This window comes from Streptomyces sp. R302, assembly GCF_012927245.1.
Lineage (GTDB): Bacteria > Actinomycetota > Actinomycetes > Streptomycetales > Streptomycetaceae > Streptomyces.
The window spans coordinates 1-55,228 of sequence record NZ_JABBGE010000003.1 but is presented as its reverse complement, the minus strand read 5'-3'; the positions used below and the strand labels follow the sequence as shown (position 1 = coordinate 55,228).

The 55,228-nt window shown below is 71.8% G+C and carries 58 protein-coding genes and 2 rRNA genes (1 of these 60 cut by a window edge); 31 read left to right on the top strand and 29 right to left on the bottom strand.

Annotated elements, in window-relative coordinates; translation table 11 throughout:
• Positions 1-585: the 5' portion of an ABC transporter substrate-binding protein gene (locus tag HHL19_RS09675; protein WP_206324728.1), read on the bottom strand. Its footprint begins 42 nt before the window's first position; the window shows 585 of its 627 coding nt (coding positions 1-585); it begins with the start codon at positions 583-585; its stop codon lies off the left edge, out of view.
• A gap of 127 nt (positions 586-712) precedes the next feature.
• On the opposite strand from HHL19_RS09675, the gene dtd reads away from it, so the two are divergent.
• Positions 713-1,138 (top strand): D-aminoacyl-tRNA deacylase, encoded by a 426-nt coding sequence (gene dtd, locus HHL19_RS09670; RefSeq protein ID WP_169087749.1) that lies wholly within the window; start codon positions 713-715, stop codon positions 1,136-1,138.
• Positions 1,139-1,148: 10 nt separating this feature from the next.
• Here dtd and HHL19_RS09665 read toward each other — a convergent pair whose 3' ends face one another.
• From HHL19_RS09665 to HHL19_RS09640, 6 genes are all read right to left on the bottom strand, one after another.
• A complete protein-coding gene (locus tag HHL19_RS09665) occupies positions 1,149-2,114 on the bottom strand; it encodes a folate-binding protein YgfZ (protein ID WP_169087747.1) in 966 nt (321 codons plus the stop codon).
• 9 nt (positions 2,115-2,123) lie between these two features.
• Entirely contained in the window at positions 2,124-2,561 is a 438-nt protein-coding gene (locus tag HHL19_RS09660) for a Fur family transcriptional regulator (RefSeq protein ID WP_169087745.1), read from the bottom strand.
• A gap of 50 nt (positions 2,562-2,611) precedes the next feature.
• The gene (locus HHL19_RS09655; RefSeq protein ID WP_169087743.1) at positions 2,612-3,184 is read right to left on the bottom strand and encodes an FABP family protein; all 573 of its coding nucleotides are present in this window, start codon (positions 3,182-3,184) and stop codon (positions 2,612-2,614) included.
• A 252-nt stretch (positions 3,185-3,436) separates the two neighbouring features.
• Positions 3,437-4,312: a hypothetical protein gene (locus HHL19_RS09650; protein WP_169087741.1), complete on the bottom strand. Its 876-nt coding sequence runs from the start codon at positions 4,310-4,312 to the stop codon at positions 3,437-3,439.
• Positions 4,309-5,145 (bottom strand): hypothetical protein, encoded by an 837-nt coding sequence (locus tag HHL19_RS09645; protein WP_206324727.1) that lies wholly within the window; start codon positions 5,143-5,145, stop codon positions 4,309-4,311. The genes HHL19_RS09650 and HHL19_RS09645 overlap by 4 nt, the downstream gene beginning before the upstream one ends.
• Positions 5,146-5,162: 17 nt before the next feature.
• A complete protein-coding gene (locus tag HHL19_RS09640) occupies positions 5,163-5,936 on the bottom strand; it encodes a hypothetical protein (RefSeq protein ID WP_346768270.1) in 774 nt (257 codons plus the stop codon).
• A 147-nt stretch (positions 5,937-6,083) separates the two neighbouring features.
• On the opposite strand from HHL19_RS09640, the gene HHL19_RS09635 reads away from it, so the two are divergent.
• A complete protein-coding gene (locus HHL19_RS09635; protein WP_169087735.1) occupies positions 6,084-6,446 on the top strand; it encodes a DsrE family protein in 363 nt (120 codons plus the stop codon).
• A 207-nt stretch (positions 6,447-6,653) separates the two neighbouring features.
• On the opposite strand, the gene HHL19_RS09630 is transcribed toward HHL19_RS09635, so the two are convergent.
• From HHL19_RS09630 to HHL19_RS09600, 7 genes are all read right to left on the bottom strand, one after another.
• Positions 6,654-6,914, bottom strand: coding sequence for a DUF3099 domain-containing protein (locus HHL19_RS09630; protein WP_169087733.1), 261 nt, complete (start codon positions 6,912-6,914; stop codon positions 6,654-6,656).
• 136 nt (positions 6,915-7,050) lie between these two features.
• Positions 7,051-7,341 (bottom strand): DUF1416 domain-containing protein, encoded by a 291-nt coding sequence (locus HHL19_RS09625; protein ID WP_169087731.1) that lies wholly within the window; start codon positions 7,339-7,341, stop codon positions 7,051-7,053.
• Positions 7,342-7,388: 47 nt separating this feature from the next.
• Positions 7,389-8,234 (bottom strand): sulfurtransferase, encoded by an 846-nt coding sequence (locus HHL19_RS09620; protein WP_169087729.1) that lies wholly within the window; start codon positions 8,232-8,234, stop codon positions 7,389-7,391.
• 457 nt (positions 8,235-8,691) lie between these two features.
• A complete protein-coding gene (locus tag HHL19_RS09615; protein ID WP_169087727.1) occupies positions 8,692-9,378 on the bottom strand; it encodes a DUF2993 domain-containing protein in 687 nt (228 codons plus the stop codon).
• A gap of 125 nt (positions 9,379-9,503) precedes the next feature.
• Positions 9,504-10,691, bottom strand: coding sequence for a hypothetical protein (locus HHL19_RS09610; RefSeq protein ID WP_169087725.1), 1,188 nt, complete (start codon positions 10,689-10,691; stop codon positions 9,504-9,506).
• A 10-nt stretch (positions 10,692-10,701) separates the two neighbouring features.
• Positions 10,702-10,956 (bottom strand): MoaD/ThiS family protein, encoded by a 255-nt coding sequence (locus tag HHL19_RS09605; RefSeq protein WP_169087723.1) that lies wholly within the window; start codon positions 10,954-10,956, stop codon positions 10,702-10,704.
• 45 nt (positions 10,957-11,001) lie between these two features.
• The gene (locus HHL19_RS09600) at positions 11,002-11,805 is read right to left on the bottom strand and encodes an alpha/beta fold hydrolase (protein ID WP_240981543.1); all 804 of its coding nucleotides are present in this window, start codon (positions 11,803-11,805) and stop codon (positions 11,002-11,004) included.
• Between the two features lie 281 nt (positions 11,806-12,086).
• Here HHL19_RS09600 and HHL19_RS09595 point away from each other — a divergent pair, with 281 nt between their 5' ends.
• The 5 genes from HHL19_RS09595 to HHL19_RS09575 all read left to right on the top strand — a co-directional run bounded on the left by HHL19_RS09595 (position 12,087) and on the right by HHL19_RS09575 (position 17,400).
• Positions 12,087-12,950 carry a response regulator transcription factor gene (locus HHL19_RS09595; protein WP_169087720.1) on the top strand — a complete coding sequence of 288 codons (864 nt, stop codon included), beginning with the start codon at positions 12,087-12,089 and terminating at the stop codon, positions 12,948-12,950.
• Between the two features lie 72 nt (positions 12,951-13,022).
• On the top strand, positions 13,023-14,045 hold the full coding sequence (locus HHL19_RS09590) for a LacI family DNA-binding transcriptional regulator (protein WP_169087718.1): 1,023 nt from the start codon (positions 13,023-13,025) through the stop codon (positions 14,043-14,045).
• Between the two features lie 105 nt (positions 14,046-14,150).
• Complete coding sequence (locus tag HHL19_RS09585; RefSeq protein WP_169087716.1) at positions 14,151-15,245, top strand: trypsin-like peptidase domain-containing protein; 1,095 nt, start codon at positions 14,151-14,153, stop codon at positions 15,243-15,245.
• 20 nt (positions 15,246-15,265) lie between these two features.
• Positions 15,266-16,000: a response regulator transcription factor gene (locus HHL19_RS09580; protein WP_169087714.1), complete on the top strand. Its 735-nt coding sequence runs from the start codon at positions 15,266-15,268 to the stop codon at positions 15,998-16,000.
• Positions 15,997-17,400 (top strand): HAMP domain-containing sensor histidine kinase, encoded by a 1,404-nt coding sequence (locus HHL19_RS09575; protein ID WP_346768269.1) that lies wholly within the window; start codon positions 15,997-15,999, stop codon positions 17,398-17,400. The genes HHL19_RS09580 and HHL19_RS09575 overlap by 4 nt, the downstream gene beginning before the upstream one ends.
• A gap of 15 nt (positions 17,401-17,415) precedes the next feature.
• Here HHL19_RS09575 and HHL19_RS09570 read toward each other — a convergent pair whose 3' ends face one another.
• From HHL19_RS09570 to HHL19_RS09550, 5 genes are all read right to left on the bottom strand, one after another.
• On the bottom strand, positions 17,416-17,985 hold the full coding sequence (locus HHL19_RS09570; protein WP_169087712.1) for a DUF664 domain-containing protein: 570 nt from the start codon (positions 17,983-17,985) through the stop codon (positions 17,416-17,418).
• Positions 17,986-18,036: 51 nt separating this feature from the next.
• The gene (locus HHL19_RS09565) at positions 18,037-18,897 is read right to left on the bottom strand and encodes a phosphatidylinositol-specific phospholipase C (RefSeq protein WP_169087710.1); all 861 of its coding nucleotides are present in this window, start codon (positions 18,895-18,897) and stop codon (positions 18,037-18,039) included.
• Positions 18,898-19,001: 104 nt separating this feature from the next.
• On the bottom strand, positions 19,002-19,484 hold the full coding sequence (locus HHL19_RS09560) for a hypothetical protein (RefSeq protein ID WP_169087708.1): 483 nt from the start codon (positions 19,482-19,484) through the stop codon (positions 19,002-19,004).
• 20 nt (positions 19,485-19,504) lie between these two features.
• Positions 19,505-21,133 (bottom strand): vanadium-dependent haloperoxidase, encoded by a 1,629-nt coding sequence (locus HHL19_RS38455; protein WP_206324726.1) that lies wholly within the window; start codon positions 21,131-21,133, stop codon positions 19,505-19,507.
• A 214-nt stretch (positions 21,134-21,347) separates the two neighbouring features.
• Complete coding sequence (locus HHL19_RS09550) at positions 21,348-23,186, bottom strand: bifunctional metallophosphatase/5'-nucleotidase (protein ID WP_169087706.1); 1,839 nt, start codon at positions 23,184-23,186, stop codon at positions 21,348-21,350.
• Between the two features lie 315 nt (positions 23,187-23,501).
• Between HHL19_RS09550 and mshD the strand changes: the two genes are divergently transcribed.
• From mshD to pstB, 11 genes are all read left to right on the top strand, one after another.
• Positions 23,502-24,431 (top strand): mycothiol synthase, encoded by a 930-nt coding sequence (gene mshD / locus HHL19_RS09545; protein ID WP_169087704.1) that lies wholly within the window; start codon positions 23,502-23,504, stop codon positions 24,429-24,431.
• Between the two features lie 90 nt (positions 24,432-24,521).
• Positions 24,522-24,914 carry a GntR family transcriptional regulator gene (locus tag HHL19_RS09540; RefSeq protein ID WP_169087702.1) on the top strand — a complete coding sequence of 131 codons (393 nt, stop codon included), beginning with the start codon at positions 24,522-24,524 and terminating at the stop codon, positions 24,912-24,914.
• Positions 24,911-25,753, top strand: a complete 843-nt coding sequence (locus HHL19_RS09535) for an ABC transporter ATP-binding protein (protein ID WP_169087700.1) — start codon at positions 24,911-24,913, stop codon at positions 25,751-25,753. Before HHL19_RS09540 ends, HHL19_RS09535 begins: the two co-directional genes overlap by 4 nt.
• Complete coding sequence (locus tag HHL19_RS09530) at positions 25,750-26,730, top strand: ABC transporter permease (RefSeq protein ID WP_169087698.1); 981 nt, start codon at positions 25,750-25,752, stop codon at positions 26,728-26,730. The genes HHL19_RS09535 and HHL19_RS09530 overlap by 4 nt, the downstream gene beginning before the upstream one ends.
• A 235-nt stretch (positions 26,731-26,965) precedes the next feature.
• A complete protein-coding gene (locus HHL19_RS09525) occupies positions 26,966-29,209 on the top strand; it encodes an RNA degradosome polyphosphate kinase (protein ID WP_169087696.1) in 2,244 nt (747 codons plus the stop codon).
• A complete protein-coding gene (locus HHL19_RS09520; RefSeq protein WP_346768268.1) occupies positions 29,196-30,197 on the top strand; it encodes a CHAD domain-containing protein in 1,002 nt (333 codons plus the stop codon). Before HHL19_RS09525 ends, HHL19_RS09520 begins: the two co-directional genes overlap by 14 nt.
• A complete protein-coding gene (locus HHL19_RS09515) occupies positions 30,194-30,676 on the top strand; it encodes an NUDIX hydrolase (protein ID WP_169087694.1) in 483 nt (160 codons plus the stop codon). Before HHL19_RS09520 ends, HHL19_RS09515 begins: the two co-directional genes overlap by 4 nt.
• 255 nt (positions 30,677-30,931) lie before the next feature.
• Positions 30,932-32,071 carry a phosphate ABC transporter substrate-binding protein PstS gene (gene pstS, locus HHL19_RS09510; protein ID WP_169087692.1) on the top strand — a complete coding sequence of 380 codons (1,140 nt, stop codon included), beginning with the start codon at positions 30,932-30,934 and terminating at the stop codon, positions 32,069-32,071.
• 109 nt (positions 32,072-32,180) lie between these two features.
• Positions 32,181-33,164, top strand: coding sequence for a phosphate ABC transporter permease subunit PstC (gene pstC, locus HHL19_RS09505; protein ID WP_169087690.1), 984 nt, complete (start codon positions 32,181-32,183; stop codon positions 33,162-33,164).
• The gene (gene pstA / locus HHL19_RS09500) at positions 33,161-34,234 is read left to right on the top strand and encodes a phosphate ABC transporter permease PstA (protein ID WP_169087688.1); all 1,074 of its coding nucleotides are present in this window, start codon (positions 33,161-33,163) and stop codon (positions 34,232-34,234) included. The genes pstC and pstA overlap by 4 nt, the downstream gene beginning before the upstream one ends.
• 22 nt (positions 34,235-34,256) lie before the next feature.
• Positions 34,257-35,033 carry a phosphate ABC transporter ATP-binding protein PstB gene (gene pstB, locus HHL19_RS09495; protein WP_169087686.1) on the top strand — a complete coding sequence of 259 codons (777 nt, stop codon included), beginning with the start codon at positions 34,257-34,259 and terminating at the stop codon, positions 35,031-35,033.
• A gap of 258 nt (positions 35,034-35,291) precedes the next feature.
• On the opposite strand, the gene HHL19_RS09490 is transcribed toward pstB, so the two are convergent.
• Both HHL19_RS09490 and HHL19_RS09485 read right to left on the bottom strand, forming a co-directional pair.
• Entirely contained in the window at positions 35,292-36,290 is a 999-nt protein-coding gene (locus HHL19_RS09490) for an inorganic phosphate transporter (RefSeq protein WP_169087684.1), read from the bottom strand.
• A 6-nt stretch (positions 36,291-36,296) separates the two neighbouring features.
• A complete protein-coding gene (locus HHL19_RS09485; RefSeq protein WP_030495503.1) occupies positions 36,297-36,917 on the bottom strand; it encodes a DUF47 family protein in 621 nt (206 codons plus the stop codon).
• A 196-nt stretch (positions 36,918-37,113) separates the two neighbouring features.
• Here HHL19_RS09485 and HHL19_RS09480 point away from each other — a divergent pair, with 196 nt between their 5' ends.
• Entirely contained in the window at positions 37,114-37,479 is a 366-nt protein-coding gene (locus tag HHL19_RS09480) for a metal-sensitive transcriptional regulator (protein WP_169087682.1), read from the top strand.
• Between the two features lie 20 nt (positions 37,480-37,499).
• On the opposite strand, the gene HHL19_RS09475 is transcribed toward HHL19_RS09480, so the two are convergent.
• On the bottom strand, positions 37,500-37,670 hold the full coding sequence (locus HHL19_RS09475) for a hypothetical protein (protein WP_169087649.1): 171 nt from the start codon (positions 37,668-37,670) through the stop codon (positions 37,500-37,502).
• 102 nt (positions 37,671-37,772) lie between these two features.
• Positions 37,773-38,600, bottom strand: coding sequence for a hypothetical protein (locus HHL19_RS09470; protein WP_169087680.1), 828 nt, complete (start codon positions 38,598-38,600; stop codon positions 37,773-37,775).
• Positions 38,601-38,684: 84 nt separating this feature from the next.
• On the opposite strand from HHL19_RS09470, the gene HHL19_RS09465 reads away from it, so the two are divergent.
• Entirely contained in the window at positions 38,685-38,861 is a 177-nt protein-coding gene (locus HHL19_RS09465; RefSeq protein ID WP_169087678.1) for a hypothetical protein, read from the top strand.
• Here HHL19_RS09465 and HHL19_RS09460 read toward each other — a convergent pair.
• Both HHL19_RS09460 and HHL19_RS09455 read right to left on the bottom strand, forming a co-directional pair.
• Positions 38,858-39,589 (bottom strand): phosphatase PAP2 family protein, encoded by a 732-nt coding sequence (locus tag HHL19_RS09460; RefSeq protein ID WP_169087676.1) that lies wholly within the window; start codon positions 39,587-39,589, stop codon positions 38,858-38,860. The two genes, HHL19_RS09465 and HHL19_RS09460, sit on opposite strands and share 4 nt — an antisense overlap.
• A gap of 164 nt (positions 39,590-39,753) precedes the next feature.
• A complete protein-coding gene (locus tag HHL19_RS09455) occupies positions 39,754-40,794 on the bottom strand; it encodes a bifunctional lytic transglycosylase/C40 family peptidase (RefSeq protein ID WP_277349147.1) in 1,041 nt (346 codons plus the stop codon).
• 339 nt (positions 40,795-41,133) lie between these two features.
• On the opposite strand from HHL19_RS09455, the gene HHL19_RS09450 reads away from it, so the two are divergent.
• The 6 genes from HHL19_RS09450 to HHL19_RS09425 are packed head-to-tail and all read left to right on the top strand — an operon-like array spanning position 41,134 to position 48,088.
• Positions 41,134-41,442, top strand: coding sequence for a hypothetical protein (locus tag HHL19_RS09450; RefSeq protein WP_030495498.1), 309 nt, complete (start codon positions 41,134-41,136; stop codon positions 41,440-41,442).
• 52 nt (positions 41,443-41,494) lie between these two features.
• Positions 41,495-42,316 (top strand): hypothetical protein, encoded by an 822-nt coding sequence (locus HHL19_RS09445; RefSeq protein ID WP_169087674.1) that lies wholly within the window; start codon positions 41,495-41,497, stop codon positions 42,314-42,316.
• A complete protein-coding gene (locus HHL19_RS09440) occupies positions 42,306-43,685 on the top strand; it encodes a hypothetical protein (protein ID WP_169087672.1) in 1,380 nt (459 codons plus the stop codon). The genes HHL19_RS09445 and HHL19_RS09440 overlap by 11 nt, the downstream gene beginning before the upstream one ends.
• Positions 43,682-45,235: an SCO6880 family protein gene (locus tag HHL19_RS09435; RefSeq protein ID WP_169087670.1), complete on the top strand. Its 1,554-nt coding sequence runs from the start codon at positions 43,682-43,684 to the stop codon at positions 45,233-45,235. The genes HHL19_RS09440 and HHL19_RS09435 overlap by 4 nt, the downstream gene beginning before the upstream one ends.
• 20 nt (positions 45,236-45,255) lie before the next feature.
• Positions 45,256-46,653, top strand: coding sequence for an ATP-binding protein (locus HHL19_RS09430; protein ID WP_169087668.1), 1,398 nt, complete (start codon positions 45,256-45,258; stop codon positions 46,651-46,653).
• A 1-nt stretch (position 46,654) separates the two neighbouring features.
• Positions 46,655-48,088 carry a type VI secretion protein gene (locus HHL19_RS09425; RefSeq protein ID WP_169087666.1) on the top strand — a complete coding sequence of 478 codons (1,434 nt, stop codon included), beginning with the start codon at positions 46,655-46,657 and terminating at the stop codon, positions 48,086-48,088.
• 3 nt (positions 48,089-48,091) lie between these two features.
• On the opposite strand, the gene HHL19_RS09420 is transcribed toward HHL19_RS09425, so the two are convergent.
• Together HHL19_RS09420 and HHL19_RS09415 are read right to left on the bottom strand one after the other, a co-directional pair.
• Positions 48,092-48,241 carry a hypothetical protein gene (locus HHL19_RS09420; RefSeq protein WP_240981523.1) on the bottom strand — a complete coding sequence of 50 codons (150 nt, stop codon included), beginning with the start codon at positions 48,239-48,241 and terminating at the stop codon, positions 48,092-48,094.
• A gap of 355 nt (positions 48,242-48,596) precedes the next feature.
• Positions 48,597-49,184, bottom strand: coding sequence for a GNAT family N-acetyltransferase (locus tag HHL19_RS09415; RefSeq protein ID WP_169087664.1), 588 nt, complete (start codon positions 49,182-49,184; stop codon positions 48,597-48,599).
• Positions 49,185-49,330: 146 nt separating this feature from the next.
• Here HHL19_RS09415 and HHL19_RS09410 point away from each other — a divergent pair, with 146 nt between their 5' ends.
• Genes HHL19_RS09410 through HHL19_RS09390 form a run of 5 tightly spaced genes read left to right on the top strand, consistent with a single transcriptional unit; the run spans position 49,331 to position 53,575 of the window.
• Entirely contained in the window at positions 49,331-50,236 is a 906-nt protein-coding gene (locus HHL19_RS09410) for an ABC transporter ATP-binding protein (protein WP_169087663.1), read from the top strand.
• Positions 50,233-51,015: an ABC transporter permease gene (locus HHL19_RS09405; protein ID WP_169087661.1), complete on the top strand. Its 783-nt coding sequence runs from the start codon at positions 50,233-50,235 to the stop codon at positions 51,013-51,015. Before HHL19_RS09410 ends, HHL19_RS09405 begins: the two co-directional genes overlap by 4 nt.
• Positions 51,016-51,034: 19 nt before the next feature.
• Entirely contained in the window at positions 51,035-52,249 is a 1,215-nt protein-coding gene (locus HHL19_RS09400; RefSeq protein ID WP_169087659.1) for a histidine kinase, read from the top strand.
• 12 nt (positions 52,250-52,261) lie between these two features.
• The gene (locus tag HHL19_RS09395; protein WP_169087657.1) at positions 52,262-52,933 is read left to right on the top strand and encodes a response regulator transcription factor; all 672 of its coding nucleotides are present in this window, start codon (positions 52,262-52,264) and stop codon (positions 52,931-52,933) included.
• A gap of 57 nt (positions 52,934-52,990) precedes the next feature.
• A complete protein-coding gene (locus HHL19_RS09390) occupies positions 52,991-53,575 on the top strand; it encodes a hypothetical protein (RefSeq protein ID WP_169087655.1) in 585 nt (194 codons plus the stop codon).
• Between the two features lie 67 nt (positions 53,576-53,642).
• Here HHL19_RS09390 and rrf read toward each other — a convergent pair.
• Both rrf and HHL19_RS09380 read right to left on the bottom strand, forming a co-directional pair.
• Positions 53,643-53,759: ribosomal RNA gene (rrf, locus tag HHL19_RS09385) — 5S ribosomal RNA — on the bottom strand.
• 74 nt (positions 53,760-53,833) lie between these two features.
• Positions 53,834-55,228 (bottom strand): 23S ribosomal RNA (locus HHL19_RS09380); the annotation flags it as partial.

The window sequence follows — 55,228 nt, the reverse complement described above, 5'->3', positions numbered from 1 at the left end:
GCGGCGGGCGATCTCCGCCCCGCAGTCGTCGGCGGTCCGCTGGAGCGACTGCCGGCGCTGCGAGATCTGCTGCTCGTACCCGGCGAGCCGCCCCATCGCGGTGTGCAGCTCCTCGTCCGTGCGGGCCGTCAGGTCCGACAGCTCGACCTCCGACAGCATCTCGGCCGCGAGCCGCCGGTACTCCTCCCCGCGCGGCGTCGAGAGCGTCACGTGCCGGGCCGAGGACCGGTGCCGCGACGGCAGGTCCGCGAGGATCTCGGAGAGCCGGTCGAGCACCGGCGCCTCCGGATCGGTCCGGCGCGCCAGCTCCGCCCGCAGGATGTCGATCCGGCCCTGCAGCATCCGGCGCACGTAGCTGAGATCGGCCTCGTCGCTCTGCGCGTCCCGGCGCAGCGCCCGCAGCTCGGCGAGGCGCAGCCCGCCGAGCTCGTGCCCCGGCCGGCCGGACGGCGCCGGCTCACCGGTCCGCTGCACGGGCGGCCGCACGACCGGACCGCCGGGCGCCGGGCCGCCGGGCACCGGGCCCGCGGAGCGGATCAGCGGTACGGGGCCGGACGGCGTCGGCCCCGTGCTGGATGCACTCATGAGAATCGTCCCCTCGACCGGTGCGCAGCCGCACCGCCTCCTGGCATGGTGCCACTCCCGCACGCGCGCGTGCAGGCGCTCTGCACCCGTTCGGCCCCCAGAAATCCCCGATCGGTAGGTTGGGGCCATGCGAGCTGTGGTGCAGAGGGTCGACGGCGCGAAGGTCGTCGTCGCAGGGGAGACGGTCGGCGAGATCACCGGCGAGGGGCTGTGCGTCCTGGTGGGGGTCACCCACGACGACACCCCCGAGAAGGCCGCCCAATTGGCGAGAAAGCTCTGGTCCGTCCGGGTACTGGAGGACGAGAAGTCCTGCTCCGACGTGGCGGCGCCGCTCCTGGTGATCTCCCAGTTCACGCTCTACGGCGACGCCCGCAAGGGCCGCCGCCCCACCTGGAACGCCGCCGCCCCCGGCCCCGTCGCCGAACCCCTCGTCGACGAGGTCGTCGCCCAGCTGCGGAAGCTGGGCGCGCACGTGGAGACGGGCCGCTTCGGAGCCGACATGCGCGTCAGCCTCACGAACCACGGCCCGTTCACGGTCATCGTCGAAGTCTGACGACTGACGCCTACGGCTCGACGACGGTCTCCTGCGCGGCGGCCGTCGTCCCCGCCACCAGCGGCGCGTCCACCGGCACGTTCCGCTTCACCAGGGCCAGCGCGATCGGCCCCAGCTCGTGGTGGCGGACGGCCGTCGTCACGAAGCCGAGCTGGCGCCCGTCCGGCCCGTCGGCCGCGAGCCGCAACGGCGTACCGTGCCCCGGCAGGCTCACCTCGCTGCCGTCCAGATGGAGGAAGACCAGGCGGCGCGGCGGCTTCCCCAGGTTCTGCACCCGGGCGACCGTCTCCTGCCCCCGGTAACAGCCCTTCTGCAGGTGCACGGCCGTGCCGATGAGCCCGACCTCGTGCGGGATGGTCCGGTGGTCGGTCTCGAAGCCGAGCCGCGGCCGGTGCCCCTCCACGCGCAGCGCCTCGTACGCGAGGACACCGGCGGCCGGCCCGTGCGCGGCGGCGAAGGCCTCCAGCTCCCCGCGCGGCAGGAAGAGATCGCGCCCGTACGCCGTCTCCCGTACGACCACGCCCTCCGGCGCGTCCGCGGTCGACCCGGCCGGCAGGTGCACGACGGCGAACCCGTCCGTCCGGTCGGCGACCTCCACCCGGTAGAAGAACTTCATCGACTCCAGGTAGGCGACCAGCTCGCCCTGCGTCCCCGGCTCGACGTGCGCCCACACCGTCTCGCCGTCGTCGACGAGGGAGAGGGCGTGCTCGATGTGCCCGTTGGCGGAGAGGATCAGCGCCTCCGTGGCCTGGCCGGCCGGAAGGTCGCTGACGTGCTGGGTGAGCAGCAGATGCAGCCAGCTCAGCCGGTCGTCGCCGGTGACGGTGACGACCCCCCGGTGCGAGAGGTCGACGAAACCCGCCCCGTCGGCGAGGGAGCGCTGCTCACGGAACAGGTCGCCGTAGTGCGCGGCGACGCCTTCGTCACGGCCTTCGGCGGGAACGGCGCCGGGCAGGGACAGCAAAGGGCTCTTCATGAGAAAAGCCTACGACTCCGCGGCGGAAGCCTTCCGCGCGCAGTCCGCACACAGCCCGAAGATCGCGAAGTGCTTCATGTCGGTCTCGAACCCGAAGGTCTCGCGCAACTTCCCGGTGAACTCGGCGGCCACCTCGACATCCGCCTCGATCACACCCGAACAGTCCCGGCACACGAGATGCAGATGATGGTGCCGGTCCGCGAGGTGATAGGTCGGAGCCCCGTGCCCCAGATGCGCGTGGCTGACCAGCCCGAGCTCCTCCAGGAGATCCAGGGTCCGGTACACGGTGGAGATGTTCACCCCGGAGGCGGTCTTCCGCACCTCGACGAGGATGTCGTCCGGCGTGGCGTGCTCCAGCACGTCCACCGCCTCCAGGACAAGCTGCCGCTGCGGCGTCAGCCGGTAGCCGCGCTGCCGCAGGTCGCTCTTCCAGTCGGTGCTCACCACGCCCCCCAGTGTAGGAGGGCGCGGCGGGCCACCGGGGGTCCCGCGGGGGCCTACTTGAAGAAGGCGATGCCGTCGTCGGGCATGTCGGGGAGGTTGCGCGCCATCTCGGCGACCTCCTCGGGGGTGACGACCTTCTTCAGGTGGGCGGACATGTAGGGGCGGAGCGGGACCTCGGGGGTCGCCTTCTCGCCGACCCACATGAGGTCGCTCTTCACGTAGCCGTAGAGGCGCTTGCCACCGCTGTACGGGCCGGAGGCGGCGGTGCGGGCCACCGCGTCGGTCGCCAGGTCGATCTGCGGCTTCTGGTCGGCGAGCTCGCCGTACCAGATCTCTACGACGCCGTCGTCGCGGACCATCACGACCTCGACCTTGCGGTCCTTGTCGATCCGCCAGAAGCCGCTCTCGCTCTCCAGCGGGCGGACCTTGTTGCCCTCGGCGTCGAGGACCCAGGAGTGCGAGTGGTACTCCAGGAAGTCCCGGCCGTCGTGGCTGAAGGTCACGGACTGGCCGAAGTTGCACTTCTCGGCGCCGGGGAAGTCGGACACGCCGGCGCCCTCCCAGGTCCCGAGGAGGAACGCGAGCGGGACGAGGTCCGGGTTGAGGTCGGACGGGATCTGGATCATGAGCGACTCAGACGATCTGTGAAGGGGGCCGGTGAGAGGGGAGGGACCGAAGGGTCAGCGCTGACCCTGGTACAGCTTCTTCACGGCCAGCCCGGTGAAGGCGAGCACGCCGACGGCGACCAGGACCAGCAGGGTCTCGAAGAAAACGATCACGGGGTGCTCCTCGGCTGAGCGGTGAAGGCGGAACGGACCGGACCCCAGCTTAGTGGGCGGGGGCCCGGCCTACGCGGTGAGGTGGGTCTCTGCGGGCCGTCAGCCGAGCAGCTGCGCCTGGAGCGTGACCGTCTGGTGGAACGGCACGGTGAGCGTGCCGCCCTTACGGGTCTGCGTGACCACCCCGACGGTGTCACCGGCCTGGATGAGGGTCCACCGGGTCTGCGTGGGGCCGTACGGCTCCTTCTCCTTGTACGAGTAGAAGGAGACGTCCGGCACGTCGATGCCCTGGTGGAACGTGTCGAGCTCCGCCGCCTCCACCCCGACGGGCAGCCGCTCGCCCCGGAAGAACCCGCCGACGATCTCGTCCTTGTACGCCTCCGAGAACGCCACCGACGAGAACCGCAGCAGGTGGATCCGGGTCGTCGAACCGTCCGGCATGGTCCAGCCGCGCGCGGCGACGTGCCGGAGCGCCGAGTCGGTGACGAACGCCTTCAGCTCGGGCCGGTCCTCCGGCTTCAGCTCGGCCAAGTAGGCGTCGAGCCCGACCCAGCCGCCGGTCAGCTTCCGGTCGACCGTCGCGCCGGCCGGCGCGGGCAGCAGCAGTTTCCGCAGGTCGGCGTGGTGGACCTCGGCCTCGTTGCCGTCGCTGAAGGGGCGCGGGGCGCCGGCGGGCAGCGCGGGAAGCGCGAGCTTCGGGTACTCCCAGCGGCCGTCGGACTCGGTCGCGAGGCCCGGCACGTCGGTCCGCTCCATGGCGGTGATGCCCATGGCCGCGCCGGCCCCGACGCCTCCGCAGACGAGCAGCGCGGCGGTCCACCGGACGATGCCCCGGAGCAGCGGACGCCGGGACTTCTTCGGGGCGGGGGCGGACGCGGCTGCTACGGACGCGGCCTCGGTGGGGACCTCGGGCGCGGCCTCGGTCGGGGGCGTCGGCGCCTCGGGGCGGGTCTCGGTCCGGATCTGCTCGGTCATACGTACTCCCCCGGGGATGCGATGTGGTCCAGCTGCTGCGCCATCAGCTTCGCCACGCGCGCCTTGTCGAACGGCTTGACGCCCGCCGCCGTCATGGTGACGGAGACCTCGGAGTCGTACCCGAGGCAGATCATCTCCTCCAGCGCCAGCTCCCGCTCCTCCTTGTCGAGCGAGTCGTCCGCCGGCGCCATGTAGCAGACGGCGTTCTTGTGGCCCTTCACCTGCGGCCCCTTCGGGAACTTCAGGAAGTCGAGGACCTCCTTGCGGAGCCGGTAGCTGTTCTTGATCCGCTTCTTGTCCTTGACCTGCTCGACCCTGAAGTTGACGATCACGCCGTGCGCCGGGTCGGCGAAGGAGCGGACGCCGATGCCCTGGATGCCGAGCTTGTCGACCTCCTTCTCGAAGGCGCGGCGCTTCTTCCCGGACAGGCCCTTGCCGGCCTGCTTCACCAGCGCCACGGCCTCGGCGGCGCCGAGCTCGCCGTCGTTCCCGTACAGCCCCATGTCGGGGCCGAAGACGTACCCCTCCGGCAGCGGCAGCAGCAGCCGGCTCAGCGCGGTGTCCGTCCGGCCGCGGAACGGCCCGGCGGCCGGGTCCTTGGTCTGCGCGCCCTTCGCGGGGTGCTCCCACAGCCGGGTCGGCGCCGTGCGGTCGGCGGAGTCGATCGTGAGGGCGGTGTACGTGACGCCTCCGCCGATCAGGCCGAGGACGACCACGGAGGGCAGCACGACGCGCAGCAGCACCCGCCCGACGCCTCGCTTCCGGGCCTTCGGGGCCGGCGCCCCGGCCTCCGCCACCGTCGCCGGGGCGTCCTGCGTCACGGGTTCGGTCATGTCGTTCCGGTCCTCACTCACAGGCGCGCCAGCTGTCGCTCGGCCAGCGAACGGATGTCCTTCTCGGCGATCTTCTTCGTGTCGGACATGAAGATCTCCACCGCGATGTCGCCGCGGTAGAAGTAGGCGCGCGCCTCGTAGCAGTCGAGGTAGCCGGCCTTCCGCTCGACGGGGAAGACGTAGTAGCGGCCGTTGGTCGAGCCCTTGAGCTCCTCGCCCTCGCTCTCGGCGTACTCCTCGTCGGGCATGTAGCTCTGCTGGTCCTCGATGTGGTCCTGCGCGCCGAGGCCCGCGCCGGAGCGGTACTGGACGAGCCGGACCTCGACGTAGCGGTGCTCGCCGGTCTTCCAGTACCGGGCGGCGATCCGCCGCTGCTCCAGCTCCAGCTGGTAGCTGAAGGCCTTGGCGGGCTTGGTGAAGGCGGAGGCGAACACCTCCGGCGACATCCAGCCGTCGTCGTCCCCGGCGAACTCGTCGTCCTTCGCCCCGGCGGGCTTCGGCACAAGCAGCTTCCGCAGGTCGCCCTGGGCCTTGGCCTGGCGGTCCTCCGAGGCGGGCAGCGGCTTCGCCTTCTGCCCCTTCGGGAGCGGCTTCGGGTAGGCGAGCGCCGGCTGGTTCAGCGGCGGGAGCGCGGTCGGCTCGCGCTCGGCCTGAATGCCGTAGCCGACGGCGGTGCCGCCGACGAGGCCGATGACGGCGGCGACGGCGATCAGCGCGAGCGTACGGCCGACCCGGCGGCGGCGCGGAGCCGACCGGGCGGGATGTTCCGCGCCGGGTTCCGGCGCAGGCACCGGGGTGTTCTGAGCGGGTTCGACCGCTTCCGTGGCTTCCAAGACAGTCCCCCCACGAGACTAGAAGGGCGGATTCCGTTATCCGCGCATCCACCTGACCCGTGGGGTGCGCATGAAGTTGCACTGCATCGCATTACAGTTCGGTATATGGCGAAGAAGCTCGTGATCAAGGTGACCGCCGGGGTCGACGCCCCCGAACGCTGCTCCCAGGCCTTCACCGTGGCGGCCGTCGCCGTCGCGAGCGGCGTCGAGGTGTCGCTCTGGCTGACCGGTGAGTCCTCGTGGTTCGCCCTCCCGGGCAAGGCGGCCGAGTTCGAGCTGCCGCACGCGGCGCCGCTGCCGGACCTCGTCGACTCGATCCTGGCGGCCGGCCGGATCACCCTGTGCACCCAGTGCGCGGCCCGCCGCGAGATCACCGAGAAGGACGTCCTGGACGGCGTCCGCATCGCCGGCGCCCAGGTCTTCGTCCAGGAGTCCCTGGCCGACGACACGCAGGCCCTCGTCTACTGACCCTGCCGCCGATCTCCCGTACCGGTTCCGGGCGAGGCGGCGGCCCCGCGAAGCCGCCCGACCGCCCCGCGTACCCGCCGGACGGCGTGCCGATGCCCCAGCCGGTACGCAGTCTCCGCACGCTGCTGGTGGTCCTGGCCCTGGTCCGCCCCGACCAGCCGGAGTCCCGCGCCTGGTTCGGCCGACGCCCCGCGCCCGCCGCTCCCGCTACTCCCGGCGCTTCTTCCCGTCGAGCTCGTCCCACCACTCGTCCGACTTCGGGTCGCCGGACGGGTCGTCCCACCACCGGTCCTCGGGCCCCCGCCGGTTCGCCACCATCGCGGCGATGGGTGGGATGACCATGGCGACGACGCACATCCCGATGGCGACGGGCATGGAGAACAACCGCACGACGGCCCAGGCGCCCACGAAAAGCACCAGGCAGGCACCCATCATCCAGAAGTAGACGCGCCGACGCCGTGCGTACACACCTTCAGCCTACGACCGCGCCCCCGGACACGAGAAGAAGCCGAAGGGCCGTGCCTCAAGTCCTGGAATAGGCGTCCAACCCCCCAGGAGGCACGGCCCTCCGGCCGTTCTGGTGCCGCTCGCGCGGCCGTCCGGACTAGACCGCGATGGCCACGTCCGTCAGGCTGCCCGTCTCCGTGACGACGACCTTGCGGTCGGCCTGGGCGCCGGGGACGAGGGCGCGGAGGGTCCACTCGCCGGTGGCCGCGTAGAAGCGGAACTGGCCGGTGGCGGAGGTGGGGACCTCGGCCGTGAACTCGCCGTTGGTGTCCAGGAGGCGGACGTAACCGGTGACGGGCTCGCCGTCCTTGGTCACCTGGCCCTGGATGGCCGTCTCACCCGGCTTGAGGGTGCTGACGTCGGGGCCACCGATCGGTGCTCCACACATGTTCTCTGTCCTGTCCTAGAGGGGAGGGAAGGTCGCGCGACCCGGTCTTACTTGTTGGCGCCGAGCTCGATCGGCACGCCGACGAGGGAGCCGTACTCGGTCCAGGAGCCGTCGTAGTTCTTGACGTTCGGGACCTCGAGGAGCTCGTGCAGGACGAACCAGGTGAGGGCGGAACGCTCGCCGATGCGGCAGTAGGCGACGGTGTCCTTCGCCAGGTCGACCTGCTCGGCCTCGTAGAGGGCCTTCAGGTCATCGTCGGACTTGAAGGTGCCGTCGTCGTTGGCGTTCTTCGACCAGGGGATGTTGCGGGCGGACGGGACGTGGCCCGGGCGCTGCGACTGCTCCTGCGGGAGGTGGGCCGGGGCGAGCAGCTTGCCGGAGAACTCGTCGGGCGAGCGGACGTCGACCAGGTTCTGGGTGCCGATGGCGGCCACGACGTCGTCGCGGAAGGCGCGGATCGAGACGTCCTGGGCCTGGGCCTTGTAGTCGGTGGCCGGGCGGGCCGGGACCTCGGAGCCGTCGACCAGGTCGCGGGAGTCGAGCTCCCACTTCTTGCGGCCGCCGTCGAGGAGCTTGACGTCCTGGTGGCCGTACAGCTTGAAGTACCAGTAGGCGTAGGAGGCGAACCAGTTGTTGTTGCCGCCGTAGAGGACGACCGTGGTGTCGTTGCCGATGCCCTTGGCCGAGAGGAGCTTCTCGAAGCCCTCCTGGTCGATGAAGTCACGGCGGACCGGGTCCTGGAGGTCCTTGGTCCAGTCGATCCGGATGGCGTTGCGGATGTGGTTCTTGTCGTAGGCGGCGGTGTCCTCGTCGACCTCGACGATCGCGACGGCCGGGTTGTCGAGGTTGGCCTCGACCCAGTCGGCGTCGACCAGTACGTCGCTGCGAGCCATGTCTGTTCTCCTCCGGGGCAGTGTGCGGCGGGGTGGTGCGGGGGTGGTGCTGCATGTGCGGGTACGCGTCGGGGCTGCGCCCGACGGCGTCGTGCTGCGCGGTGCGGCCTCGACCTCGGGGTCGGCGGGCCGTGGGGAATACGGGCGCGGAGCGCGTCCCGCTCAGACGGAGCGACAGAGCATGGCGGCGATGCGGCACAGGTCTACTGCCCGCCGCTTCGTGAGTTCCGCCTGTCGCTTCATGCCGTCGATCGTAGGGACGGACGGGCGACCGTGTCACCGGCGTGTCGTATCGTGAGACGCGAACGTCCGGAGAGTGAGATCCGAGAGGGGTCGGCCGGGGTGCGGGGAGCCGGTGGACTGCCCTCCTGCCCTGCGCTTCTGCGGATCGGACGGGGGCGTCTCAGTATGTGAAAATCTGTCGGCGCGGGCCCCCGGGAGGGACCTTCCGCCGCGCTCAGCCCGCTATCGCGACGTCCCGGCCGTTCACCGTCACCGCGAGGCCCTCGGGGCGCGGTTCCACCTTCGCGACGCGCATGCCGGCGACGCGGCCGATCGGACGCTCGAAGTCGGTGCGCTCGCGGACCAGGTCCTCCAGGAGCGGGATGCCCCCTCCGGGCACCTCGTCGGCGCGGACCTTGACGGTGTCGCCGCCCACCAGCGTGACGGAGGAGACGACGGTCTTGGTCACCTTGCGGCCCAGGATCTCGACGCTGCCCGTCACCTTCACCTTGCCGGGGCCGCCGTACTCCATGGCCGTCGCCCGCTCCGAGGCCTCGACCAGGTCCGCGTACGAGATGAGCGCGGTGCCGGTCGCCTCGCCGGCCCGGAAGCCGCTCCAGTCGCCGGTCACCGTCACGTCCCGCAGGTCGAAGGTGATCTCGTCGATCCGGACGGACTTGTCGCCCGCCTGGGTGTGGGCGCCCCGCGCGACCACCTCGACCTCGCCGAAGCGCTTGTCGGCGGCCTGGGTGAGGAAGGGGAAGCCCTTGATGTCGACCTCGACCGAATCGGTCCTGCCGCCGGCGAGCGAGGCGCGGCCCGCGATCTCCGACTCGGCCCAGGCGGCGGCGAGCCGGTCGCCGCCCACCAGGATTCCGCCCAGCACGACGGCCACGACCAGCAGGATCCGCAGTGCTCGCATGGCTTTCTCTTCCCCCGTCGACGGTTCGTCAGTGTGCCGGTGACGCGTGCCGGCCCCCCGACACGAAGATCGACGTGTCGGGGGGCCGGACGGTTCCCGGGCGCCCCGGGCGGGCCGTGCGTCGGTCAGACCAGGGCGCGGCCGAGAAGGTACACGGCGGGTGCGGCGGCCGTCAGCGGCAGGGCCACCCCCGCGGTCATGTGCACGAAGCGGGACGGGTAGTCGTAGCTGGCCGCCCGCAGGCCGACGAGGGCGCAGACGCCGGTGGCGAGGCCGAGGAGCGCCCCGGAGGCGCCCATGCCGTTCAGGGTCCCGGCGACGATGCCGGCACCTGCGCCGGCGAGGAGCGAGACGACGAGCGAGACCGGGCCGGGCAGCGGGAGCGCGCGGGCCAGGACCGTCGCGCCGACCGCGGCCGCGCCGGCGCTCACCGCGTCCGGTTCGGCGCCGAGGTGCCCGGCGGCGAGGACGGTCAGCGCCGCCGAGGTGACGGTGGCCATGAGGCCGTACATCCGCTCGTCGGGTTCGGCGTGGCTGCGCAGCTGGAGGACCAGGCAGAGCAGCACCCAGACGCCGAGGGTGCCGAGGAGGGCGGGGGCCGTGTGCTCGCGGCCGGTGGCGAGCAGTGCGGCGTCGGCGACGAGCCCGCCGAGGAAGGCGAGCGCGATGCCCTGCCGGGCCGGCCACATGCCGTTGAGCCGGAACCAGCCGGCGGCGGTCAGCCCCTGGAGCGCGACCAGCGGCAGCAGGAGCCCGTACGTGCCGAGCGCGGCGCCGCCGGCGAGCAGCAGCCCGAGGACGGCGGTCAGCGCGGCGGGCCGCATCCCGGGCTCGATGATCGGCGACCGGCCCTCGGCCCGCGCGCGCTGCGCGTCGGTGATCCGGGTGTTCCCGGAGGTGGTGGGCGAGGAGTACGCGGGCGCCCCGGCCTCCTGGACCTCGGGAGCCGGGACGTACGGCTCCGGCTGGGCGTACGACTGCTCGGGCGCGTACGCCTCGGGCTGCGGGTACGCCTCGGGCTGCTGGTACGCCTGGGGCTGCGCGTACGCCTCCGGCTGGGGCGCGTACTGCTGCTGGGGCTGGGACTGGGCGTACGCCTGCTGGGGCTGGGCGTACTGCTGCGGGGGCTGCGGGTACGCGTACGGCTGCCGGTCCTGCGCCTGCGCGTCCTGGTACCCGTACGCCGTGTCCTCGGGGCGGACCGCCGGCTGGTACGTGGTGTCCCAGGTCTGGCCCTCCCAGGTCTGGGTGACCGAGGGGTCGTACGCGTTCGGGTCGTGCGGTGTGCCGCCATACCGCTGGTCGTTGCTCATGCTGTGGGGTTCACCCTCCTGCGAACGGGGGGAGCACCTCGACCGTGCCGCCCTCGGCAAGCCGTACCGTCTCATGGCTCCGGGTGCCGACCGGGTCGCCGTCGACGAGGAACGAGCACCGCTGGAGGACCCGGACGAGCTCGCCCGGGTGGTCCGCGCGGGCGGCGTCCAGGGCCTCGGCGAGGGTCTCGGCGGTGTACGGCTCCTCGGCGACCCCTGCGGCGGCCTTGGCCGCGGCCCAGTAGCGGATGGTTCCCGCTGCCATAGCGGCGCTCCCTTCGTTCGTGTGCGCGCCGCTCCCCATGATGGGCTATCGGCGGACGAGCCAGGCGCCGAGCCGGTCGAGGAGCTCCTCGCCGGCCGCGTTCTCGGCGTGGCCCATGCCCGGCTCCAGCCACAGTTCGACCGGGGCGCCGCCGGGGGCGGCCGCGGCGAGCATCCGCGGGTGGTCGAGCGGGAAGTAGGGGTCCCGGTCGCCGTGGACGAGGAGCAGCGGGGCGGGGGCGATCAGGGGGACGGCCTCGAAGGGCGGCAGCGGGACGGGGTCCCAGGGGCGGGCGTCGACGCGGGTGCGGAGCCCGTACCGGCCGACGAGCCGGCCGACCGGGCGGGTGACCATCCAGTGGAGGCGGCGCATCGGGGCCGTACCCCGGTAGTACCAGCGGGCGGGGGCGGAGACGGCGGCGACCGCGTCGGGCCCGGCGGCGGTGGAGCGGTCGAGGGCGGCCTGGCGGAGGACGACGGAGCCGCCCATGGAGAAGCCGACGGTCGCCACGCGCGCGTGGCCGAGGTCGCGGGCCCAGCGGACGGCGGCGGCGAGGTCGAGGACCTCGCGGTCGCCGAGGGTGGAGAGGCCGCCGGAGCGGCCGTGGCCGCGGAAGGAGAAGGTGACGACGGCCGCCGCGTGCCGGCCGAGGGCCTCGGCGGCGCGCCGGACGGCGGGGCGGTCGGCCGCGCCGGTGAAACCGTGCGCGACGACGACGGCGGTGTCGGAGACCGCGGTGTCGGAGACACTGGCCGGGAAGGGTTCGTAAACCGCCTCGATCCGGACACCGTCGTCGGTGCGCAAGATTGCGCGGCGAGGTCCGGAAGTGAGCGAGGAAACATCCGCCATGTGAAATCGACCCTCTACCTCGGAACTCATGTGGGCTATTCTCCTAGGCAGGGATCCGGGCGACGCCGCCACCGGGTCCTTTTGCGTTTTCCGGCCGTTGTTACGGACGGATGAACAAAAGCTCTCGGGGCGCGGGAGCAGCACGTGAGACCGCAGTACCGGCAGTACCGGCAGTACCGCAGATGTCCTCGCAGGGACCGAGGAGGAACCGACGTCATGGACGAGCGTACGAAGCACGACCGACCGACGAGCCGGCCGACCCTGGCAGGGGGAGAGGCCCGATGAGTTCTCTGCTGCTCCTCACGAACGCCCTCCAGCCGTCGACCGAGGTGCTGCCCGCACTCGGCCTGCTGCTGCACAACGTACGGGTGGCCCCCGCCGAGGGCCCGGCGCTCGTGGACACCCCCGGCGCCGACGTGATCCTCGTCGACGGGCGGCGCGATCTGCCGCAGGTCCGTTCGCTCTGCCAGCTGCTGCGCTCCACCGGCCCCGGCTGCCCGCTGGTCCTGGTGGTCACGGAGGGCGGCCTGGCGGCGGTCACGGCCGACTGGGGCATCGACGACGTGCTGCTCGACACGGCGGGTCCCGCCGAGGTCGAGGCGCGGCTGCGGCTCGCGCTCGGCCGTCAGCAGATCGTCGCGGACGACTCCCCGATGGAGATCCGCAACGGCGACCTGTCGGTGGACGAGGCCACGTACAGCGCGAAGCTGAAGGGCCGGGTCCTGGACCTCACCTTCAAGGAGTTCGAGCTGCTGAAGTACCTGGCGCAGCACCCGGGCCGGGTGTTCACGCGGGCGCAGCTGCTGCAGGAGGTGTGGGGGTACGACTACTTCGGCGGCACCCGTACGGTCGACGTCCACGTGCGGCGGCTGCGCGCGAAGCTCGGCCCCGAGCACGAGTCGCTGATCGGCACGGTCCGCAATGTGGGATACCGCTTCGTGACGCCGGAGAAGGTGGAGCGGGCCGCCGAGGAGGCGCGCGCCAAGGAGGCGAAGGGCGGGGCGGGGGCCGCGGGCCGGGAATCCGGCGGGACGAAGCGGTCGGAACCGGGGCAGGGCGCCCGGGATGAGGCCCGTACCGGGGCTCGTACGGAGGCCGGCGCGGAGGCCGGAGTCAAGGGCGCCACGATCGACACCACTCGTTAGAGGGACGGTAACGTGGCGTACGCCACAACGCGACCTGCCGGTAGGTAGGTCACCCCGCGTAGACTTCCGCGCGTGGCCAAGGTGACGCGGGATGACGTAGCGCGACTGGCGGGTACTTCGACCGCGGTCGTGAGCTACGTCATCAACAACGGACCCCGGCCGGTCGCCCCGGCCACGCGCGAGCGTGTCCTCGCCGCCATCAAGGAGCTGGGCTACCGGCCCGACCGGGTGGCCCAGGCGATGGCGTCGCGCCGCACCGACCTCATAGGCATGATCGTCCCGGACGCGCGCCAGCCCTTCTTCGCGGAGATGGCGCACGCGGTCGAGCAGGCCGCCGCCGAGCGCGGAAAAATGGTCCTGGTCGGCAACTCCGACTACCGCACCGAGCGCGAGATCCACTACCTGCGGGCCTTCCTCGGCATGCGGGTCTCCGGGCTCATCCTCGTCAGCCAGGGCATGAGCGAGCAGGCCGCGAGCGAGATCGAGGCCTGGGACGCGCGCGTGGTGCTGCTGCACGAGCGGCCCGAGGCGATCGACGACGTCGCCGTCGTCACCGACGACATCGGCGGCGCGCAGCTCGCCACCCGGCACCTCCTGGAGCACGGCCACCCGTACGTGGCGTGCCTCGGCGGCGTCCCCAACACCCCGGCCGTCGGCGACCCGGTCGCCGACCACGTCGAGGGCTGGCGGCGCGCCATGCGGGAGGCCGGCCGCGAGACCGAGGGCCGGCTCTTCGAGGCCCCGTACAACCGTTACGACGCCTACCAGGTGGCCCTGAAGCTCCTCGCGGGACCGGACCGCCCGCCGGCCATCTTCTGCTCCACCGACGACCAGGCCTTCGGCGTGCTGCGCGCCGCCCGCGAGCTCCGCATCGACGTGCCGGCCGAGCTGGCGGTGGCGGGCTTCGACGACGTGAAGGAGGCGGCGCTCACCGATCCGCCGCTGACCACCGTCTTCTCCGACCGCCCGGCCATGGCCCGCGCCGCGGTCGACCTCGTCCTCGACGACTCCGTCCGCGTCAACGGCTCCCGCCGCGACCGCGTCAAGCAGTTCCCCTCGGCCCTGGTGGTCCGCCGCTCCTGCGGCTGCCACTGACACCACCCCAGGACCACCCGGCTTTATTTCGGGCATACAGGGTTCTGTCGGGCTTCTCAGCCGGTCCTCAGACGGCTCTCATCTCGCGGGCCGAGAGTCATTGCCATGACGGACCACACGCAGCCCCAGCAGCCGTACCACCCGCCGCGCCCCCCGTATGAGCCGACGCGGCCGATCACCACCGAGCCGGGCACCACCGTGTGGCCGTCCGGGTCCGGCGGCGGCCCCACCCCTCCCCCGGCCGGGCCCGCGTACGCGGCGGCCGGCCCGGTGCCCGCCGGCGCCCCCGTCTCCCGGCGGCGCGCCAAGCGCGGCGTCGGCCTGATGGCGGCCGTGGCGATCGCCGCGGCGGCGATCGGCGGCGGCACCGCCACCCTCGTCCAGCAGCTCACCGCGCAGGACGCGCCCGTCACCGCCTCCTCCCCCGTGGTGAGCGGCACCAACGTCTCGGCGGACAGCACCGGCACGGTCGCCGGGGTCGCCGAGGCCGTCTCCCCCTCCATCGTGGAGATCTCCGCGAGCTCCGCCTCCGGCAGGTCGACCGGCTCCGGCGTGATCATCACCGGCGACGGCGAGATCGTCACCAACAACCACGTGATCTCCGGCGCCTCCGAGATCACCGTGCGCACCAGCGACGGCAAGACGTACGCGGCCGAGGTCGTCGGCAAGGACCCCGACAAGGACCTCGCCCTCATCAAGCTCAAGGGCGCGTCCGGCCTGAAGGCCGCCACCCTCGGCGACTTGTCCAAGGTGAAGGTCGGCGAGGAGGTCGTCGCCATCGGCTCCCCCGAGGGCCTCACCGGCACCGTCACCAGCGGCATCGTCTCCGCCCTCGACCGCGACGTCACGGTGGCGAAGGACTCCGAGGGCGCCGACGGCGACCAGGGCCAGGGCCGGCAGCGGTGGGACCCGCGACAGGGCTGGCCGTTCGAGTTCGGCGGACAGCAGTTCAACGGCGACACCGGCTCCTCGAAGACCACCTACAAGGCGCTCCAGACCGACGCCTCCCTCAACCCCGGGAATTCCGGCGGCGCGCTGATCAATATGAACGGCGAGATCATCGGGATCAATTCGGCCATGTATTCGCCCAGTTCTTCGAGCGGTTCCACCGCCGGCAGCGTCGGCCTCGGATTCGCCATCCCGGTGAACACCCTGAAGGCCGACCTCGACGCCCTCCGCTCCGGCGGCGGCCAGAGCTGAACGCGTGGGACGCTGAACCCATGAGCAGCGGGCAGCCGAACGAAACCGAACGCATCCTCATCGTCGACGACGAACCCGCCGTGCGGGAGGCCCTGCGCCGCTCCCTCGCCTTCGAGGGGTACGCGACGCGGGAGGCCGTCGACGGGGTCGACGCGCTCGCCGCCATGGAGCCGTACGCCCCCGATCTCGTCGTCCTCGACGTGCAGATGCCCCGCATGGACGGGCTGACGGCGGCCCGCCGGATCCGGGCCGCCGGCTCGACCGTGCCGATCCTCATGCTGACCGCCCGCGACACCGTCGGCGACCGCGTCACCGGCCTCGACGCCGGCGCCGACGACTACCTCGTGAAGCCCTTCGAGCTCGACGAGCTCTTCGCCCGCATCCGCGCCCTGCTGCGCCGCAGCTCGTACGCCGCCCCGGCCGGGCCCGCCGCCGAGCCGGAGGACGTCCTGTCCTTCGAGGACCTGCGGATGGACCTGGCGACCCGCGAGGTCACCCGCGGCGGCCGGCCCGTCGAACTGACCCGCACCGAGTACACCCTCCTGGAGATGTTCCTGGCCCACCCCCGCCAGGTCCTCACCCGCGAGCAGATCCTCAAGGCCGTCTGGGGCTTCGACTTCGAACCCAGCTCCAACTCCCTGGACGTGTACGTGATGTACCTGCGGCGCAAGACGGAGGCGGGCGGCGAACCGCGCCTCGTCCACACCGTGCGCGGCGTCGGATACGTACTCCGCACCGGAGGCGGCGGCGAGTGACCCGGCCCCGCACCCCCCTGGCCTGGTTCCGGTCCCGGCCGCTCCGCTCGCGCCTCGCCCTGCTCACCGCCTTCGCCGTGGCCGTCGCCGTCGCCGCCGTCTCCGCGGCCTGCTGGTTCGTCACCCGGGCGCAGCTGGAGGGCGAGATGGACTCGGCGCTGCGGAACACGCGGCTCGATCCGGGGGCGGTCCAGCAGCTCCTCGCGCTGTGCCGGCGCGGCGAGGAGCTGCCGCCGGTCGGCGGGTACACCATCCAGCTCGTCGACGCGTCCGGCGGTGTCTGCACGTCCGGCAAGGCGGCCATCCCGGCCGGACCGAGCGACCTGGCGGTGGCCCGCGGCACGCTCACGGACGTCCTGCACACGGTGAAGGACGCCGACGGACGCGAGATGCGCGTCTACACCTACCCCCGGCCCGGGCCCACCGCGCTCGCGGTGTCGGTGGCGCGCCCGCTCGCCGAGATCGACAACTCGCTCTCCACGCTGGGCTGGGTGCTGCTCATGGTCTCCGGCATCGGCGTCGTGGGCGCGGGCGCGGCCGGCCTGTGGGTGGCGAGGACCGGCCTGGAGCCGGTGAACCGGCTGACGGGGGCGGTGGAGCACGTGGCGGCGACGGAGGACCTGACGGTACGGATCCCGGCCGACGGCGAGGACGAGATCGCCCGCCTGTCGCGCGCCTTCAACCAGATGACGGCGGCGCTCGCCAGCTCACGGGACCGGCAGGCCCGCCTCATCGCCGACGCCGGCCACGAACTCCGCACCCCCCTCACCTCGCTCCGCACCAACATCGAACTCCTCGCCCGCAGCGAGGAGACCGGCCGTGCGATCCCTCCGGAGGACCGCCGGGCCCTCATGGCCTCGGTGAAGGCCCAGATGACGGAACTGGCCGCGCTCATCGGCGACCTCCAGGAACTGGCCCGCCCGGACGCGGTCCGGCCCGGCCCCCTGGAGGTGGTCCCCCTCCACAACGTGCTGCGCTCGGCCCTCGACCGCGCCGGCCTGCGCGGCCCGGAGCTGACCTTCGCGACGGACCTGGCGCCCTGGTACGTACGCGCCGAACCGGCCGCCCTGGAACGCGCCCTGGTCAACGTCCTCGACAACGCGGTCAAGTTCTCGCCGCCGCGCGGCACGATCGAGGTGACCCTGATGCGCGGCGAACTCACGGTCCGCGACCACGGCCCCGGCATCGCCCCCGACGAGCTCCCGCACGTCTTCGACCGCTTCTGGCGCTCCCCGTCGGCCCGCAGCCTCCCCGGCTCCGGCCTGGGCCTCTCGATCGTCGCCCACACGGTGAAGCGCACGGGCGGCACGGTGACCCTCGCCCCGGCGGAGGGCGGCGGCACGGTGGCGACCCTCCGCCTGCCGGGCGCCCCGACGCCCCCGCCGGAGGTCACGGCCTGACCGGCGACCGACCGGCTACTGCCCCACCCGCCCGTCCACCCGTTCGCGCAGCAGGTCCGCGTGGCCGCAGTGGCGGGCGTACTCGGTGATCTGCATGGTGAGCAGTTCGCGGAGCTGTCCGCCGTCGGGGGTCGGGGCGCCGAGGTCGGGCGAACCGGCGACGAAGCGGTCGGTCGCCTCCGCTTCTTCCTTCCAGCGGCGGCGGGCCTCCTCGACGACGGCCGGGTCGGGCACGGCGCCGGTCCAGTCGGCCTCGCGGTCGTCCGGGGTGCGGTAGATCCGGGGCGAGTCCTCGCCGGCGAGGCGGCGGAAGTGGCGTTCGTCCTCGGCCATGTGGCGGATGAGGCCGAGGAGGGACATGGTGGAGGGCGGCACGGAGCGGAGGGCGAGCTGCTCGGCGTCCAGGCCCTCGCACTTCAGCTCCAGGGTGAGCCGGAAGTGGCGCAGGGCGTCGAGGAGGGCGCCGCGCTCGTCGACGACCGCCGTGCCGCCGCCCTCGCGCGGGTCCTCGTCGGGGTCGGTCCACATGTCGGTGTGGACGGTGGAGGCGGTCCACCGCCGTACGTCCGTGTCGCTGGTCTCCATGCGGGCATGGTCGTACGGCTCCGGGCCGGGGCGCCAGCGGTTTGCGTGAGGTCAGTTGTGCCGGAGGAGGGCCTCCACCAGCCCGGCGCGGGTGGCGGGGAAGTCCAGGGGCACGATGCCGAGCCCTGTGCGCCCGGACAGTTCCGCGCTGTCGAGGAAGCCGTGGACCCAGGGGTTGAGGCGGTCGGAGTTCCAGCGGGGCGGCAGGTAGGCGGAGGTGCTGACGAAGTTCACGTACAGCGGGCCGGGCTGGGCGACGGCCGTGCGGAAGTGTGCCTGGATCTTGGGGTACTTGGCGTCGGGCAGCGCGTTCCAGTCGTCCTGGACGGCGAAGTGGCGGGAGTCGGCCCAGCGGAGCCCGGGCAGTCCGCCGTTGTCGGCGAGGAGCACGACCCGGCCGCGGGCCTCGCCGAGCGTCGGCAGCCCGTCGCCGATCCGGAAGAGGGAGCGCCAGCCGCGCCGGTCGAGGTAGTCGTCGAAGACGGCCCGGAAGGTGGCGTCGGACTCCTCGGAGTACTCCTGCTTGACGCGCATGAGCACGGTCTCGGAGGGGTGGGCGGCGAGGAAGTCGCGGCAGGCGATGAGGACGTCGCCGAACATCATGTTCTGGTACGAGGCCCCGTGGTGGATGGCGAAGGAGCCGCCGGTGACGCGGCAGCGCACGTCGAGGAAGCGGACCCCGCTGTCGAGCTGCTGCGCGATGGTGGTGTTCTGGCACTCGGCCCAGGGGCCGCCGAAGCGGGCCCCGGAGTCGTGCGTCCCGGGGATGGTGAGCCGCGCGAGCGCGGTGCCGTCCCCGTGCGCCGCCATCCACGCGCGCGTGTCCACGGCGGCGGCCCGTGCCGCGGGGGCGCCGGCGAGCAGGACGGCCCCGGCCCCGAGGGCCCCGGTGAGAAAGCGTCGTCGCTCCATGAGACCGGATGATGACAGGTCCGCGTCAATCTCCGCCAGGGTGCGGACGACCGACGGGCCGCCTCCCGCCACGCCGGCGGGAGGCGGCCCCTACGGAACGACCGTCACTTCGTGACCGTGAACGCGCACCACGGGGTCCAGGCCGAGGCCTCGTTGCCGCCGAGGGTGCGCAGGCGGAACCGGTACTCCCCCGGCTTCAGCTGGTCCGCGCCGAGGGCGAGGTTGAAGACCATGCCGTTCGGCCAGATCTTCTCGGTCCTGGTGAGGAGCGCGGCCTCGTCCGGCTCGGCGACCTCGAAGGTCGCCTTCAGGGCGTGGTAGCTCCTGTTCTTGCCGGCGTCCTTGCCGAAGGCCGTCGCCGAGGCGGCGAGCGCGCCGCCCTTCGCGCCGGAGATCACCGGGACCGGGCCGTTCTCGCAGAACTGCGCCTGCTCGTACGGGCCGGCGAAGACCCGGAGGGCCCCCGGCACGCTGGGTTCGGGCTGCGACGCCGTCGCGTTCGTGCCGGCGACCGCGACGGAGGCGGCGACGAGCGCGGCGATCGCGCCGGCGGCCGCGCCGGTGCGTCGGAGATGCTTTCTGATCACGGGAAGCGTCCTTTCCGGTGCTAGAACGGTATGTAGTAGATGTGCGACTGGCCGTCGTAGCCGTTCGCGCAGGCGTAGGAGCTCCAGAGGTGCTGGTGGTAGGACATCTCCGCCCCGTACTCGTCACACCAGTACCAGTTCTCGCTGGGGCCGCCGTACATGTTCGCCCCGGCGCTCGTGGCGCCCATGCCCTTGATCAGCCACGACTTGCCCACGGTGGAGAGACTCGGGCCGTAGTAGCGGGGATTCATGTCGGAGGCGCTCGTCCAGCCGTAACCGTTGCGGATGACCTGGCTCGCGGCCTTCCGGCCCGTCGCCACGCCGAGGTCGCCGTCCCACTGGTAGTGGACGCCGAGGTAGACCCGGCTGCGGGCGTTCTCGGTGGCCGCCGCGCTGAAGTTGGGGAAGGTGCGGGTCACCCCGACCGCGTGCGGGTCCTGGGTGGTGCCGGTGAAGGAGATGGCGTCGGTGCCGAAGAACTGCTTCATCGACTCGGCCCAGGCTCCGGCGAAGGTCGCGTGCCCGGAGACGTAGGCGGGGAACGGCGGGCTGAAGTGGTTCCCGTCGGTGTCGGCCGAGAGCGGCTGCCAGGAGCCGTTCTGCGCGGTGTCCGGGTTGCCGTCCGAGTCGGCCAGCTGGATGGCGCTCTCGGGCCGCCACAGGTCGATCGCGGTCTGGTACTTCATGTCCCAGGCGGAGATCCCCGCGTCCGCCATCGCGCCCGCGACCAGCGCGAAGAGCTGCAGGTTGGCGGTCTGGTCGAGGCCGCGCTGCGCGGAGACGGTCCGGGTGTGGGTGAAGAGCTGGCCCGGCGGCTTGTAGGTGCCGTTCAGGTCGTTGGCCCAGAACCAGGCGATCTCGGTCTGGTCCGCGGTCCGCGTCGCGCTGTCGGCCGCGCCGAGCTCGGCGACCTCCTTGAACTGGGCCGCGTACTCGGGGCTCTTCAGCATGTCGGGCATCGCCGCGATCCCACCGGGCGCCTGCGGACGCAGGTCGGCCGCCGTGGTCTTGAAGTACGTCCACGGGTAGTCGCCGTAGTCGACGAACTTCTTGACCTTGCCCCAGTTCGGATCCGCCGCCGCACCGGAGCCCGTCGGCCGCCACTGGCCCGGTTCGGTGCTGGGGGTGTACGGCGTGGTGTCCGTGGAGCCGTCGCCGGTGCGGCGGGCGATCATCGCCGTGGCGGCCTTCTGGCCGACGCTCTGGCCCTCCGCGGTGGTGGCGTCGACCGGCTCGCCCGAGCGGGCCGCCGTGAGGTAGGGCGTGAAGTCGAGCGCGGGGAAGGTGGATTCGAGGACGTTGTAGGCCGCGTGGTCCAGGGCCGCGTTCACGTCGGGAGCGACGCCGGCCTTCACGCTGATGCCGGGGGTGTAGAGCGCCCCGATGCAGTTCTCCGGCTTGAAACCGCCGCTGCTGTGACAGCGGCTGGCGTTGGCGGCGTCGTACATGGCCAGGTGCATCATGGCCCCGGCACGGGCCAGGGGCCCCGGGGAGCCGCCCGTGGTCACGTAGGCGTCGATCAGCGCCTGGTTCCAGTAGAGGACCCGGTCGCCGCTGGTCGGACTGGCGTGTGCGGGGGCGGATAAGCCCACGGACGCCAGGAGCAGTGTCAGGCCGACGGTGATGAAGCGTCTGGCATGGTCTCTCACGGTCTTGCCCCTCCAGAGATCACGAAAGTTGATCGCGCACTGACAAGATCATGGGCAGCATAGGAGTGACATCCGGCCGACGGGGCGGTTCCGGCCGGAAACATTCGCGAACAACGCCTGCCTCAAGGGAAGTTCGACCGTCCCCCGACGCGGGCGGGGCCCCGCCCGGCCGTCATGGCCGGGCGGGGCCCCGGTGCTGCTTCACCGACGCCGGTTACGGCTTCGGCGGGTACACCACGTCGACGCGGTCCGCCGCCGGCACCGGCAGCGGGGCGCTCGCCGAGGAGTTGGCCCGCAGGTACTCCTCAAGAGCCACCAGGTCGTCCATGCCGACCACCCGGTTCGTCCCCTTCGCCAGCTCGCCGAAGCCGTCGCTGCCCTCCGCGAGGAAGGAGTTGACGGCGACCCGGTAGGTCGCGGCCGGGTCCAGCGGAGCACCGTTCAGCCGCACCGAGTCGGCGACGACGCGGTCCGCGCCGGTCTTGGTGAGGTCCAGGGTGTAGCGGAGGCCCGCCGAGGGCTGCAGCACCTTCGGCGCCCCCTCGTTCTTCGGGCCGGTGACCTGCTGCTGAAGGACCGTGAGCAGCTGTGCGCCGGTCAGGTCGAGCAGGTTCACCGTGTTGGAGAACGGCTGCACGCCGAACGCCTCGCCGTAGGTGACGACACCGTCGCCCTCTCCGGCGTCGGAGGACGCGTACACCAGGCTCTCCCGCACGCCGCCCGGGTTCATCAGCGCCAGGGCGGTGTTCGGGTCCAGGGTCTTGGCGTACGCGAGCTGGGCGTCCGCGACCAGGTTGCCGAGCGGGGAGTCGTCCGTCCCCGCGGGCTTGGCGGCGTCGGCGGCGATCCAGCCGATGGGGCGGTTCCCGATCGGGGCGGCCAGCGTCTTGTAGCGGGTGATCAGGTCGGTCATGTCGGACGCCGGGTTCTCCCGGACGACGACGTGGTTCGCCGACGTCACCGACGTACGGACGATGTCGCGGCTGCGCCGGTCGTAGGTGAGCGTGGTGTCCGTGTAGAGGCGGCCGAAGGACGCGGCGGAGGTCACCGTGCGCGGCTTGCCCTCCGGGTCCGGGATGGTGCACGCGTACGCCTGGTGGGTGTGGCCGGTCACCAGCGCGTCGACCTTGGCGTCGACGCCCTTGGCTATGTCGACGATGGGGCCGGAGATGCCGGTGCCGGGGCCGTTCCCGTCACAGCCGTAGTTGTACGCCTCGGAGGCCGGGGCGCCGCCCTCGTGGATGAGCGCGACGATCGACTTCACGCCCCGCTTCTGCAGCTGGCGCGCGTACTTGTTGATCGTCTCGGTCTCGTCGAGGAACTTCAGTCCCTTGACGCCGGAGGCGGTGACGATGTCCGCCGTGCCCTCCAGGGTCACGCCGATGAAGCCGACCTTGATGCCGTCCTTCTCCCACACGAAGGTGGGGTCGAGCATCGGCCTGCCGGTCTTCTCGTCGACCACGTTCGCGGCCAGGTACGGGAACTGGGCGCCCTCGAAGGTCCGACCCTCCTCGTAGCAGCCCTCCTTCGGGTGGCAGCCGCCGTTCTGCAGCCGCTTGAGCTCGGCGGCGCCCTCGTCGAACTCGTGGTTGCCGACACCGGTGACGTCCAGGTCGAGGGCGTTCATCGCCTCGATCGTGGGCTCGTCGTGGAAGAGCGCGGACGTGAGGGGGCTGCCGCCGACCAGGTCGCCGGCGGCGGCCGTGATCGAGTACCGGTGCCCCTGGCGGGCCTTGCGCAGCGAGCCGGCCAGGTACTCGACGCCGCCGACGCCGTCGATGGTCTTGAGGCTGCCGTCGGGCTGGAGCTCCGTCAGCCGACCCGAGGAGCTCCTCGGGGGCTCCAGGTTGCCGTGGAAGTCGTTGAAGGACAGCAGCTGGATGTCCGCGTACCGGCCGTGCTGCTTGCCCGGGCCCGGGCGGCCGTTCTCGCCGGCGCTCGCGGTGCCCGGCATCGCGGCCGCGAGCGCGCCCACGGTGACGAGGCCGGCGGCGGCCGCGAGAAGCCGGTGCTTCCGGCGTCTGCGGTGCGGGTGCTGAGAAGTGGTAGGCATGCGCCCCCCTGTGGTGCATGTGAAGGGAAGTCTCGGTTCGGGCGCAGCCTAGGGTCAACGCGCGTAGCGCAACAGGGGGGAGGGGGTTACGAGCCGGTTGATTTTGCTCACCTTGCGAAGCCCGGGAGACACCGGACGGGCACCGGACGAGTACCCGATGCGTACCGACGAGCACCCGACGAGCACCCGGAAGCCCGTCGCGGGACGCCCGGCCGGCGGACGGCCGCCTCCTCCACCAGGCCGCCGACCCCGCCGTCCGACGGCCTCCGGGCGATCTCCCCCGCCCCGGCGCGGCGCCACCGTAGGCTCGGCACCATGACTTCCTCCGACGCGGCGCCCGCCCTCGAACCGGGACGGCAGATCCAGACGTACGACGAGCTCACCCCCGAGCAGGTCCAGGAGGTCATGGACCTGCTCGCGGCCGCGGACCACGCCGACGGGGTGCACGCGGTGTCCGAGCAGGGGCGGCTCTACCTCCGGCACGGGCGGCGCGAGGGGGTGCGGCACTTCCTCCTCACCGTCGGCCCCCGCCTCCACGGCTACGCCCAGCTGGAGGAGACCGACCCCGTCGAGGCGCCGGCCGCCGAGCTGCTCATCCACCCCGACCAGCGCGGCCGCGGGCACGGGCGGGCGCTCGGCACCGCCCTGCTCGCCGCGTCCGGCAAGCGGCTGCGCGTCTGGGCGCACGGCGGCAAGCCGTCCGCGCGCCACCTCGCGCAGGTCCTCGGCCTCACCCTCTTCCGCGAGCTGCGCCAGCTGCGCCGCCCGCTGGCACCGCTTGACATCCCCGAGCCGGTCCTCCCCGAGGGCGTCACGATCCGCACCTTCGTCCCCGGGCAGGACGACGCGGCCTGGCTCGCGGTCAACGCCGCGGCCTTCGCCCACCACCCGGAGCAGGGCTCGCTGACCCAGCGGGACCTGGACGACCGGATCGCCGAGCCGTGGTTCGACCCGAAGGGCTTCTTCCTCGCCGAGAAGGAGGGGGAGCTGGTCGGCTTCCACTGGACGAAGGTCCACGCCGAGGAGCGGCTCGGCGAGGTGTACGTGGTCGGGATCCTGCCCGGGGCGCAGGGCGGCGGCCTCGGCAAGGCGCTCACCGCGACGGGCCTGCGGCACCTGGCGGCGCAGGGGCTGCCGACGGCGATGCTGTACGTGGACGCCGACAACAGCGCGGCGGTGCGGGTCTACGAGGGGCTCGGCTTCCGGACGCACGAGGTGGATCTGATGTACCGCTCGGAGTCCTGAACCGGCTGTCCGGGAGGGGGCGGTTGACACCGCCCCCTTTCTTGATCCACCCTTTCACTACTTGATTAGTGAAAGGGTGGTGGAAGGGACGTGGTCGAGTACCGCATCGACCGGCGCAGCGGCGTCGCCACCTACCTCCAGATCGTCCAGCAGACGAAACAGGCCCTCCGGATGGGCCTCCTGGAGCCGGGCGACCGACTGCCCACCGCACGAGAGGTCGTCGAGGCGACGGCCATCAACCCGAACACGGTCCTCAAGGCCTACCGCGAACTCGAACGCGAAGGCCTCGTCGAGGCCCGCCGCGGCCTCGGCACCTTCGTCCGCGCCACGCTCGGCACCACGGCCCCCGCCGACTCCCCCCTCCGGGGCGAGCTCGACGCCTGGGCCCGCCGCGCCCGCGCCGAGGGCATGGACCGCGAGGACGTGGCGGCGCTCTTCACCGCCGTACTGACACAGCATTTCGAGGGGGACGACGAGACGTGAGCACGACCACCGTCCTGGGAGCCGAGCTCCTGGGCAAGAAGTACGGGGGACGGAGGGGCGGCTGGGCCCTGCGGGAGTGCGACTTCGCGCTCCCCGCCGGCCGGATCTGCGCCCTCGTCGGCCCCAACGGCGCCGGCAAGTCCACCCTCCTCGCCCTCGCCGCCGGCCTGCTGCGCCCCACCGAGGGCACGCTCACCGCCCCCGCCCGCGAGGACCTCGCCTACGTCGCCCAGGCCAAGCCGCTCCATCCCCGGCTCACCGTCGCCGACACCCTCCGCATGGGCCGCGAGCTCAACCCCGGCCGGTGGGACGACGCCGCCGCGCTCCGGGTGGTCGAGGGCGGCGGCTTCTCCTCCGACACCCTCGTCCACCACCTGTCCGGCGGCCAGCGCACCCGCGTCGCCCTCGCGCTCGCCCTCGGCAAGCGCGCGGAACTCCTGCTCCTGGACGAGCCGATGGCCGACCTCGACCCGCTCGCCCGCCACCAGCTGATGGGCCTGCTGATGTCCGACGCCGCCGAGCGCGGCACCACGGTCGTCATGTCCTCGCACATCCTCACCGAGCTGGAGGGCGCCTGCGACCACCTGATGCTGCTCACCGGGGGCCGGATCCGCCTCGACGGCGCCGTCGACGACCTGCTCGCCGCGCACTCCCTGCTGCGCGGGCCCGTCGCCGACCTCACCCCGCACACGGTGATCGACTCCCGCACGACGGGCCGTCAACTCACCGCGCTGGTGCGACGGGAGGGCCCCGTCGAAGGCCCCTGGGAGACCAGCGAGCCGTCCCTGGAGGAACTCCTCCTCGCCCACCTCCGCAACCCCGAAGGAGCCCCCGCATGAGCACCCCCGCCCTCAAGGGCCCCGCCTGGGTGACGGTCCGGCAGTACCGACGGACGCTGTGGGTGGCGGGCGCGCTGGCGGTGCTGGCCTTCGCCGTGATCGGCGGGCTGCGGATCTGGGTCGCCACGGTCCCGGACACGTACGTGCTGAACGGCGAGACGTTCCCCACGTACGACCACAGCCACTCCCTGCTGCGCCTCGCCGTCGAGGAACTCGGCAAGGGCCTGATCATCCTGCCGCTGCTCGTCGGCGCCCTCGCCGCCGGGCCGCTGGTCGCCCGCGAGTACGAGACGGGCACGTACCAGCTCTCCCTCACCCAGTCGGTGAGCCCGGCGGTCTGGCTCCGCTCCAAGCTCCTCACCGCCACCGCCGCCGCCGTCCTCACGGCGGGCGCCCTCATGGCCGTCCACTGGCTCGGCTGGATCCGGATCACCGGTGGCTGGACCGTGTCGCGATACAGCCCGGGCACCTACCTGGCGACCGGCGTCGCCCTCTTCGCCCACCTCCTCGCCGCCGTCGCCGTCGGCGCGCTCCTCGGCCTGCTGATCCGCCGCACCCTCGTCGCCATGGCCGCCACAGGTCTCGTCCTGGGCGTGGTCCTGCTCGTCCTGGGCGCGCTGCGCTGGTCCTTCCTGCCCGTGCGGACGGTCACCGCCCCCCTCGGCGGCGACATCACGCCGCCGGACAACGGCCTGATGATGGACTGGGGGCTGCAGACCTCCTCCGGCGCCCGCTTCGACCAGAGCGTCTGCTGGCAGGAGGTCAACGCCACCGTGGGGATGAGCGAGGACCCCTCCCTCATGGAGAAGGCGCAGGATCAGTGCCTCGCCCGCCACGACGTCACCGCCCAGTACCTCGACTACCACCCCTTCTCCCACTTCTGGCCCACCCAGCTCATCGAGACCGGTATCGTCCTGGCGCTCGCCGCCCTCGCGGCCTTCGCCGCCTTCCGGGTGCTCCGCGCCCGGCACCCGTAGCCCGTACGGGTGAGGGAACGGGGCGGGGCCCGGCACAGGCCCCGCCCCCGATTCCCGCACGACATGTCGTCGTTACCGGCCATTCAGACGCGCTTGCGACGCTCACGCAATGAAGCGATCCGTGATCACTCCTGGCGGGGCTCCCTCCCCGGGAAGACTCCCCAAGGGGAGACTGCCCTCCCCCACGGCCCGCTCCGACGCGCCCGACGCCCCCTTCGCGCGGAAGAATGGGGCCATGAGCCAGCAGCCCGCCGAGGTCCCGGTCCAGACCTCCGCCACCGCGTCCCCGCAGCCGTCCCTGGGTTCCATAGCGGCGCACCGCCCGCACGCCGTGAACGGCGGAGCCGGGAGCGACCTCGAACCCGACCTCGACTCCGAGATCGACGCGTACGAGGCCGACGAGGACGCCTCCCGCGAGCTGCCGCAGGGCCGCTTCCTGGACCGCGAGCGCAGCTGGCTCGCCTTCAACGAGCGGGTCCTCGAACTCGCCGAGGACCCGACGACCCCCCTCCTCGAACGGGCGAACTTCCTCGCGATCTTCGCCTCGAACCTCGACGAGTTCTTCATGGTCCGCGTCGCGGGACTCAAGCGCCGCATCGCCACCGGCGTCGCCACCCGCTCCGCCTCCGGCCTCCAGCCCCGCGAGGTCCTCGACCTCATCTGGACCCGTTCGCGCGAGCTGATGGCCCGGCACGCCGCCTGCTACCAGCAGGACGTGGCCCCGGCCCTGGCCGACGAGGGCATCCACCTGATCCGCTGGCCGGAGCTGACCGAGAAGGAGCAGGCGCGGCTCTTCACGCTCTTCCGGCAGCAGATCTTCCCCGTCCTCACCCCGCTCGCCGTGGACCCGGCGCACCCCTTCCCGTACATCTCGGGCCTGAGCCTCAACCTCGCCGTGGTCGTACGCAATCCGGTCAGCGGCCACCGCCACTTCGCGCGCGTCAAGGTCCCGCCGCTGCTCTCCCGCTTCCTGGAGGCGTCCCCGCAGCGGTACGTCCCCCTGGAGGACGTGATCGCGGCGCACCTGGAGGAGCTGTTCCCCGGCATGGAGGTGCTGGCGCACCACATGTTCCGGGTGACCAGGAACGAGGACCTGGAGGTCGAGGAGGACGACGCGGAGAACCTCCTCCAGGCCCTGGAGAAGGAGCTCATGCGGCGCCGCTTCGGCCCGCCGGTCCGCCTGGAGGTCGAGGAGTCCATCGACCCGTACGTCCTCGACCTGCTCGTGCGCGAGCTGAAGATCTCCGACGCCGAGGTCTACCCGCTGCCCGGCCCGCTCGACCTCACCGGCCTGTTCGGGATCGCCTCGCAGGACCGGCCCGAGCTCAAGTACCCGAAGTTCGTCGCCGGCACCCACCGGGACCTCGCCGAGGTCGAGTCCGCGTCCGCGCCCGACGTCTTCGCCGCGATGCGCGAGCGGGACGTGCTGCTGCACCACCCGTACGACTCCTTCTCCACCTCCGTCCAGGCCTTCCTGGAGCAGGCGGCGGCCGACCCGGACGTCCTCGCGATCAAGCAGACGCTGTACCGGACCTCCGGCGACTCCCCCATAGTCGACGCCCTGATCGACGCGGCCGAGTCCGGCAAGCAGGTCCTCGTCCTCGTCGAGATCAAGGCCCGCTTCGACGAGCAGGCCAACATCAAGTGGGCGCGGAAGCTGGAGGAGGCCGGCTGCCACGTCGTCTACGGCCTCGTCGGCCTCAAGACCCACTGCAAGCTGTCCCTGGTGGTCCGCCAGGAGGGCGACCTGCTGCGCCGCTACTCGCACGTCGGCACCGGCAACTACCACCCGAAGACGGCCCGGCTCTACGAGGACCTCGGCCTGCTCACCGCCGACCCGCAGGTCGGCGCGGACCTCTCCGACCTCTTCAACCGGCTCTCCGGCTACTCGCGCCGCGAGACCTACCGGCGCCTGCTGACCGCCCCGAAGTCGCTGCGCGACGGGCTCGTCTCCCGGATCACCAAGGAGATCGCCCACCACCGGGCGGGCCGGCCGGCGTACGTGAAGATCAAGGTCAACTCGATGGTCGACGAGGCCGTCATCGACGCCTGCTACCGGGCCTCCCAGGCGGGCGTCCCGGTCGACATCTGGGTCCGCGGCATCTGCGCCGTGCGCCCCGGCGTCCCCGGCCTCTCGGAGAACATCCGGGTCCGCTCCATCCTCGGCCGCTTCCTGGAGCACTCCCGGATCTTCGCCTTCGGCAACGGCGGCGAACCGGAGGTCTGGTTCGGCAGCGCCGACATGATGCACCGCAACCTGGACCGGCGCATCGAGGCCCTGGTCCGGGTCTCCGACCCCGCCCACCGGGCGGCCCTCACCCGGCTCCTGGAGACCGGGATGTCCGACACCACCTCCTCCTGGCACCTCGGCCCGGACGGGAACTGGACGCGCCACGCGACCGATCCCGAGGGCAAGCCGCTGCGGCACGTGCAGGAGATGCTCATCGACGCGCGGAGGCGCCGGCGTGCACAACCCTGACCCCACGCAGTCCCCGCGGGCGACGAGGGACCTGACCGCGGGCGAGGTCCTGGCCCCCTACCTGCACGCCCGGGCCGCGGACTTCCTCCGCGGCCTGCGGCAGCACGGCGAGAGCGGCGCGGACACCTCCGGAGCGGACGAGGCCGCCGGTACGCTGCGGGCCGCCGCCCGGCGCATCAGCGGCAGCCTGCACACCTTCCGGCCGCTGCTCGACACCGCCTGGGCCGACCAGCTCAGGACCGAGCTGGCCTGGCTCTCCGGCACCCTCGCCCAGGAACAGGCGGCCACCTCCCGGCTCGTCCGGCTGATGGACGCGCTGAACCGGCTGGCCGGCGGGCCGGGCCCGGTGCCGGCCGCCCGCGGCTCGGAGGGCGCAGGGCTCACCGTCGGCGCCGCCCGGGCCGGCGCCCTCCTGGAACGGCAGCTCACCCTGGCCAGGACCCGCGCCCACTCGGCGGCCCTCCAGGCCCTCGGCTCCTCCCGCTTCCACGCGCTCGCCGACGCCGTCGCCCTGCTCGCCTCCGAGGTGCCGCTCGGCCCGGCGGGCGCGGCCCCCGCCCCCGAGGTGCTCGACGCCTCCGCCTCGGTCGCCCGCCGGCGCCTCCTCGACGCGGTCGACGCGCTGCCGCTGACCCGCGCCGCCCACCCGTACAACGCGGAGGCGCTGGCCCTGGCGGCGGGCGAGAACCAGGACGCGCCCTGGCACCACACCCGGCTGCTGCTCCGCCTCCACCGGTACGCCACCGAGGTCACGGCCCTCGGCTCGGAGCCGGACGCCCCGCTGTACGAGGCGGCCCGCGCCCTGGACCGGCACCGCGACGCCGCCGAGGCAGCCGCGGCCGCCGCCGCCGCGGCCCGCACCCCCCGGATCGCCCCGGCCACCGCGTACGCCCTCGGAGTCCTCCATGCCGACCAGCGCCACGAGGTCGAAGCCGCCCGCTTCGCCTTCCAACGCATCTGGCACACGGCCGCCGCCCCCGTCCCATGACCGCCCCGGACCCGGCCGAGGGACCGGAGCCGTCCCGGGCTCCGGCCCCGGAGCCCGTCCTGGCCGCCGGCTGCGTCCTGTGGCGCCCGTCGCCGGCCGGGCACGGCATCGAGATCGCGCTCGTCCACCGCCCGAAGTGGGACGACTGGTCCCACCCGAAGGGGAAGCGCAAGCGCGGCGAGAGCGCCGAGGACTGCGCCCTGCGCGAGGTCCTGGAGGAGACCGGCCACCGCTGCGAGCTGGGCGCCCGCCTCCCCACCGTCCGCTACCCGGTCGCGGGCCGCCCCAAGGAGGTCGCCTACTGGGCGGCCCGCGCCCTCGACGGCGCCTTCGTGCCCGGCCGCGAGGTCGACCGCCTGCACTGGCTGGCACCCCCCGCGGCCCGCACCCGCCTGACCCGGCACCGCGACCGCGAGCTGCTCGACGCCCTCCTCACGGGGGCGACGCCCCCGGACCGTCAGCCACCCGACGTCCGCTAGACGGCAGCCCGCCCATCGGCACCGGCACCCCGCGCCACCCCGCCGCGGCACCCCGTGCCCGGCCGCACCGTGGCTTACGGCACGGTTCACCTCGCGTTCACTCTCCACGGCTGGCCGCTTCACCTGATCTGCCTAATTTCGGCCTTACGCGGTGCACGGAGCCTGACGATGCACCGGACAACCCGACACGCGCCGCCCTCGAAGCGACGGACACCCGGTCCGAACCACGGCGGCCTCTGGAAGGAACCCCCGAAAGTGAAGCTTTCGCGCAAGAACGGGCTTCGCGCCTCCGCGATCGGTGCCCTCGTCGTCTCCGGTGCGCTGGTCCTGTCGGCGTGTGGCTCGGACGACAACAACGAGCCCACCAAGAGCGGTGGCAAGCAGACCTCGGCCGCCGCGTCGAACATCAAGTGCGACGACGCCAAGGGTCAGCTGCTCGCCGCGGGCTCCAGCGCGCAGAAGAACGCGATGGACCTCTGGGTCAAGAACTTCCAGGCCGCCTGTGACGGTGTCGAGGTCAACTACCAGTCCATCGGCTCCGGCGGTGGCATCACCAAGTTCAACCAGGGCCAGGTCGCCTTCGCGGGCTCCGACTCCGCCCTGAAGGACGAAGAGGTCGCCGAGTCGAAGAAGATCTGCAAGGGCGGCACCGGCGTCAACCTGCCCATGGTCGGCGGCCCCGTCGCCATCGGCTACAAGCTGGAGGGCGTCGACAACCTCGTCCTGGACGCCCCCACCCTCGCCAAGATCTTCGACAACAAGATCACCAAGTGGAACGACCCGGCGATCGCCAAGCTGAACCCGGGCGCCAAGCTCCCCGACTCCACCATCCAGGCGTTCCACCGCTCGGACGAGTCCGGCACCACCCAGAACCTGGGCAAGTACCTCTCCACCGCCGCCCCGGCCGACTGGAAGCACGACCCGAAGGCGAAGTCGTGGCCGGCGCAGGGTGGCCAGGCCGCCAACGGCTCCTCCGGTGTCGCCACCGCGGTCAAGGACGCCGAGGGCTCCATCGGCTACTTCGAGCTCTCCTACGCCACCGCCAACAAGATCTCCACGGTCAGCGTCAGCACCGGCGCCTCCGCCCCGGTCGCCGCCACCACGGAGAACGCCTCCAAGGCCATCGCCGCCGCCAAGATCAAGGGCACCGGCAACGACCTGGCCCTCTCCCTCGACTACGCCACCAAGGCCGAGGGCGCGTACCCGATCGTCCTCGTGACGTACGAGATCGCCTGCGACAAGGGCAACAAGGCGGAGACCCTGCCGACCCTGAAGGCGTTCCTCAACTACGCCATCAGCGAGGAGGGCCAGAAGGTCCTCGCCGACGCCGACTACGCGCCGATGCCGGCCGAGATCGCCGCCAAGGTCCGCCAGATCGTCCCGACCCTGTCCTGACCCCCGGCCGGGGGCGGCCCCTCACCTCCCGTGGAGGGCCGCCCCCGGCATCCGGTGCACCGCCGCCAGGAGCCCGTACCCCGTACGGCTCCGCAGACCGGAGAAACCGATGGTTACCACGACACCACCCGCCGTAGAGAAGAACAGGAGCCGGCGCGCCAAGAGCGCGGCCCGCCCCGGGGACCGCGTCTTCAGCGGCCTCTCCAAGGGCTCCGGCATCACCCTGCTCGTCATCATGGCCGCGATCGCGGTCTTCCTGACCTACCGCACCGTCCTCGCCGTCTCGGAGGACAGCGCCAACTTCTTCACCACCTTCGAGTGGAACCCGGCCGGCGACCCGCCGGTCTTCGGCATCGCCGTCCTCGCCTTCGGCACGATCGTCTCCTCGGTCATCGCCATGGCGATCGCCGTGCCCGTCGCGATCGGCATCGCGCTCTTCATCTCGCACTACGCCCCGCGCAAGCTGGCCAAGCCGCTCGCGTACGTGGTCGACCTGCTCGCCGCCGTGCCCAGCATCATCTACGGCCTCTGGGGCGCGATCTTCCTGGTCCCGTACCTGGACGGCCTCAACCAGTGGCTCGACCAGTACCTCGGCTGGACGTACATCTTCGACAAGTCCGCCGACGGCGTCGCCCGCAACCTCTTCACCGTGGGCATCCTGCTGGCGATCATGATCCTCCCGATCATCACCAACGTGACCCGCGAGGTCTTCCTCCAGGCCCCGAAGATGCACGAGGAGGCCGCGCTCGCCCTCGGCGCCACGCGCTGGGAGGTCGTCCGCATGGCCGTCCTGCCCTTCGGCCGCTCCGGCATCATCTCCGCCTCGATGCTCGGCCTCGGCCGCGCGCTCGGCGAGACCATGGCCGTCGCCGTCGTCCTCTCCCCCAGCTTCCTGCTCTCCGGCCACCTGCTCGACCCGGGCGGCGGCACCTTCGCCCAGAACATCGCCGCGAAGTTCAACGAGGCCAACGAGTTCGGCCGGGACGCGCTGATCGCCTCCGGTCTCGTCCTCTTCGTCATCACCCTGCTGGTCAACGGCGCGGCCCGGTGGATCATCGCCCGCCGCAAGGAGTACTCGGGGGCCAACGCATGAGCCACGCCGTCCAGGAACGCCCGGTCGCGTTCGCCAAGCCCCGCGGCCCCCTCTCCCACGCCCGCCTCCCGCGCTGGACCCCGCTCGCCGTCGCGGCCGGCTCCATCGCCGCCGGCGTCGGCATCGGCGTCGCCGCCGGCTGGCACAGCAAGGTGCAGTGGGGTCTGGTCTCCGCCCTCCTCTTCGTCCTGGTCACCTACGCCGTCACCACCAAGGTGGAGGGCGCCCGCCAGGCCAAGGACCGCGTCGCCACCAGCCTCGTCTGGGTCTGCTTCGTCCTCGCCGTCGTCCCGCTGCTGTCGCTGGCCTGGGTGACGATCAGCAAGGGCATGGAAGTCCTCGACGGGTACTTCCTCAGCCACTCGATGAACGGCGTCCTCGACGTCGAGCCCGGCGGCGGCGTCTACCACGCCCTCCTCGGCACCATCGAGCAGGTCGGCATCGCGACCCTGATCGCCGCCCCGATCGGCCTGCTCACCGCGGTCTACCTGGTCGAGTACGGCACCGGGAAGCTCGCCAAGGCGGTCACCTTCTTCGTCGACGTCATGACGGGCATCCCGTCGATCGTCGCCGGCCTCTTCATCCTCGCCACCTGGAACCTGATGCTGGGCTTCGGCCCCTCCGGTTTCGCCGGCGCGATGGCCCTCGCCATCCTGATGATGCCGGTCGTCGTCCGCTCCACCGAGGAGATGCTCAAGCTCGTCCCGAACGAGCTCCGCGAGGCGAGCCTCGCCCTCGGTGTCCCCAAGTGGCGCACGATCCTGAAGGTGGTCCTCCCCACCGCGATCGGCGGCATCACCACGGGCGTCATGCTCGCGGTCGCCCGCATCACCGGTGAGACAGCCCCCGTCCTGCTCCTCGTGTTCGGTACGAAGCTCATCAACCCGAACCCCTTCGAAGGCGCCCAGTCCTCCCTGCCGCTCTACGTGTACGAGCAGTACGCGGTCGGCACCGACGCCGCCGTGGCCCGCGCCTGGGCCGCAGCGCTCGTCCTGATCGCCTTCGTCATGATCCTCAACATGGTGGCCCGCGGCATCGCCCGCTGGAAGGCCCCGAAGACCGGCCGCTGAGCCGAACGGAAGTGAACTAGTTATGGCCAAGCGAATCGACGTCAGCGGCCTCTCCGCCTACTACGGCAACCACAAGGCGATCGACGACATCTCCATGACCGTCGAGCCCCGCTCCGTGACGGCCTTCATCGGCCCCTCCGGCTGCGGCAAGTCCACCTTCCTGCGCACCCTGAACCGCATGCACGAGGTCACCCCCGGTGGCCGCGTCGAGGGCAAGGTGATGCTGGACGACGAGAACCTGTACGGCTCCGGTGTCGACCCGGTCGCCGTGCGCCGCACCGTCGGCATGGTGTTCCAGCGCCCCAACCCCTTCCCCACCATGTCGATCTTCGACAACGTGGCGGCGGGCCTGCGGCTGAACGGCTCGTACAAGAAGTCCGAGCTCGCCGACATCGTGGAGCGCTCCCTCAAGGGCGCGAACCTGTGGAACGAGGTCAAGGACCGCCTCAACAAGCCGGGCTCCGGCCTCTCCGGCGGCCAGCAGCAGCGCCTGTGCATCGCCCGCGCCATCGCGGTCGAGCCGGACGTCCTGCTCATGGACGAGCCCTGCTCGGCCCTCGACCCGATCTCGACCCTCGCGATCGAGGACCTGATCGGCGAGCTGAAGGAGCGCTTCACGATCGTCATCGTGACGCACAACATGCAGCAGGCCGCCCGCGTCTCGGACCGCACCGCCTTCTTCAACCTGGCGGCGGTCGGCCAGCCCGGCAAGCTCATCGAGCTGGACGACACCGAGCGCATCTTCTCCAACCCGAGCGTCCAGGCGACCGAGGACTACATCTCCGGCCGCTTCGGATAGCCCATCGACCATGCGGCTCCGCCGCGTGGCGTCTGCGGTGCTGCATGGCGGTGCCACCGTGAGACGAAAGGGCCCGGCTCCCCTGAGGGGAGCCGGGCCCGACCATTTGCTTCCGCCCGGATGCCCGGCCGTCAGCCGAAGAACAGCTGCACCACGTAGAAGCTCAGCGCCGCGACGATCGCCGCCGCCGGCATCGTGATACCGCATCCCCCGGGGGACGACCCCCGGACCCCCAGCAATACCCGGGCGCACCCGCCGTCAGCCGAAGAACAGCTGCACCACGTAGAAGCTCAGCGCCGCGACGATCGCCGCCGCCGGCATCGTGATGAACCAGCCGAGGATGATGTTCTTGGCGACGCCCCAGCGGACCGCGTTGACGCGCTTCGTCGCGCCGACGCCCATGATCGCCGAGGTGATGACGTGCGTGGTCGAGATCGGCGCGTGGAACAGGAACGCCGAGCCGAACATGATCGACGCGCCGGTCGTCTCCGCCGCGAAACCCTGCGGCGGGTCCAGCTCGATGATCTTGCGGCCGAGGGTCCGCATGATGCGCCAGCCGCCCGCGTACGTACCCAGCGAGAGCATCACGGCACAGGCGATCTTGACCCAGACCGGGATCTCGTCGCCCTGCTGCTGCACATCGGCGATGACCAGGGCCATCACCACGATGCCCATCGTCTTCTGGGCGTCCTGGAGACCGTGGCCGAGCGCCATGCCGGCCGCCGACACGGTCTGCGCGATGCGGAAGCCGCGCTTGGCCTTGTGCGGGTTGGCCCGGCGGAACATCCACATGATCGCGCACATCACCAGGTAACCGGCGATGAGGCCGACGACCGGCGAGATGAACATCGGGATGACGACCTTGTCCAGGACGCCGCCCCACAGCACCTCGGTGCCACCGGCCAGCGCCGCGCCCACCATGCCGCCGAACAGGGCGTGCGAGGAGGAGGACGGCAGACCGAAGTACCAGGTGATCAGGTTCCAGATGATCGCGCCGACGAGCGCGGCGAAGAGGATGCCCATCCCCTTGTCGCCGGTCGGCGTCTCGATGAGCCCCTCGGAGACCGTCTTGGCGACCCCGCTGCCCATGAAGGCACCGGCGAGGTTCATGACCGCCGCCATGGCGAGGGCCGCCCGCGGGGTCAGCGCCCGCGTCGACACCGAGGTGGCGATCGCGTTGGCCGAGTCGTGGAAGCCGTTCGTATACGTGAAGCCGAGCGCGACACCGATGGTCACGATCAGGGCGAAGGTGTCCACGAAGCCTCAGGACTCCTTGACCGCGATGGTCTCCACGGTGTTGGCGACGTGCTCGAACGCGTCGGCCGCCTCTTCCAGCACGTCCACGACCTGCTTGAGCTTGAGCACCTCGATGGCGTCGTACTTGCCGTTGAAGAGGTGCGCGAGCAGCTTGCGGTGGATCTGGTCGGCCTGGTTCTCCAGCCGGTTGACCTCGATCCAGTACTCCGTGAGGTTGTCCATCGTCCGCAGGTTCGGCATCGCCTCGGCGGTCAGCTCCGCCGCCCGGGCCAGGACCTCGATCTGCTGCTCGACGCCCTTGGGCAGTTCCTCGATGTTGTAGAGGACGACCAGGTCGACGGCCTCCTCCATGAAGTCCATGATGTCGTCGAGGGACGACGCGAGGGAGTAGATGTCCTCACGGTCGAACGGCGTGATGAAGGAGGAGTTCAGCTGGTGGAAGATCGCGTGGGTGGCGTCGTCGCCTGCGTGCTCCGCCGCCCGCATCCGCTCCGCGATCTCGGCCCGGGCGGAAGGTTCCGCTCCGAGCAGTTCCATCAGGAGCTTCGAGCCCGTGACGATGTTGTCCGCGGAAGCGGCGAACATGTCGTAGAAGCTCGTCTCCCTGGGGGTCAGGCGAAATCGCACGTGAGGTCCTCGGGGTGCTGGGTTTCGGTCAGGCTGATGCTAGGCGCATCATCCGGCCACGGCTAACCGGCGTCCTCTCAGTGTCGCCCATCAGGCACAGTGATCTGCACGAGACCCCGCCCCCCAAACGGCGGGGATCGGTACCATATACCCACGAGGGGTATACACCCCCTTATCTGGACAACGGGAGGACGCGATGACGACCACCGAGGCGGACCAGGTCACCCCCGAAACCGTCGAGACCGTCGAGCCGGCCGACCACGGCCACGGCCACGCCCACGGGGTGCACGGCTACCACAAGCAGAAGGACGAGCACCTCAAGCGGCTGCGCCGGATCGAGGGCCAGATCCGCGGTCTGCAGCGGATGGTCGACGAGGACGTCTACTGCATCGACATACTCACCCAGGTCTCGGCCTCCACGAAGGCGCTGCAGTCCTTCGCCCTCCAGCTCCTGGAGGAGCACCTGCGGCACTGCGTGGCGGACGCGGCGGACAACGGCGGCGACCTCGACGCCAAGGTCGAGGAGGCCACGAAGGCGATCGGCCGGATGCTCCGCACCTGAACCCCGCGCCCGCGACGCGCTCAGCCGGCCGGTTCGACCCGGAGCACCTCGTCGATCAGGTCGGCGCTGAGCCGTTCCCCGTCCGCGGCCGAGGCGGCGATGATCAGTTCGCCGCACAGCTCTATCTCGGCGAGGGCGACGCCGTCGGGGTCGGCGATCGCGGTTGCGGTTGCGGTACCGAGCGGGGCCACGCGCCTTCACCCTCTTCCGGACGGAGTCGGTGTCCCAGCGTACGGATCGGGCCACCGGCCGCGCATGACACGGACGGACCATTTGGCGATGGTCCGGACCCCTCAGACCTCGACCTTGCCCGCGTAGATGTCCCGCCCGTGCGGCAGGGTCACCAGGACCCGCGTCCCGAAGCCGTACAGCAGCGTCGTCGAGGAGACGTCGACCGTCCGCCCCTGGTTGCGGAAGCTGAACCGGTGGCGGACCTTCCGCAGCCGGCCGTCCCCGTCGAGATACGCCTCGAAGGGCACGGCGTCGGTGGAGAACCCTTTCGCCGCCGCGGCGAGCGCGCCCCGCAGCTGCGGCGCGGCGACCTTCGCGGCCGCCGCGATGTCGGCGACGCCCCGGTAGTGCCGGACCTTCACCCCCGCCAGCTCGGTCTCCCCCACGTACGTGACCTCCCGCGCGCCGCGCAGCAGCTCGGCCGCCGCGCCGGGATCGGTGGCCCCGCCGGTGACGAGGTTCCCGTCGTCGAGGGTGGTGGTGTCGACCCGTACCCACTTGTCGGCGGGGACGCCCGCGCCGCGGTTCTTCATGTAGAGGGCGCCGGGGGTGAGGAGCTCGATGATCGGCCGGTGCGGGCTGGCGCCGGAGGCGTCCGTGGGGAGCACCACCCGGAGGTGGCCGGTGCGGCGGCGGAAGTCGTAGCCGCCCTCGCCGCGGATGGTGACCCGGGTGCCGCCGGAGGCCATCTCCATCGCGGTCGACGCCTTGGAGGTGCCGGCCCTGACCAGGACGTCGGCGGCGCCCCGCACGGTGCCGACCGGGTCCGGCGGCGGCGCCGGCTCCTCGGGGGCGGCGCAGCCGGTGACCGCCGCGGCGACCAGGGACGCGGTGACGGCGAGCGCTCCGCCGCCGATGCCTCGCGGAAGCCGGTACCGCTGCACCACCATCGCCCGTCGACCCCCAAAAGCCTGGATTCCCGATGCGGATAACGACGGCACGGGCGAGCCGTCACGCGCAGTACGGTGGGGGGCGTGCACGAGCAGTCGGCGACCGGCCCGCATCACACCACGACCACGGAGCGCGGCTCCTTCGCGCTGGCCCGCTGCACCTGCGGCTGGACCGGCCCGGCCCGCCGCTCCCGGGACCGCGCCCGCACCGACGCCACCGACCACGCGGGCGCGGCGGCCGGCGGGGAGACCACGCCCTAGGCGGCGAGGCCCCGCTCGCCGCGGTCGTCCTCGGCCGGGCCTCCGACGCGGGGTTCGGGGATGCCGACGGCCTCCGGGCGGCCGGCCGCGGCCGTCCCGGCCCGGCGGGAGCGGACCAGCCGGCCGGCGCGGTGGGAGCGGGCGACGGCGGACATCAGCGGGGTCAGCAGCGCGAGCGTCAGCGGGGCGAGGAGCAGGGCGACGGCGGTGCCGAGGGCGAGGCCGCCGAGGACGTCGGTGGGGTAGTGGACGCCCATGTAGACGCGGGCGAAGCCCTCGGCGAGGGCGAGGCCGATGGCGACGAGTCCGAAGCGGCGGTGGGCGACGAAGAGGGCGACGGCGATCGCCATCGCCATCGTGGCGTGGTCGCTGACGAAGGAGTAGTCCGTCTTCCCCCCGACCAGGACCTCCAGGCCGTCGTGGTCCTCGAAGGGGCGGGGGCGCTCGACGAAGCCGCGGATGGGGATGTTGACGAGGAGGGCGACGCCGGCCGCGAGCGGCGCCCAGACGATCCCGGCGACGGCCGAGACGGAGTCGGCGAGGGCACCGCGCCGGCGGACGCTCCACCAGCACCAGAGCGTCACGAGGACCAGCGCGAGCATGATCCCGTACTCGCCGGTGAACTCCATGACCCGGTCGAACCACGGGGGAGCGGCCTTCGCCAGCCCGTTGATGTCGTACAGCAGCGCGACATCGGGACTGGAGCCGTCCGATGCGAGTTCAGCCATCTGCCGCGGCCCCTTGCTCTCGTGTCGTCGGAGGGGGAACGAACCCGCTGAGGGAGTCGTTCCGCCGGACCCGCTTGATCATGATGACGTTACCGAAGAGCGATGCTCCCCCGCAGGCCAGGGCCCGTGCCTGACGGAGAGTCCCGTACGGGCGGACCGTCAGTTCAGGCCTGCCGCCCGGGCGGACGGGTCGGCAGCGCGGCGGCGCCGTCCTCGGTGACCCGGGTGGCCCCGAAGTAGTCGGGCGTGTCGATGCGGTCGAAGCGGATCACGGCCCCGGTGCGGGGGGCGTCGATCATGTAGCCGCCGCCCACATAGATGCCGACATGTCGGATCGCCCGAGAGTTCGTCAGGTCGTCGGAGAAGAAGACGAGGTCGCCGGGGAGCAGCTCCTCGCGGCTCGGATGCGGGCCCGCGTTGTACTGGTCGTTGGCGACGCGCGGCAGCTGGATCCCCACCGCGTCGTACGCGGCCTGGGTCAGGCCCGAGCAGTCGAACCGCCCGCCCTGCGCCGCCGTGCCGGTGCCGCCCCACAGATAGGGCGTGCCCAGCTTGCCCTGCGCGTAGTGGATGGCGCCGGCCGCCTGCTGCGAGGGGGCGAGCCGGCCCTGCGGCCGGGCGAAGCTCTTCTCCAGGGACCGGATGATCCGCACGTAGTTCCGCGTCTCGCGGTACGGCGGGACGCCCCCGTACTTGATGACCGCGTAGGCGCCGGCGTTGTACGCCGCCAGCATGTTGCTCGCCGGGTCGCCCGGCACCTTCTTCACGTAACCGGCCAGCGCGCAGTCGTACGAGGCGGCCGAGGGGATCGCGTCCTTCGGGTCCCAGATGTCCCGGTCGCCGTCCCCGTCCCCGTCGATCCCGTGGCTCGCCCACGTGCCGGGGATGAACTGCGCGATGCCCCGCGCGTCGGCCGGCGACACCGCCCTCGGGTTCCAGCCGCTCTCCTGGTACAGCTGCGCCGCGAGGAGCGCCGGGTTGATGGCCGGGCAGAGGTTGCCCCACTTCTGCACCAGCCCCTGGTACATCGCCGGCACCGAGCCCTTGGCGAGCGCCACCGTGCCCGTCGCCGCCGTGCCCGCGCCGCCGAGGATGCCGGCAGCCGCCGCGTACGTACCGACCAGCAGCAGGGCCAGGAAGCCGGCGCAGAGCCCGAAGGCCCCGCCGGTCAGCAGCCACGCCTTGCCCGCCCTACGCACCGTCAACCACCCCTCGGCTCCTGGCAGTACGCCCAGGGGCGCCAGTCTAGGCGGGGTGCTCCCGCCCGGAAACGGTGCCCGCCCGACGCGGCCCCAAGAGTGCAACAACGACAATCATTGCCCGGAGTCACCCTCCGTGATACACAGAGTGACCATACGCGTCTTCGCATGGAATCCGGCCGCACCACCGCAGGTCAAGACGGTCAGACCGGTCAAGTGTGCGGGGATCGGGTAAAGAGAGCCGCCAAGCCGTCACACGCGAGCGGTTTCATCAGCGAAGATAGTGGTGATGACCCATGCCGTCCGGCAGGGGTGACCAACGACCCGACAGGGGCGGTGAGTTCTATGTACCTGGCGGCCGAGAAGGGCGACATCACCACCATCATCGGTGGAATCGCCCCGAACTGGGGCCCTTTCGGGAGCCTCGGCGCCGAAGCGAAGATCATGATCGAGGTCGTGATGGCCGTGGCCATCCTGCTCTGCCTCGGCATCGCCATCTGGGGAGCGGCCAAACAGCGCATCGGCGCGACCGCGCTCCGCGACACCTTCAGCGCGGAACAGGGCAAGGGCCTGATCGTCGCCGGCCTCACCGGCGTCTTCATCATCGGCTCCCTGGGGACGCTCTTCACCATCGTCTACGGAATGGCGATCTGACCGCACGTCACCAGCGGTCCCACCCACGAACGAACGAGGGGGCGTACCCGGCATGAGTCCCGGCGACGAGCACGACGGTTACGGCGGCTCGGGCCAGACCCGTACCCGCCTGCCCGAGGGCAACACCGGTGACGTCCACGGCGGCCCCCGGCGCCCCGCCCGCGGCTCCCGCCCCCTGCTCATGGGCGTGGGCGTCGTGGTGCTGCTCGTCGCCGCGATCGCCTTCGCCAACCGCGGCGGCGACCCGTCGGACCCGGCCCCCTCCTCCGGCACCCCCGCCCACTCCGCCACCGCCCCCACCGGCACCCGCCCCGTCCCCCACACCAACGGCACCGTCCCCACCGGCCACGCCCACGACGAACAGGGCGCCCAGTCGGCCGCCGCCAACTTCGCCACGGCCCTGGGCTCCCCGGACATGTACCAACGGGGCCCCCGCGAGGCCCTGGTACGCGCGATCTACGCCCCCGAGGTGGCCGACGGCCGCGTCACCGACCTCGACAAGGCCTACGGCGACAAGACACTGCTGGCCCGCATCGGCCTCCAGGAGGACGGCACGGCCCCCCAGGGGCTCACCTTCGTCGCCCGGACCATCCCCGTGGGCACGAAGGTGGAGACGTACACGCCGGAACGGGCGACGGTGTCCGTCTGGCACTCGTACCTCTTCGGACTCGCCGGGGAGGAGTCGAAGAACCCCGTCTCCGAGGCCTGGTACACCAAGACCTACGAGCTCCTCTGGACCGGCGGCGACTGGAAGATCGTCGACGTCCGCCAGAAGGACGGCCCCGTCCCGGTCGGCCGCGACCAGCGGGCCTCCTCGTCCCAGGACATGGCGGACGCCGTCGAACAGTTCGGAGGCTTCACCTATGCCCGGTAGGCCCGCCGCCCTCCTCGCCCGCGCCACCGCCGTACTGGGAACCGCCCAGGTGGCGGTCGTCCTCTTCGCGGGCCGGGCCCTCGCCGACCCCACCACCCCGCCCTCGCCCTCGACCGCACCCCCCTCGGGCACCCCGACGCCCGCCCCGAGCGACAGCACCAACCCCTGCGGGCTGCTCAGCGACACCGCCCGGGACTACTGCGAAGGGCAGGGCACTGGCGGCACCGGCGGCGGAGGCTCGTCCTCCGGGACGGTCAACGACCCGGCGAACGCCCTCGACCCCCTCACCTCCCTGGCCCGCGGCTGCGCCGACGCCGCCGTGGCCGTCGTCGACTACCTCTCGAAGGCCGTGAAGGAGACCGCCGAGGTCGACTTCACGAACACCGCGTTCCTCTCCCGGTACGCCGTCGTCTTCGCCGCCGCCACCTTCCTCACCGTCCTCCTCTGGCTGCTCGCCGTCGCCAAGCGCGCCATGCGCGGCGTGCCGCTCACCACCGCGCTCTCCGAGGCCGTCGGCTTCCTCTGGCTGACCGTCCTCGCCTCCGCCTTCACCCCGCTGATCCTCTACACCGTCGTCAACGCCACCGACGCCGTCACCGAGGTCATCGCCTCCGGCACCGGCCAGCAGACCGACGTGTTCTTCGGCGCGTTCAAACAGGCCCTGCAGAAGGGCGACTCCATCAGCGGCGGACCGATCATGCTGATCATCGTCAGCCTGGTCACCGTCCTCGCCGCCGGCGTCCTCTACCTGGAGCTCTTCCTCCGCGCCGTGCTCCTCTACGTCGGCGCCCTCCTCGGCGTCGTCGTCTACTCCGGCCTCGTCGACAAGAACATGTGGGGCCACGTCCGCCGCTGGGCCGGCATCATGATCGCCGTCATCCTGGTCAAGCCGATCATCGTGATCGTCCTCGGCCTCGCCGGCGCCCTCTCCTCCGGCACCGGCCCCGACTCCTTCTCCGCCGTCGTCTCCGGCCTCGCGATCATCCTCCTGGCGATCTTCTCCTCCGCGATGATCTACCGCTTCGTCCCCGGCTTCGGAGACGAGATCGTCGCCTCCCGCAACAACCGCCTCCACCGCGCCGGCGAGAACGCGGCCGCCGCCGTCATCTCCTCCCCCGCCTCCCTCGTCTCCCAGGGCATCAAGACCCACAGCACCCGCGACAACGGCGGCTCCGGCGGCGGCCAGAACTCCTCCTCCGCCCCCCGCCCCGCCAACCCGGTCTCCGGCGGCGTCGCCGCCCACGGCGGCCGCACCCCCCAGGGCGGCGGCTCCACGCCCCCGCCCCGCAGCAGCAGCCCCACCGCGGGCACCCCGCACAGCAACCGCACCAGCGGCAAGAACACAGGAGCAGGAGGTGCAGGGCGTTGACGACCCAGTCCCAGCCGGTCACGCCCCGCCGCACGTATCTCATCGGCCGCGCCCGGCCGAACGCGATCGTCGGCAAGAACCGCGAGACCGGCGAGATCGCCCTGATCGTCGTCGGCGCCTTCCTCGGCATGATGAGCGGACTCCTCGTCCCCCTCCTCCCCCTGCGGATCGCACTCCTCGCCGGCCTGCCCGTCCTCGCCATCGCCGCCGTGTACCTGCCGTACAAGCAGCGCACGTTCTACAAGTGGTTCGAGATCAACCGCAGCTACAAGCGGATGCTCAAGCGCGGCACCGCCTACCGCTCCACCGCCGTCGAGGCCGGCACCCGCCTCGACGGCCGCGAGGTCGAGGTCGGCCCGCCCCCCGGCATCGGCCGCGTCAGCTGGCTCTCCGCCCCCTTCGGCCCCGACGAGATCGCCGTCCTCCTCCACGCGGACCGCCGCACCGTCACCGCCGCCATCGAGATCGAGGGCCCCGGCGTCGGCCTGCGCGACTCCGAGGACCAGGAGGCCCTGGTCGACCGCTTCGGCACCCTCCTCAAGCACGTCGCCAACGGCGACGGCTTCGTCACCCGCCTCCAGATGCTGGCCCGCACCCTCCCCGCCGACCCCGACGCCCACGCCAAGGACGTCGCCCAGCGCGGCGACCCGGCCGCGCCCGGCTGGCTCCAGGAGTCGTACGACCAGCTCCAGTCCATGGTCTCCACCTCCAGCGAGCAGCACCGCGCCTACCTCGTCGCCTGCATGCACTACACGCGCGACCTCGCCGCCGAGGCCAACGCCATGGCCCACGCCACCCGGCACGCCACCGGCGCCCGCCGCCTCGACCGCGACGGCGGCCTCGCCGTCGTCATGGCCCGCGAGCTCACCGACATCTGCGCCCGCCTCACCGAGGCCGACATCCGGGTCCGCCAGCCCCTCGGCCAGTCCCGGCTCGCCTCCCTGGTCCACTCCATGTACGACCCGGACCACCCGATCGACCACATCCAGGCCATGACGAAACGAAACGCTTGGCCCGCCGAACTCGACGCCATGGAGTCCACCTACCTCCAGGCCAAGACCCGCGAGTCCTCCACCCGCGCCCCCTGGTGCCACGCCACCGCCTGGGTCAAGGAGTGGCCGATGACCCCGGTCGGCGTCAACTTCCTCGCCCCGCTCCTCGTCCACACCCCCGACGTCATCCGCACCGTCGCCGTCACCATGGACCTGGAACCCACCGAGGTCGCCATCGAGCGCATGCTCACCGAGAAGACCAACGACGAGGCCGAGGCCTCCCGCCAGGCCAAGATGAACCGCACGATCGACCCCCGCGACATCGCCGCCCACGGCCGGCTCGACCAGCGGGGTGAAGATCTCGCCAGCGGCGCGGCAGGCGTCAACCTCGTCGGGTACATCACCGTATCGGCGCGCTCGCCCGAGGCCCTCGCCCGCGACAAGCGCACGATCAGGGCCTCCGCCGGCAAGTCGTACCTCAAGCTGGAGTGGTGCGACCGCGAGCACCACCGGGCCTTTGTGAACACCCTGCCGTTCGCGACCGGCATCCGCCGCTAGGGCCGAAGGGGCACCGACCGATGCGAGATCCGCTGTCCGTCCTCACCGAAGCCTTCACCTCCTTCGTCCTCGGGAAGGTGGAGACCACCCGCCTGCCCGTGCGCACCTCCACCGGTCAGGCCCAGGCCGTCTACCTGCCGACGGCCGCCCCCGGCCTCGGCGACTCCGGCGTGATCATCGGCCGCGAGGTCTACAGCGGCAAGGGCTACGTCTACGACCCCTTCCAGCTGTACGGACAGCAGCTCCCCGCCCCCCACTGGCTCGTCCTCGGCGAATCCGGCAACGGCAAGTCCGCCCTGGAGAAGACGTACGTGCTCCGCCAGCTCCGCTTCCGCGACCGGCAGGTCGTCGTCCTCGACGCCCAGGGCGAGGACGGCGTCGGCGAGTGGAACCTCATCGCCCAGGAGCTGGGGATAACCCCCATCCGCCTGGACCCCATGGTCGCGAACGACTCCGGGATCCGCCTCAACCCGCTCGACCCCGCCATCACCACCACCGGCCAGCTCGCCCTGCTGCGCACCATCATCGAGGTGGCGATGGGCCACGGCCTCGACGAGCGCTCCGGCTTCGCGCTCAAGGTCGCCCACGCCCACGTCAACGAGCACATCACCGAACGCCAGCCGATCCTCACCGACATCGTCGAGCGCCTGCGCCACCCCGAGGCCGAGTCGGCGGAGGCGATGAACGTCGACATAGACGACGTACGGGCCTGGGGCCTCGACGTGGCCCTCGTCCTCGACCGGCTCGTCGACGGCGACCTGCGCGGCATGTTCGACGGCCCGACCACGGTCGGCATCGACCTCGACGCGCCCCTGATCGTCTTCGACCTCTCCCACATCGACCGCAACTCCATCGCCATGCCCATCCTCATGGCGATCGTCGGCGTGTGGCTGGAACACACCTGGATCCGCCCCGACCGGAAGAAGCGCATCTTCCTCGTCGAGGAGGCCTGGCACATCATCAACAGCCCCTTCGTGGCCCAGCTGTTCCAGCGCCTGCTCAAGTTCGGCCGCCGCCTCGGCCTCTCCTTCGTCGCGGTCGTCCACCACCTCTCCGACGTCGTCGACGGCGCCGCCGCCAAGGAGGCCGCGGCGATCCTCAAGATGGCCTCCACCCGGACCGTCTACGCCCAGAAGGCCGACGAGGCCCGCCATACCGGCGCGGTCCTCGGCCTGCCCCGCTGGGCCGTCGAGATCATCCCGACCCTCACCCCCGGCATCGCCGTCTGGGACGTCAACGGCAACGTGCAGGTGGTCAAACACCTCATCACCGAACGGGAACGCCCGCTCGTCTACACCGACCGCGCCATGACCGAGGCCTCCGGCCCCGCCGACCCCGACCTGGAGTGGGAGACCGAGCAGCGCGCGCTGATGATGGAACGCCAGCTGGACGACAGCTCCCAGTCGACGGTGGCGTGACGTGACGGAGGCACGGCAGAAGCAGGGCGGCGGCGTCTCCGACGGCTTCCTGATCGGGCTCTTCGCCCTGATCCTCGGCCTCTCCCTGCTCGTCTGGTCCGCGACCGGCCTCGCCGGCCTCCTCGCGCACGGCGCCTGGCCCGACGGGGTGCGGCTCACCCGCACCCCGCCGGCCCTCCGCGCCCTGGCGACCGCCCCCACCGACCTCCCGGCCGCCTGGCCGGACACCCCGCCCGGCCAGCTCTCCGGCTACGGCCTCTTCTGGGGCCTGGTCATCGGCCAGGCGATGGTCCTCGCCGTCCTCGCCGTCTTCCTCCTCGGCACCTACGCCCGCTGGCGCGCCGTCCGCGCGCAACGCAAGGCGGGCACGTACGCCGGCACCCCCGCCCCGGTACGCGACCCGGCCCCGACCCCCGCACAGGACCCCGCCCCCACCCCCGAACCCGCCCCCGTACCGATACAGAAGACCGCCCCCGAAGACCCGTCACCGACCCCGCCCTCTCCGGAACCCCCCGCCACCGGCACGGTCTACGGCCCGCCCGACACCCGCCGCCCCCTGGCCGTCCAGGCGATCCACGACGCCGAGGGCCCGGTCCTCGTCGTCACCTCCGACCCCGCCGTCTGGTCCGCCACCAAGGACGTCCGCGGCAAGCTCGGCCCGGTCCTCGTCTACGACCCCGGCCACCTCTGCGACACCCCGGCCCGCCTCCACTGGTCCCCCGCCGAGGGCTGCGCGGACCCGGACACCGCCCAGGCCCGCGCCGCCGCCCTCCTCGCCCCGGTCCGCCCGCACGCCCGGCTCGACGCGGCCACCGCCACCACCGCCGAAACCCTCCTGCGCTGCTGGCTCCACGCCGCCGCCGTCGACGGCCGCCCCTTCCGCCAGGTCCACCGCTGGGCCCAGGGCACCGACGCCCACGAGCCCGTACGCATCCTCCGCGGCCACCCCAAGGCCGCCTCCGGCCTCGCCGGCCTCCTCGAAGCCGCCCTCACCGCCCACCCCGACACCCGGCGCCTGGCCCAGGAACTGACGGCCCGTGCCTTCTCCGCCTTCTCCTCGGTCCACATCCGCGAGGCCTGCACCCCGAATCGAACGGATTCGCTGGCCCTGGCATCTTTCCTCGCCGAAGGGGGCACCCTCTACGTGGTGGGCGAAGCGATCGAGGACCCGCGCACCCGCCCGGGCGCGATGCCCCTCCTCACCGCGCTCGCGTCGCACGTGGTCGAGCACGGCCGCCGCATGGCCGCACGGTCATCCGACGGTCGGCTCGACCCACCACTCACCCTGGTCCTCGACGACATCGCCGCCGTCGCCCCCCTCCCGGAGCTCCCGTCCCTCCTCGCGGACGGCCCCCGCCAGGGCCTCCCCACCCTGGCCCTGATGCGCTCCCCGGAGCAGTCCCGCACCCGCTGGCCCCAGCACTCGCTCCACTGAGCGCTACGGCCGCTGCAGCACGTACTCCAGGTCATGGAGCTCGCCCGAGCCGACCGTGTCCGCCCGGCCCCCGGTCGCCACGAACCCGAGGCGCCGGTACGCGGCCGCCGCCCGGACGTTCTCCTCGTGCACGGTGGTGAACAGCGCGTTCACCAGGCCGCTCCCGCGCGCCTCGGGACGGACGTACACCGTTCCTGGTGACTGAGCCGGAACGGGTCCTGTTCAGCCGCACGCCCCGAACGGTCTTGGGCGCACTGGTCCCCGGCGTACTCAACCCCTGGGCGGCGACACGCATCGCGTGCGTGGTCCGGTCCAAGGAGGCCAGTTCCCTCACGACCTGGCCAAGTGGGGACGGACAGAGGGCGACGGAGAGGCCCCAGACCTTCGCTCCGGAGGAAAGGGGGCTCCGCACGCTGGCTCCGCTCCCGGTGTCCCAGGTCGCACAGCCACGTTAGCCCGACCAGCCCAAGGCGCCTCAAGCCTGCGACCGGACCATCACACGATCCAGCTAACTCGGCTGCCCGCCGTGCCGGGCCGCCCCCGGCGGCAGCAGCTCGTACTCGTCCTCGTACGCGCCCGTGCCGCCCGGCACCGGGACCCGCTCGCCGGACGGGACGAAGCCGAAGCGGCGGTAGAAGGCGGCGGCGCGGGCGTTCTCCTCGTGCACGTACAGACGGACGCGCTCGATCCCCGCCACGGTCCACGACCACTCCACGGCCGCCCGGAACAGCGCGTCGATCACGCCGCCGCCGCGCGCCTCGGGCCGCACGTAGACGCCGACCAGGTGCGTCTGGTCGACCTTCGCCGGATCGCCGAACCGCACCTCGGCGTCGTCGGCGGCTCGTTCGACGAGCACCGTCACCGTACCCAGCCAGTGCCCGTCGGGCGCCTCGGCGACGAACTGCCGCACCCGGCCCTCTCCGGTCGTCGAGGCGTGCGCCGTCCGCTCCTTCCAGAAGTCGTCCGGACGCGCGGCCGCGTCCTCGTGGGTCTCCAGGAAGGCGAGGTGCGCGACGGGGTCGAGGAGGGCGGCGAGCCGCAGCTCGCGCGCCTTCTCCCACTCGTCGGCCAGGACGGTACGGATCGTGACGTTCATGCCGCATCCTGACCCGCCGCCACCCCCGCCGACAAGGGAGATTCGCAGCTCAGGGTCGCGGAGTGGTACCCCGGTACGACACCGCCCGGCCCGCTGCCGACCACGGTCGGACGCCCGCGCCCCGCCCGCTCCGTAGCGTCGAAGCCATGATCCGAGCAGAGCGACTCACCAAGCGGTACGGCGACCGCACCGTCGTCCGGGACCTCTCGTTCACCGTCCGCCCCGGCACCGTCACCGGCTTCCTCGGCCCCAACGGCGCCGGGAAGTCCACCACCCTGCGCATGATCCTCGGCCTCGACGCCCCGACCCACGGCACCGCAACCGTCGACGGCCGCGCGTACGCCGGCCACCCGGCGCCGCTCACCCGGGTCGGCGCCCTCCTCGACGCCCGCTCCTTCCACCCCGGCCGCACCGCCTTCCACCACCTCATGGCCCTCGCCCACACCCACGGCATCCCGCGCTCCCGCGTCGAGCAGGTCCTCGGCGCCACCGGCCTCGCGGAGGTCGCCGGCCGCCGCGTGAAGGGCTTCTCGCTCGGCATGGGCCAGCGCCTCGGCATCGCCGCCGCCCTCCTCGGCGACCCGGCCGCCGTCGTCCTCGACGAACCCGTCAACGGCCTCGACCCGGAGGGCGTCCGCTGGATCCGCACCCTCCTCAGGGACCTCGCCGCCGAAGGCCGCACGGTCCTCGTCTCCTCGCACCTGATGAGCGAGATGGCCCTGACCGCCGACCGTCTCGTCGTCATCGGCAAGGGCCGGCTCCTCGCCGACACCACCGTCGCCGAGCTCGTACGCGACGCGGGCGCGGCCTCCGTCCTCGTCGTCTCCCCCGACGCCGACCGCCTCCGCGCCCTCCTCCCGGCCACCGCCCGCACCACCGACGAGGGCCCCGGCACCCTCCGGGTCACCGGCCTGGACGCACCCGCGATCGGCCGGATCGCCGCCGCCCACGCCGTCGAACTCCACGCCCTCACCCCGGAGACCGCCTCCCTGGAGCAGGCGTTCATGGACCTCACCCACGACTCCGTCGAGTACCAGGGAGCCCCCGCATGACCACGCTCTCCTACGACGTCACCCCGACCCGCGTGCTCCGCTCCGAGTGGCACAAGCTGTGGACGCTCCGCTCGACCTGGATCGCGCTCGCCACGGCCGTCGCCCTCGTCCTCGGCGTCGGCGTCCTGATGGGCACCACCTACACCTCCGACGGCGGCGACTCGGACGTCGACACCGTGGTCCTCACCCTCTTCGGCTCGCAGCTCGGCGGCGTCTGCCTCGCCGTCCTCGGCATCCTGGTCACCGCCGGCGAGTGCTCCACGGGCCTGGCCCGCGCCACCTTCACCGCCGTCCCCGGCCGCCTCCCCGTCCTGTGGGCGAAGGCCGCCGTCCTCGCCGCCACGGTGTTCACTCTCTCCTTCCTGACCAACCTGGCCACCTTCCTCGCCGCCCAGGTCTTCCTCGGCGACACCGACCAGGCCGCGGCGCTGGGCGACGACGGCGTCCTCGGGGCCCTCGCCGGCAACGCGGCCGGCCTCGCCCTGCTGTCGCTCCTCGCCCTCGGCCTGGGCGCCGCGCTCCGCTCCGTACCCGGCGCGCTCGGCGCGTTCATCGGCGGCGTCCTCGTCCTCCCCGAGGTCATCGGGATGCTCCCGTACGACGCCGTCGACACCGCCCTGCGCTACTTCCCCACCCAGGCCGCCGGCGTCCTCGGCTCCGCGACCCCGCTCCCCGACGCCCCCTCGGCCGGGGCCGCCCTCCTCGCCCTCGCCCTGTGGGCCGCGGCGGCGCTCGCGATCCCCGCGCTGCTGCTCCGCCGCCGGGACGTGCGGGGATGACGCCGGGGATGATGGCGAGGTGACGACGGAGACGACGGCGCCCAGCCGGTGGACGCGGCAACTCATCACCCGCGTCCGGGCGGTGGACGCGGCCCGCCCCTGGCTCTGGGACGCGGCGGTGACGCTCGGCTGGACGATCGCCGCCCTGGTGGACGCGGCGGGCGGCTGGCGGAACGTGGCCCGGGACCCCTCGCTCCCCTCCGGCCTGATCGTCGCCCTCAGCCTGGCCCTCGCCCTCCCCCTGTACGCCCGCCGCCGCAGGCCGACGACGGTCCTGGCGGCGATGACGGCGGCGGCGTTCGTCAGCGAGGCGTCCGGCGCCTTCCTCCAGGCCGCGTTCCTCCAGTCCCTCCCGCTCTTCCACATCGCCCTGACCCGCCCGCCGCGCCGCCTCCTGTGGGCGTTCCCGCTGCTCGCGGCACCGCTCCTGACGGGCGCGCTGCGCTTCGACGGCGACGAGTGGGACCTGCACGTCGTCCCGGCGATGTGGGCGTACCTGATCGTGGCCCTCATGGGCATCACGGTCCGCTCCCGCCGCGACCACACCGCGAGCCTCGTCGACCGGGCCCGCCGCCTGGAGATCGAGCGCGACCAGGAGGTACGCCTCGCGGCCGCCGCCGAACGGGCCAGGATCGCCCGCGAGATGCACGACATCATCGGCCACAACCTCTCGGTCATCACGGGCCTCGCGGACGGCGGCCGGTACGCGGCGGCCAAGAGCCCCGAGCGGGCCGCCCAGGCCCTGGACGCCATCGGCACGACGAGCCGCCAGGCCCTCGACGAACTCCGCCGTCTCCTGGGCGTCCTGTCCGCCCCCGACGAGGAGACCCCGTCCGCCGTCCGCACCCCCCAGCCGACCCTGGAGGACCTGGCCCCCCTCCTGGAGGGCGTACGCAAGGCGGGCCTGCCGGTCACCTCGGACCTGCCCGACCCCCTCCCGCCCCTCCCGCCGGGCGCCCAACTCACCGTCTACCGCGTGGTCCAGGAGTCCCTGACGAACACCCTCAAGCACGCGGGCCCCGGTGCCGACGCCACCGTCCGTCTCCGGACCACCCCGGACGCCCTCCTGGTGACCGTCACCGACACGGGCACCCCGTCCGCCACCCCCGGGCAGGGCCAGGGCCTCACCGGAATGCGCGAGCGCGCGGCCCTCTACGACGGCACACTCGACACCGGCCCCCTGCCGGCCGGCGCCGGCTGGCAGGTCCGGCTCCGCATCCCCATCCCCCCCTGAGGAAGAGCACCCGTGACGACGGTTCTGATCGCCGACGACCAGCCGATGCAGCGCTTCGGCTTCCGCATGCTCCTGGAGAGCCAGGACGACATGACGGTCGTCGGCGAGGCCGCGAACGGCACCGAGGCCGTCCGCGAGGCCGCCGCCCACCATCCGGACGTGGTCCTGATGGACATCCGCATGCCGGGCCTGGACGGCATCGAGGCCACCCGCCGGATCGTCGCCACGGGCGCCCGCACCCGCGTCCTCATCATCACCACCTTCGACCTGGACGAGTACGCGTACGACGGCCTCCGCGCCGGCGCGAGCGGCTTCCTGGTGAAGGACGCCCAGCCGGAGGAACTCCTCGCGGGCGTCCGCGCGGTGGCGGCCGGCGACGCGGTCGTGGCCCCCAGCCTCACCCGCCGCCTCCTGGACACCTACATCCACCACCTGCCGCCGTCCCCGGGCGCGGTGGCGGCTGAACAGGACGACCCCCGCCTGTCCGCCCTCACCGAACGCGAACGCGAGATCCTCACCGTCATCGCCCAGGGCTGGACCAACACGGAGATCGCCGAACGCCTCCACCTGGCCGAGTCCACCGTGAAGACCCACGTGGGCCGCATCCTCGCGAAGACGGGCACGAGGGACCGCGTCCAGGCGGTGATCCTCGCCTACGACACCGGTCTGGTGAAGCCCGCGTGACGGCGCGATCATGGTGCCCCTGCCGGAAGTCGGCACGACGGAATCGGGGGATCTCTCATGAAGTTGCTCGCTCGCCTGGCCGCGGTGGCCCTCACCGCGACGACACTGCTCTCGCCCGCCGGCCCGGCGTCGGCGGCCGAGCCGGCCTCCGACCAGGGGGTTCCGGCCTGCTCGGTGGTCTGGTTCGACCTGGGCGACACCCTGGTCGACACCTCCGACCGGGCTCGCCTCACGTACATGCCGGGGGCGCTGCGGTACCTGCGGCAGCTGCACCACACCGGGGTACCGATGGGCCTCATCACGAACGTGCCGCCGAGCTGGGGCACGACCGATGCCGAACGGGCGGAGGCGACGAAGGAGTACATCGCGGCGAGCTGGTCGGAGGCGGAGCCGTTCGTCTGGGAGTACTTCGGCGACCGGATCCTCACCCCGCGCGGCACCGAGGAGTACAAGCCGGCACCGGCCCTGTTCCAGCGGGGCATCGAGCATTCCGGCGGCTGCCGGGCGGTGTTCGAGGGCGAGAACCCCGACGAGGTCACCGCGGCCTCCGCGGCAGGAATGCGCGGCTACCAGATCGGCCTGAGCGACCAGCCGGCCTATCTGCCGCTGCACCGGGTACTGCTGCCGTTCCTGGACCGATGACCATCAGAACAGCCGTGAACGCAGAAAAGCCCCGCACCATAAGGTGCGGGGCTTCCCCACAATGATTGTTCGGCGGCGTCCTACTCTCCCACAGGGTCCCCCCTGCAGTACCATCGGCGCTGAAAGGCTTAGCTTCCGGGTTCGGAATGTAACCGGGCGTTTCCCTAACGCTATGACCACCGAAACACTATGAAGTTGAACTCAACCAGCAATCGGGAGTTCGTTACTTCAGAACTAACACAGTGGACGCGAGCAACTGAGGACAAGCCCTCGGCCTATTAGTACCGGTCAGCTCCACCCATTACTGGGCTTCCACATCCGGCCTATCAACCCAGTCGTCTACTGGGAGCCTTACCCTCTCAAGGAGGTGGGAATACTCATCTCGAAGCAGGCTTCCCGCTTAGATGCTTTCAGCGGTTATCCCTCCCGAACGTAGCCAACCAGCCATGCCCTTGGCAGGACAACTGGCACACCAGAGGTTCGTCCGTCCCGGTCCTCTCGTACTAGGGACAGCCCTTCTCAATATTCCTACGCGCACAGAGGATAGGGACCGAACTGTCTCACGACGTTCTAAACCCAGCTCGCGTACCGCTTTAATGGGCGAACAGCCCAACCCTTGGGACCGACTCCAGCCCCAGGATGCGACGAGCCGACATCGAGGTGCCAAACCATCCCGTCGATATGGACTCTTGGGGAAGATCAGCCTGTTATCCCCGGGGTACCTTTTATCCGTTGAGCGACGGCGCTTCCACAAGCCACCGCCGGATCACTAGTCCCGACTTTCGTCCCTGCTCGACCCGTCGGTCTCACAGTCAAGCTCCCTTGTGCACTTACACTCAACACCTGATTGCCAACCAGGCTGAGGGAACCTTTGGGCGCCTCCGTTACCCTTTGGGAGGCAACCGCCCCAGTTAAACTACCCATCAGACACTGTCCCTGATCCGGATCACGGACCCAGGTTAGACATCCAGCACGACCAGAGTGGTATTTCAACGACGACTCCACAACCACTGGCGTGGCCGCTTCACAGTCTCCCACCTATCCTACACAAGCCGAACCGAACACCAATATCAAACTGTAGTAAAGGTCCCGGGGTCTTTCCGTCCTTCTGCGCGAAACGAGCATCTTTACTCGTAGTGCAATTTCACCGGGCCTATGGTTGAGACAGTCGAGAAGTCGTTACGCCATTCGTGCAGGTCGGAACTTACCCGACAAGGAATTTCGCTACCTTAGGATGGTTATAGTTACCACCGCCGTTTACTGGCGCTTAAGTTCTCAGCTTCGCAACCCCGAAAGGTCACTAACCGGTCCCCTTAACGTTCCAGCACCGGGCAGGCGTCAGTCCGTATACATCGCCTTACGGCTTCGCACGGACCTGTGTTTTTAGTAAACAGTCGCTTCTCGCTGGTCTCTGCGGCCACCCCCAGCTCAGAGTGCAAGACTCATCACCAGACGTGGCCCCCCTTCTCCCGAAGTTACGGGGGCATTTTGCCGAGTTCCTTAACCATAGTTCACCCGAACGCCTCGGTATTCTCTACCTGACCACCTGAGTCGGTTTAGGGTACGGGCCGCCATGAAACTCGCTAGAGGCTTTTCTCGACAGCATAGGATCATCCACTTCACCACAATCGGCTCGGCATCAGGTCTCAGGCT

What these genes read in the sequence shown, in the direction of transcription:
- dtd (WP_169087749.1), top strand. Translation starts at nt 713, where the DNA reads ATGCGAGCTGTGGTGCAGAGGGTCGACGGCGCGAAGGTCGTCGTCGCA.
- HHL19_RS09665 (WP_169087747.1), bottom strand. Translation starts at nt 2,114, where the DNA reads ATGAAGAGCCCTTTGCTGTCCCTGCCCGGCGCCGTTCCCGCCGAAGGC.
- HHL19_RS09655 (WP_169087743.1), bottom strand. Translation starts at nt 3,184, where the DNA reads ATGATCCAGATCCCGTCCGACCTCAACCCGGACCTCGTCCCGCTCGCG.
- HHL19_RS09650 (WP_169087741.1), bottom strand. Translation starts at nt 4,312, where the DNA reads ATGACCGAGCAGATCCGGACCGAGACCCGCCCCGAGGCGCCGACGCCC.
- HHL19_RS09645 (WP_206324727.1), bottom strand. Translation starts at nt 5,145, where the DNA reads ATGACCGAACCCGTGACGCAGGACGCCCCGGCGACGGTGGCGGAGGCC.
- HHL19_RS09635 (WP_169087735.1), top strand. Translation starts at nt 6,084, where the DNA reads ATGGCGAAGAAGCTCGTGATCAAGGTGACCGCCGGGGTCGACGCCCCC.
- HHL19_RS09625 (WP_169087731.1), bottom strand. Translation starts at nt 7,341, where the DNA reads ATGTGTGGAGCACCGATCGGTGGCCCCGACGTCAGCACCCTCAAGCCG.
- HHL19_RS09620 (WP_169087729.1), bottom strand. Translation starts at nt 8,234, where the DNA reads ATGGCTCGCAGCGACGTACTGGTCGACGCCGACTGGGTCGAGGCCAAC.
- HHL19_RS09615 (WP_169087727.1), bottom strand. Translation starts at nt 9,378, where the DNA reads ATGCGAGCACTGCGGATCCTGCTGGTCGTGGCCGTCGTGCTGGGCGGA.
- HHL19_RS09610 (WP_169087725.1), bottom strand. Translation starts at nt 10,691, where the DNA reads ATGAGCAACGACCAGCGGTATGGCGGCACACCGCACGACCCGAACGCG.
- HHL19_RS09605 (WP_169087723.1), bottom strand. Translation starts at nt 10,956, where the DNA reads ATGGCAGCGGGAACCATCCGCTACTGGGCCGCGGCCAAGGCCGCCGCA.
- HHL19_RS09600 (WP_240981543.1), bottom strand. Translation starts at nt 11,805, where the DNA reads ATGGCGGATGTTTCCTCGCTCACTTCCGGACCTCGCCGCGCAATCTTG.
- HHL19_RS09595 (WP_169087720.1), top strand. Translation starts at nt 12,087, where the DNA reads ATGAGTTCTCTGCTGCTCCTCACGAACGCCCTCCAGCCGTCGACCGAG.
- HHL19_RS09585 (WP_169087716.1), top strand. Translation starts at nt 14,151, where the DNA reads ATGACGGACCACACGCAGCCCCAGCAGCCGTACCACCCGCCGCGCCCC.
- HHL19_RS09580 (WP_169087714.1), top strand. Translation starts at nt 15,266, where the DNA reads ATGAGCAGCGGGCAGCCGAACGAAACCGAACGCATCCTCATCGTCGAC.
- HHL19_RS09570 (WP_169087712.1), bottom strand. Translation starts at nt 17,985, where the DNA reads ATGGAGACCAGCGACACGGACGTACGGCGGTGGACCGCCTCCACCGTC.
- HHL19_RS09565 (WP_169087710.1), bottom strand. Translation starts at nt 18,897, where the DNA reads ATGGAGCGACGACGCTTTCTCACCGGGGCCCTCGGGGCCGGGGCCGTC.
- HHL19_RS09550 (WP_169087706.1), bottom strand. Translation starts at nt 23,186, where the DNA reads ATGCCTACCACTTCTCAGCACCCGCACCGCAGACGCCGGAAGCACCGG.
- mshD (WP_169087704.1), top strand. Translation starts at nt 23,502, where the DNA reads ATGACTTCCTCCGACGCGGCGCCCGCCCTCGAACCGGGACGGCAGATC.
- HHL19_RS09530 (WP_169087698.1), top strand. Translation starts at nt 25,750, where the DNA reads ATGAGCACCCCCGCCCTCAAGGGCCCCGCCTGGGTGACGGTCCGGCAG.
- HHL19_RS09525 (WP_169087696.1), top strand. Translation starts at nt 26,966, where the DNA reads ATGAGCCAGCAGCCCGCCGAGGTCCCGGTCCAGACCTCCGCCACCGCG.
- HHL19_RS09515 (WP_169087694.1), top strand. Translation starts at nt 30,194, where the DNA reads ATGACCGCCCCGGACCCGGCCGAGGGACCGGAGCCGTCCCGGGCTCCG.
- pstC (WP_169087690.1), top strand. Translation starts at nt 32,181, where the DNA reads ATGGTTACCACGACACCACCCGCCGTAGAGAAGAACAGGAGCCGGCGC.
- pstA (WP_169087688.1), top strand. Translation starts at nt 33,161, where the DNA reads ATGAGCCACGCCGTCCAGGAACGCCCGGTCGCGTTCGCCAAGCCCCGC.
- pstB (WP_169087686.1), top strand. Translation starts at nt 34,257, where the DNA reads ATGGCCAAGCGAATCGACGTCAGCGGCCTCTCCGCCTACTACGGCAAC.
- HHL19_RS09480 (WP_169087682.1), top strand. Translation starts at nt 37,114, where the DNA reads ATGACGACCACCGAGGCGGACCAGGTCACCCCCGAAACCGTCGAGACC.
- HHL19_RS09470 (WP_169087680.1), bottom strand. Translation starts at nt 38,600, where the DNA reads ATGGTGGTGCAGCGGTACCGGCTTCCGCGAGGCATCGGCGGCGGAGCG.
- HHL19_RS09460 (WP_169087676.1), bottom strand. Translation starts at nt 39,589, where the DNA reads ATGGCTGAACTCGCATCGGACGGCTCCAGTCCCGATGTCGCGCTGCTG.
- HHL19_RS09450 (WP_030495498.1), top strand. Translation starts at nt 41,134, where the DNA reads ATGTACCTGGCGGCCGAGAAGGGCGACATCACCACCATCATCGGTGGA.
- HHL19_RS09445 (WP_169087674.1), top strand. Translation starts at nt 41,495, where the DNA reads ATGAGTCCCGGCGACGAGCACGACGGTTACGGCGGCTCGGGCCAGACC.
- HHL19_RS09440 (WP_169087672.1), top strand. Translation starts at nt 42,306, where the DNA reads ATGCCCGGTAGGCCCGCCGCCCTCCTCGCCCGCGCCACCGCCGTACTG.
- HHL19_RS09430 (WP_169087668.1), top strand. Translation starts at nt 45,256, where the DNA reads ATGCGAGATCCGCTGTCCGTCCTCACCGAAGCCTTCACCTCCTTCGTC.
- HHL19_RS09415 (WP_169087664.1), bottom strand. Translation starts at nt 49,184, where the DNA reads ATGAACGTCACGATCCGTACCGTCCTGGCCGACGAGTGGGAGAAGGCG.
- HHL19_RS09410 (WP_169087663.1), top strand. Translation starts at nt 49,331, where the DNA reads ATGATCCGAGCAGAGCGACTCACCAAGCGGTACGGCGACCGCACCGTC.
- HHL19_RS09405 (WP_169087661.1), top strand. Translation starts at nt 50,233, where the DNA reads ATGACCACGCTCTCCTACGACGTCACCCCGACCCGCGTGCTCCGCTCC.
- HHL19_RS09390 (WP_169087655.1), top strand. Translation starts at nt 52,991, where the DNA reads ATGAAGTTGCTCGCTCGCCTGGCCGCGGTGGCCCTCACCGCGACGACA.